A 57,234-nucleotide genomic window follows, 5' to 3' on the forward strand; every position below is an offset into this window, starting at 1 on the left:
TGGTTTTTGGCTTGAGATGCATAGCAGGTATTTCGATATTCTGAAACACATGAGGAGTGTTTATAAATAGGAAGAAATTTAGTATCTTTAATTGAGATGTTAATTGTCTTACTCGTTATCAGTGTCTTGTTGCTCTTGTTTGTGCCCAATTTAAGCAAGCAAAAAGAGGCCGTTTCCAATACAGGAAAAGCTGCTGTTGTCAAGGTAGTTGAGAGTCAGGCAGAACTCTATGAGCTGTCTAATGCTGAGGAAGCGACTCTTTCAAAGCTAGTGGCTGAAGGCAGTATCAGTCAGGACCAAGTCAAGGCCTATCAGGATTATTATGCCAAAAATACGGATAAGACCCCAAGTGTCGCGCCTTAGTTGGCGGTCTGTCAAAGGCTTCACTTTGCTAGAAGGCTTATTGGTCTTGACCTTGGTGACGGGCCTGCTGATCAGCCTTTCTGGCCAGGTCAAGCCCATCTTTTCCCAGGTCCGTCAGGAACTCTTTTTCCTGGAGTTTGAACACCTTTACAAGGAAAGCCAACGGCTCAGCCAAGCCAAGGGGCAAAAATTAAGTCTAACCATTGACCATGATACCATCAGCAATGGTGTACAGGAAGTTGGCCTGCCACCAGATCTTCAAGTGTCACCGCAGGTAATTGAATTTGATCGGGACGGGGGCAATCATTCCTTGAGCAAGGTGGTTTTTCAAGCTGATCAGAAGACGGTCAGCTATCAATTGTATTTAGGGAGTGGGAAATATAAAAAGACGAGAGATTAAGGCTTATATCCTCTTAGAATCGTTAATCACAACAGGTTTGCTGGTATTTTTGGTCAGCCTGGTTCTGGGAGGGATTTCAACTAGCCGAAGATATTATCAAGAAGCCCTTGAGCGGGAGGAAGTCCACCAACTGGCCAAAATGGCCCTACAGCTAGGGCAATCTCATCTGACAGGGAATGGTCAGGAAATTCAGGTATCTAAGACAGAAACAGGTTTACAGATTTATGCGAAAGGAGAAGAAATCCTTGCTATTTCTCAAAAATAAGTTGCCGGCTTTTACCCTCTTAGAGGCCCTGGTGGCCCTGCTGGTGATTGCCAGCAGCCTCCTAGTTGTTGAAGGATTGAGTAAAAACCTGGCCTACGATATTGGCTATCATAGTCGTGATACGAGAAAGGACTGGCTGGTATTTTCGGATCAGCTACAGCGAGAACTGGATCAGAGCCGCTTGGTCAAGGTGGAGAACAATCGTCTCTATGTCATGAAATTCGGCCAGGAGCTGGCTTTTGGACAATCAAAGAAAGACGACTTCAGAAAAACCAACTGGTCCCTGCAGGGCTATCAGCCTATGCTTCAGGGGTTGAAGGATTCTCAGATCAGTCAATCTGGGGAAATCATTGAACTCCGTGTCCAATTTGACAATGACCTGGAAAGGACTTTTATCTATGCTTTTGACCAAGAAAATTAGGGGAGGGGTCATGTTATATGCCCTGCTTCTGTTTTCCCTATTTGGACTCTTGCTTCAATTCTACCTGAATCGGCAATTAGCAATGGCTCAGACCAATCAAGCCAGTCAGCAGTCTTTAACAGCTTACGCGCTAGCCATTTGGACCAAGGATAAGGTAGAGGAAACCTTGGTCTCCAAAGAACCTGAGCCGAAAGAAAAGGATGCTGATGATAAGGGCCAAGCGCCTGTCAAGGAGGCTGATAAACAAGAAGAGGCAGAACAAATCGGGGCGCCTGAAGATGAGAATGGAGGCTCGCTGGAAGCAGAAGAGGAAGAAGCGAGGTCACAAGTAGCCAAAGAAGGACTGACGGTCGAGACAGCAGAGAAGGTTAAGCAAGGTAAGACACAAGGGGAAATGGCGTTTGACCAGGGAAGGACGATTTATCAGCTAGACAAGGAGAAATTAACCATAAACGTCCAGCTAATAACAGGGTCTGACTTTCAGTACACCTTTTTTATCAATAGCCAAACCAAGTGATTTTTGATATGATAGAAGCATGAATTTTGAAAAGATTGAAGAAGCTTACGAGCTTTTATTGGAAAATGTACAGGTTTTGCAAAACCAGCTGATGACCAACAGTTACGATGCCCTGATCGAGCAAAACATGGCCTATGCCAAAGAGATGCTGCTGGAGCAGGAGGCCCTTGATGCCAACAATAAGAAACTGCGCCAGCTGCAACTGACTCAGGAAGAGTGGCGTAGGGTCTATCAGTTTTTATTGATCAAGCTTAATCAGACAGAACCCCTTCAATATAATCACCAGTTCACGCCAGATAGTATCGGTTTCCTGTTGGTCTTTATCTTGGACTGTCTCTTTGAACAGGATCAGTTGGAGGTGATTGAGATTGGTTCTGGGACAGGAAATCTTGCCTATACCCTGATCAATCACAGTTCCAAGAGCTTGGATTATCTGGGGATTGAGTTGGATGACCTCTTGATCGATCTATCTGCTAGCATGGCAGAAGTTATGGGAGTGGACCTTAGCCTGGTTCAAGGAGACGCCATTCGGCCCCAGCTCTTAAAAACCTCGGATGTGATTGTATCAGATCTTCCAATCGGCTACTATCCAGATGATGTGATCGCCAGTCGTTTTAGCCTGGCTGCGCCAGAGGGGCATACCTATGCCCACCATTTGCTCATGGCCCAAGGGATCAAGTATCTCAAGGAAGACGGCTACGGCATCTTTTTGGCGCCCAATGCCCTCTTAACCAGCCTGCAGAGCCACCTATTTAAAGAATGGTTGGCGACAGAAGCCCAGCTCCTAGCAGTTATCAGTTTGCCAGAGGCCTTTTTCGGGAAGAAAGAACTAGCCAAATCCCTCTTTATCCTGCAAAAGCAGGCGGGTAAAGCGCCAGAGACCTTTGTCTACGCCCTGCAGAGTTTGCAGGATCGAACGCTCTTGCAGAATTTCCTGACAGCCTTTAAAAAATGGAGCAGAGAAGGTGCAAACTAGCTAATTTTTTGATATAATAGGTGCAAACGTTTTAAATGAAGAAGGGGACTAAATTTTATGTCAAAAACAATTGCAATCAATGCTGGTTCGTCAAGTCTAAAATGGCAACTTTACCAAATGCCTGAAGAAACAGTATTGGCCAAGGGGATTGTAGAACGGATCGGTCTTGACGATGCGATTTCCACTGTCAAATTCGATGGCCGTGCTGAATCTCAAACACTGCCAATTAAGGACCACACGGTTGCTGTAAAACTGCTTTTGGATGATTTGAAACGCTTTGAAATCATTACAGATTTTTCTGAGATTACAGGGGTAGGACACCGTGTTGTTGCAGGTGGTGAGGTTTTCAAGAACTCTGTCTTGATTGATGATGCTGTTTTGGCAAAAATCGAAGAACTGTCTAGTCTAGCGCCCCTTCATAACCCAGCCAACGCAGCGGGTATCCGTGCCTTTAAGGAAATCCTCCCTGATATTGTCAGCGTGGCTGTTTTTGACACTGCCTTCCATACGACTCTTCCAGAGGTTGCCTACCGCTACCCACTGGCAGACAGATATTACACAGACTATCAAGTGCGCAAGTACGGTGCTCATGGCACCAGCCACTACTATGTGTCTCAAGAAGCAGCCAGAATTTTAGGCAAGCCAATTGAGGAGCTGAAGTTGATCACAGCCCATATCGGAAACGGGGTTTCCCTCTCTGCCATTGCAGGTGGCAAATCTGTTGACACCTCGATGGGCTTCACACCATTGGCGGGACCTATGATGGGAACGCGTTCTGGGGACATTGACCCAGCCATTATTCCATACTTAGTAGAGCATGTGCCTGGTCTGGAGGATGCAGCGGCTGTTGTCAACGTCTTGAACAAGGAATCAGGTATCCTAGGGGTATCTGGCTTGACCAATGACATGCGTGACTTGGAAGCAGCGGTGGAAAAGGGCGATAAAACTGCTCAATTGGCCTTTGACATGTTTGCAGACCGCTTGAAGAAATATATCGGCCAATACTTTGCTGTCTTGAATGGTGCGGATGCCCTCATCTTCACAGCTGGTATCGGTGAGAACGATGTCTTGCTCCGTGAAAAAATTGTCAGCGAACTGAGCTGGTTTGGCATGGATATTGATCCAGCTAAGAATGTCTTTGGTAACAGCGGGATTATTTCCACAGAGGACGCTAAGGTTAAGGTTATCGTAGTGCCAACTGATGAAGAATTGGTCATCGCGCGTGATGTTGAAGCGCTCAAGGCTTAATGGGGCTTAATCAAAAGGAAAAGGGAACTCTAACCCTAAGGGAAGGGTTCTTTTTTCTAGTCTTTGTTAAGCTTACGAAGTTTTTAAGCACACCGTAGGCATAAAGAAAAAGCAGGCAACTTTTTCTAGCTGCATGGATTTATCTAGAAGTTTTCTTGAAAATATTTCGCTAATAGGTACTAGTTTGTTCATTGAACAGAAATTATGTGACAAATGTCATCTAAACATTCGCTACCTCTCTGAAAAAATTTCTGAATTCAGGTGTTTAGTCTGGTCTTTCAGGCGAAACTATTTTGATGATAATAGCTAAATTTAGGTTATTGTCCTCTTTTTGTAGAGGCAATAGTTTGAAAAAACTCACTGGCGTGACAGACCTCTACATATTTAGAAGGTCTTTCTTTTTGGTTTGAAATAGTGTATAATTTAACAACGATTTGTGAAATAGATAGTCAAGTGAGGGCGTTATGGAAAAGGTCAAAAAACAAGCCTATAATCTAGGGATGGCGATTGCCATGATTATCGGTGTGGTTATTGGTTCGGGGATTTACTTCAAGGCGGATGATATTCTGAAGTTCACGGGAGGCCATGTCGGTCTGGGAATCTTGGTTCTCGTCTTAGGTTCCTTGTCGGTGACATTTGGGAGTTTATCGCTGTCTGAATTGGCCCAGCGCAATAGTGGCAGTGGGGGCTTGTCCAGTTACTTTGAAGTCTATGTCAATCCTGGCCTAGCGGCGGCTCTTGGTTTTTTCACGGCCTATCTTTACTTTCCGACGGTCATAGCCATTGTGGCATGGGTGGCTGGGATTTATACCTGTTTATTTTTAGGGATCGATGCCTCCTTAGAAGAGCAAGTGCTTTTGGGAGCTCTTTATGTTACTTGCTTTGGGGCTTTGAATATCTACTCCAGATATTTAGGAGGCTATTTTCAGACCCTATCAACCATGATCAAGGTCATTCCCCTGCTTCTTATCGGTTTTTTAGGGCTCTTTAATCAGGCCCCTCTTCCAGCTCTTCCGGCCACGGTAATCCTAATTGAGCCACATCCTGTCGGTCTAGGCTGGATGGCAGGGCTTGTCCCTTTGGCCTTTGCCTTTGAAGGTTGGACGGCTGTCGCCAATATTGCCCCAGAAATAAAAAATCCTAAGAAAAATCTGGCACGCGCCTTTATCATCGGTCCTATGACTATCCTGGGCGTCTATCTTCTTTTTTTCTATGGGATGAATAAGATTTTAGGTCCAACTTTTATTATGTCTACTGGCGATGAGGCAATCACTTATGCAGGGAGTCAGCTCTTTGGAGCAGGGATTGGCAAGCTCCTGCTGTTTGTGGTCTTGCTGTCGGTCCTGGGTGTGGTCAACGGCCTGATTTTGGCAACCATGCGCTTGCCACAGGCTTTTGCTGAGAAAGGCTGGATAGAGTCGCCTGCCATGGCTAAGCTCAATCTCAAGTATCAGCTCTCTATTCCTGCTGCGCTGTCTGTCATCGGGGTAACCCTACTCTACCTTCTGATCCACTACCTGGTCCAGAAATGGAACCTACTACCAGGAAGTGACATCAGTGAAATCACTCTGGTTTTCAACAATGTCAGCCTGAACCTCCTTCATCTGGCGGTCCTAAAGCTCTATTTAAAAGGGATTACTACCAATAAACTGACAGGGTTAGTGGCGCCTGTGCTGGCTATGGTGGGCTCCATGATGATTTTGATCGGTAGCCTGACCCACCATTTAGTAAGAGTGGCAGCGTTCCAAATCTTTTGCCTGCTCTTTTGTAGCCTGGGCTACTGGCTTTACCGTAAATCCAACTTGAACTAAGACTCTTTGAACACCGAAGATATCCCTTGTCAACTTGCTTCGATGAACTCCAGTTCTATCATTAGCTTGGTTTTCTAGGTTAGATTGATTTTCTTTGAGCATGAAATAGAAAAACCACCTCTTCTGACAATGCTTGGAAGGGGTGGTTGCTCTTTGAGGTCATCAGTAGAGATGGTATAGGGGGATTGGGCAATGATGGCCTTAATAATGCAGGCTCCCTGCGACCCAGCCGGTACAAAGGGCGCTGGTGATGTTAAAGCCACCGGTATGGGCGTTGATATCCAAAACTTCACCTGCAAAGAAGAGGCCAGGAACTTTCTTGCTTTCAAGGGTTTTAGGATTGATTTCGCTGAGGTCGACACCTCCCTTGGTCACAAAGGATTTGGCTAGAGACATTTTGCCAGTGACAGCGATAGGCAGGGCCTTGAGGGAGGATAGCAGGGCCTCTTTTTGTTGATGGGTCAACTGCTTAGCCTTTTCCGGAAAATCCTGGCAATAAAACTCAGCCAAGCGTTCAGGAAGTAGCTGTTTGAGGCTATTTTTAAGCGATTTTTCCCTGTTTTTTTCGAGAAAATCTGCCAAGTCCTCCATTGATTGTTGAGGCAGGACATCAAGGAAGATGGTTTCGCCGCCAGAGACAAAGCTGGATATGCGCTGGGCAGCGGGACCTGATAGGCCAAAATGGGTAAAGAGCAGGTCGTGGGTGATGACGTGCTTGCCATAGCTCAAGGTCACATCGTCAAGGGAGATCCCCTGGAGCAATTTATGGGGGAAATCCGTCATCAAAGGGCTCTCAGCAGCCTCCATAGGGGTGACATTGAGCTTAAAATGGCGGGCTATATCATGGCCAAATCCTGTCGAACCAGTGGACGGGTAGGATTTTCCGCCTGTGGTCACGATGAGGCGGTGGCTCTGAAAGACTTCATCTTTGGACTTGATCAGGAAGAGGTCATCCGTCTTTTTGACAGAGACCACTTCTGTCTGGGTTCTGATGGTGACGCCGAGGGTGGACATCTCGTCGACCAGGCATTGGATAATGGTCTGGGACTTATTGGTAACAGGGAACATTCGGCCGTGGTCCTCTTCTTTCAGTTTGACCTGTCGATCCTCAAAGAAACGGATAATGTCTTGGTTATCAAATTGCGAAAAAACACTGTAGAGAAAGCGGCCGTTGCCAGGGATACCCGCCAGGATATCTTCCAGGCTTCCGCAGTTGGTCACATTGCAGCGACCGCCGCCTGTGCCGGCGAGCTTCTTCCCCAGTTTTCGGTTCTTGTCTAGGAGCAGGGTCTTTTGCCCAAAGGTGGCAGAGCTGATGGCTCCCATCATACCTGCAGGGCCACCGCCAATAATAATCGTATCGTAAATCATCATGATTTTATTCTAGCATAAAGCCTTGGAAAATTTGACAGAAAAGCTTTGGTATGATAAGATTTTAAGGGTATGGAGATTTCGGCAGATGGGAACCAATCGCCGAGCGCCACGAGTGAGAATGTGTAGAGAAATAGGGATAAAGATATGTCAGTAGAAAAAACGGTCAGTGAAATAGCTGATATCCTGGGGATCAGTCGCCAGGCCATCAACAATCGGGTCAAGTCTTTTCCAGAAGAATTTGTCGATAAAAACGACAAGGGAGTGACGGTGGTCAATCGTGCGGGCTTGATTGAATTAGAAAAAATCTACCAAAAAACGATTTTTGAAGATGAACCAATCAGCGAAGAAACCAAGCAGCGTGAGCTCATGGAGATTCTTGTTGATGAGAAGAATGCGGAGATTGTCCGTCTTTATGATCAGCTAAAGATCAAAGACGAGCAGATTGCAGCCAAGGACGAACAGATTCGGATCAAGGATATCCAGATTTCTGAGAAGGACAAGCAATTGGACCAGCAACAGCAGTTGACCTTGAAGGCTATGGCAGACAAGGAAACCTTGAAACTGGAGTTGGACCAGGCCAAGGCACAGGCTGAGGAAGTGCAGGTCAAAAAAGGCTTTTGGGCTAAGTTATTTGGAAAATAAGAGGATAGTTCGAGAGTTGGTGAAGCTTGTTTTGGGTTAACCAAGCCTGGGGCTTGTCAAATCCTATAAAGTGTGCTATACTGGTTTTATTAAAATGAGATAAAAGGAGGCGGAGAACAATCTTCGCCTTTCTTCTATGTTTGGTTGAGCGTGTGGGGAGACTTGCTTGCTCAATAGAAAACTCATCTTGAGGGAGTCAAGGTGTTAGGTTGTGGAAGGTTTTCCCAGCAGAGGCTTTTACTACTTGGGCTGGTTCCAGGTGCTTGGCTGGGCCTTTAGATGATAGCTTTAGTGGAAAAGGAGGATCGTATCATCGCACAAATAGATATTATTGAAGCAGTGGAAGCGGTAGTGGCACCAGCTATTCAGCCGCCTTATGAATTGGTGGACATCGAGTACACCAAGATGGGAGGAGACATGGTGCTCAGCATTTTGGTGGATCGGGAAGGGGGGATTTCCCTCAATGAAACAGCGGAAATCTCGGAGTTGATCAGTCCCTTGCTGGATACGATTCAGCCGGACCCTTTTCCAGCCCAGTATATGCTAGAGGTGACCAGCCCTGGTTTGGAGCGGCCCTTAAAAACAGCAGAAGCCCTTCAAGCAGCAGTCGGTAAGTATGTCAATATCAGCCTTTATAAGGCCATTGAAAAGGTCAAGGTGTTTGAAGGGGACTTGCTGGCCTTTGATGGGGAGACCTTGCGTTTGTCCTACAAGGACAAGACGCGCCAAAAAGAAGTCGACATTCCTTATGCTAGTGTGGCCAAGGCCCGTCTGGCTGTGACATTATAAGTAAAAGAAAGGAAGCTTTTGTAGCTTTACAAAAGAGTAAATCATGAGCAAAGAAATGCTAGAAGCCTTCCGTATTTTGGAAGAAGACAAAGGGATTAAAAAAGAAGACATCATCGATGCGGTTGTGGAATCGCTTCGCTCTGCTTACAAACGTCGCTATGGTCAGGCGGAATCAGTTGCCATTGAATTTGACGAGAAAAAAGGAGACTTTCATGTCTACACGGTTCGTGAGGTTGTGGATGAGGTCTTTGATAGCCGTCTCGAAATTTCTCTGAAAGATGCCTTGGCCATCAGTTCAGCCTATGAGCTTGGCGACAAGATCAAGTTTGAAGAATCGCCAGCAGAATTTGGCCGGGTGGCTGCCCAATCTGCCAAGCAGACCATCATGGAAAAGATGCGCAAGCAAACTCGTGCCATTACCTACAACACCTACAAAGAGCATGAAAATGAAATCATGTCAGGGACAGTGGAGCGGTTTGATAATAAGTTTATCTATGTTAACTTGGGAACGATTGAAGCGCAACTGTCTAGGCAGGACCAAATTCCTGGCGAAGTTTTCCAGTCGCATGACCGGATTGAAGTTTATGTCTACAAGGTGGAAGACAATGGCCGCGGGGTTAACGTTTTTGTAAGCCGCAGCCATCCTCAGATGATCAAACGCCTCATGGAGCAGGAAATTCCTGAAGTTTATGATGGCACAGTGGAAATCATGAGTGTTTCTCGTGAGGCAGGAGACCGTACTAAGGTTGCTGTTCGTAGCCACAACCCTAACGTGGATGCCATCGGGACGATCGTCGGCCGAGGTGGTGCCAACATCAAGAAGATCACCAGCAAATTCCATCCTGCCAAGTACGATGCCAAATTGGACCGCATGGTACCGACAGAGGAAAACATCGATGTCATCGAGTGGGTCGAAGACCCAGCCGAATTTATCTACAATGCCATTGCACCTGCTGAGGTGGATATGGTGCTCTTTGACCACGAAGACGCCAAACGGGCCACTGTTGTGGTGCCAGACAGCAAGTTGTCTCTGGCCATCGGGCGCCGTGGGCAAAACGTGCGCTTGGCAGCTCATTTGACCGGTTTCCGTATTGACATCAAGTCAGCCAGTGAGTACGAAGCCCAAGCAGATACTTATTTCCCAGAGGAGGCGGTAGCGCCTGCTGAGGAAATAGACGAAGTTGAAGCTTATGATGAGGCACAACTGGTGGATCTTGACGATGAGATGCTTGCTGCAGCCGCAGAATATGGTGTCACGACAGAGGACTAGGAGGTTAGCATGGCAAAAGCCCGCAAAATCCCATTGAGAAAATCCGTCGTTTCCAACGAAGTCATCGATAAAAGAGACTTGTTACGCATTGTTAGGAACAAGGACGGTGAAGTCTTTATCGATCCGACAGGCAAGGCCAATGGCCGTGGCGCCTATATCAAGTTGGACAATGAGGAAGCCATGTTGGCCAAGAAAAAGCAGGTCTTTAACAGAGCTTTTGGCCAAGAAGTTGACCAAGCCTTCTACGACGAATTGATCGCTTATGTTGACCATAAGGTGAAAAGAAGAGAGTTAGGCCTTGAATAATCAGCAAAAATGCTTAAATTTACTCGGCTTGGCCCAGCGCGCTGGAAAGGTCATTTCTGGTGAAGAGCTGGTAATCAAGAGTATTCAGACTGGTCAGGCACGCCTGGTTTTTCTGGCCAAGGATGCTGGCCCCAATTTGAGTAAAAAAATCAATGATAAAACAAGCTACTACCAAGTAGCCATCTCCACAGGGTTTTCAACCTTGGAAATGAGCACAGCCATCGGCAAGCCCCGCAAGGTCTTGGCGGTGACAGATGCTGGATTTGTAAAGAAGATGAGGTCTATGATGGAATAGAACAGGAGGACAAGGTATTGTCTAAGAAGAGATTAAATGAAATTGCCCGAGAACTAGGTGTGGCCAGTAAAGAGGTCGTTTCAAAAGCCCAGGAGCTTGGCTATGACGTCAAAAGTCATGCGTCAAGTGTGGAGCCAGAAGCCGCTGCAAGAATTGCAGCAGGTTTTACTGGAGTAAATCAAGAGACTAAAGCCCCAGCTAAGGCGGTAGCGGAAAAAAAACCGACTGCGCCAAAAGCAGAGCCAGTAGCAAAAGAGGCGGCACCAGCGCCGAAGCCTGTTGAGAAAGCGGCAGAGGCTAAGATTCCTCAGGAGCAGGCGCCTGCCAAGCAAGTACAAACGAGCACGCCAGAGCCTAAGCCAGCTCCAGCCGTGGCCCGTCCGCAAAGCCGTAATTTCAAGGCAGAGCGCGAAGCCAAGGCCAAGGCCCAAGCCCAAAACCGCCAAGGGCAACGGCCGGATAACCGCAACAGGGAGCAGGCAAAAGACCGCAATAATCAACAGCGTGACAACCGACGCTTTAACGACCGTCGCCAGGATAAGTTTTCTAATCAGGCTGGGTCAGGGCAAAACCGTCGCCAGGACCAAGGACGAGGACAGGCAGACCGCCGTCAAGATCGCCGTCCGACTCAGGTGACTCAGTCAGCACCGCGGATTGACTTCAAGGCGAGAGCAGCGGCCTTGAAGGCAGAGCAAAACGCAGCCTACGCGGCTAGCAGTGAAGAGCGTTTCAAGCAAGAACAAGCTGCGAAAGTGGCCCAACAACGTGCTCAGGCTGAAGCCCAAGAGCGGAAAAAAGCCCAATTGGAAGAAGCGGCAAGGGTTGAGCCAGTGGTAGAGGTGGCGTCAACACCAGCTCCAGCACCCGTCGTTGATAAGCCTGTTGACAACCGCCGCAAAAAGCAAGGTAAGACAGATAAGACACGGGACGATTATCGAGATAATGAAGACGGCCCACGCCATAAACAAACTAATAAGAATCGAAGCAATCAACAAGTGAGAAATCAAAGAACGTCCAACTGGAATAATACGAAGAAAAATAAAAAAGGTGGCAAGAATCAGGTTCAAAAACCTGTTACAGAACGCAAGTTCCACGAATTGCCGACCGAATTTGAATACACAGCTGGCATGACCGTGGCAGAAATTGCTAAACGGATCAAACGCGAGCCTGCTGAGATTGTCAAGAAACTCTTTATGATGGGAGTGATGGCAACACAGAACCAATCGCTTGATGGAGACACGATTGAACTCCTCATGGTAGATTACGGGATCGAAGCCAAGGAAAAAGTACAGGTCGATGAGGCAGATATCGAGCGCTTCTTTGTTGAAGACGGTTACCTCAATGAGGATGAATTGACCGAGCGTCCGCCGGTTGTGACCATCATGGGACACGTTGACCACGGGAAAACAACCCTCCTTGATACCCTGCGTAATTCACGGGTGGCGACAGGTGAGGCTGGGGGGATTACCCAGCATATTGGTGCCTACCAGATCGAAGAAAATGGCAAGAAAATTACCTTCCTCGATACGCCAGGTCACGCAGCCTTTACGTCTATGCGGGCGCGCGGTGCTTCTGTAACGGACATCACGATCTTGGTCGTTGCAGCAGATGACGGGGTAATGCCTCAGACTATCGAGGCCATCAACCATGCCAAGGCCGCTGATGTGCCGATTGTCGTAGCTATCAACAAGATCGATAAGCCAGGGGCTAACCCAGAACGTGTGATTGGAGAATTGGCAGAGCACAATGTCATCTCTACAGCTTGGGGTGGCGACTGCGAATTTGTAGAAATTTCAGCCAAGTTCAACCAGAATATCGATGAACTCTTGGAGACGGTTCTTCTTGTGGCAGAGTTGCAAGAGTTGAAGGCAGACCCGACAGTCCGTGCCATTGGTACTGTTATTGAGGCCCGTCTGGATAAAGGAAAAGGGGCGGTTGCGACCCTCTTGGTACAGCAAGGAACCCTCAATGTCCAAGACCCAATCGTTGTCGGCAATACCTTTGGACGGGTCCGTGCCATGACCAATGATCTCGGCCGTCGCGTCAAGGCGGCTGGTCCGTCAACGCCTGTATCGATCACTGGTTTGAACGAAGCGCCGATGGCAGGGGATCATTTCGCGGTTTATGCGGATGAAAAAGCTGCGCGTGCAGCAGGGGAAGAGCGTGCTAAGCGTGCTCTTCTCAAGCAGCGTCAAGCCAATAACCGTGTCAGCCTGGACAACCTCTTTGACACCCTTAAAGCTGGTGAAGTCAAGTCTGTCAATGTCATCATCAAGGCGGACGTGCAAGGTTCTGCAGAAGCCTTGGCTAGCTCTCTACAAAAGATTGACGTTGAAGGCGTGAAAGTGACCATCGTTCACTCAGCTGTCGGTGCCATCAACGAGTCCGATGTGACCCTGGCCCAAGCCTCAAATGCCTTTATCGTCGGCTTCAACGTTCGTCCGACGCCAATGGCGCGTCAGCAGGCAGAAGCAGACGAAGTGGATATCCGCCTCCACAGCATTATCTACAAGGTGATCGAAGAAGTGGAAGACGCTATGAAGGGCTTGCTTGATCCAGAATTCCAAGAAAAAGTGATCGGTGAAGCAGTTATCCGTGAGACCTTTACGGTTTCTAAAGTCGGCACCATCGGTGGTTTTATGGTCTTATCTGGTAAGGTGACCCGTGACTCTAAGGTCCGTGTTATCCGTGATGGCATTGTCATCCACGACGGCGCCCTAATCAGTCTCAAGCACTACAAGGATGATGTCAAGGAAGTGACCAATGGCCGTGAGGGTGGTCTCATGATTGAAAAATTCAATGACCTCAAGATGGACGATACCATCGAAGCTTATATTATGGAAGAGATTAAGCGCTGATCTGAAAAATTGAAACAATAAGAATGATGGGGAGTGGGACAGAAATCGGTCATTCGTCAGAATTCGATTTCTCCTCACCTCCTAATTTTTAGGGTTCGGACTAAAACGGTCTCTTCCCAGACTGTTTTGCTCCTACCTCCGCACAGCTGAGTAGGGCTGTACTGATGAAATCAGCGAATGAGAACCCACTCAACCACTGCGCCCTGCTCAACAAATCAAAGATAATTGAGAGGCAAGGAATTTTGTCCCACTCTCTTCATCTGGTAAGAAATTAGAAAATGAAAGGAAGAAAGCTATGGCAAATCATTTTCGTCAGGACCGTGTCGGCATGGAGCTCAAGCGAGAAGTCAACGACATCTTGCAAAAGAAGGTCCGTGATCCTCGTGTTCAAGGGGTAACCATTACTGATGTGCAGATGGTGGGCGATCTCTCATCTGCCAAGGTCTACTATACCATATTGAGCGATTTGGCTTCTGATAATCAAAAGGCTCAAGTTGGACTTGAAAAGGCTAAGGGGACCATCAAACGTGAACTGGGACAACGCTTGACCATGTATAAGATTCCAGATTTGGCCTTTGTCAAGGATGAGTCTATCGCCTATGGCAATAAAATCGATGAGATGCTGAGAAATCTCAACAAAGACTAAGAAAAAATTGCGCACCTTCCTAGTTTCTAGGAGGTGTGCTTTGTTTTTCTGGGGGGATTTACTAGTCTGAGCAAGTCGTGCTGCTCTTGGGACGATTGGGGAGCATGAGGACTTTTCACGTAAATCAGACGGTGACAGAGCCAGGCAACTAATCTTGATGCCTGCACAAGACTGATGCTCCTAGAGTTTGCTTTGAAACGAGTAGAAGAAAAGACTGATACGGGTTATACGGCCCTACTGTTAGAACTCCCTTTAAAATGGTATACTGGAAGTAATCACATAAAGGAGTTCGTCAAATGTCACAACAATCAATCAAATTAATAGCTATCGATATGGACGGGACGCTTTTGAACAGTCAGAAGGAACTGACTCAGGAGACGATTGAGGCTTTGCACCAAGCGGTCGCTAAAGGGGTCAAGGTCGTGCTTTGTACTGGTCGGCCTAAGCCTGGTGTGGTGTCTTATATCGATCAGTTGGGCCTTGGTGAGGATGATGAGTATGCGATCTTGGACAATGGCTGTACCGTTTACCAGACCAAGGATTGGTCCCTTTTGGCCCATCAGTCCCTGACGCCTACAGAGATGGCAGAGCTGGTGGCTGCTGCGGAAGGTTATCCTGAGATTTCAGTGACTTTTTTTGATGCGGACCACTATTTCATCATCGGTGAGGAGATTCCTGAGCTGGTGGCCTACGATGCTGGACTGGTCTTTACTAGTCCTGTGCCAGTGACCTTAGAGCAAGTTCAGTCCAGTTCTGTTCCGATTTTTCAGGGCATGTTCATGGGGGAAGCGCCAGCCTTGGATCGCTTTCAGGCGGAGCAGGGAGAGGCTCTCAGTCAGGCTTTTTCCACGGTGCGCAGCCAATCTTACATCTATGAAGCCCTCCCTCTGGGAACCACTAAGGCTAAGGGTTTGCTCAATCTGACCCAGCACTTGGGGATCGCTCCAGAGGAGGTCATGGCCATCGGAGATGCGGCCAATGACTTGGAGATGTTGGCCTTTGCAGGCTGGTCGGTCGCTATGGGCAATGCCAGCGATGAGGTCAAGGCGGTTGCTGATGCTATCACGAGCTCCAATGACGAGGCGGGCGTGGCCAGGGCGATTGAAAAATGGGTAATTAATATATGAATGTTCAGAAAATAAGAAAAAATTAAAAAAATGTGCGAAACCTTTTGACATCTTTGGCAAAATATTATAGAATGGTGGTGTCATGGTAAAATAATAAAGGAGATACTTATGGCAACAATTAAGTTAACCCCAGAAGAGCTACGCACTTCCGCAGTAAAATATACTAATGGCGCTGAGGATATCCGTACAGTTTTGAGCACTTTGACTTCTGAACAGGAAACCATCCGTTCTAATTGGGAAGGTTCAGCATTTGATAGTTTTGATAATCAGTTTACTGAGTTGTCACCAAAGATCACTGAGTTTGCTCAACTCTTGGACGATATCAATGCCCAATTGAATAAGGTTGCAGATATCATCGAACAAACTGACCAGGATATTGCTGCACAAATCGGAGGCTAATTTTCCGATGGAACAGGAAAGGCAAGGCCTTTCCTGTTTTCCGTTTTAAGAGGGACACAGGGACTAGGAGTAATAGATTAAGAAATGATGAAAACAAATGGAATCAAGTTGGCCAAGATAATCGCAGCTATTTGTCTCTTTACGGGCTTATTGCTGGCTTTGAATCGCCAGGTCAGCCAGAGCCAAAAAGACCATGCTATAGCGGTAAAGGAACAGGAGAGCCGTCTGAATGTTGCTATTGTGAATGAGGATCAAGGGGGAGAGTTTGAAGGGACAGTTTATCACCTGGCTAAAAATTACATCAAGCAATTAGAGAAGGACAACTCTCATCAGTGGACAGTGGTCTCACGAAGCTCCGCTGAGCGTGGCTTGGAACAAGGGACTTACCAACTCGCTATTTTTATTCCCAACCAGTTTACCAGTAAGTTATTGGATATCAATGCGGTTGCCCCTGAAAAGACAACGGTCACCTACAAGGTGAATTCAAGCGGAAATGCGACCGTTGAGCAGCTGGCCAAGCAAACGGGTCAGAAGGTTGTCACAGACCTCAACCAGCAGCTGGTCGATATGTTTATGGCCAGCATTTTGGGCAATCTTTATAAGGCCCAGCAGAATGTCCAGTCTGTGATTGATACCCAGAAGGTCAATATTGGCAGTTACCAGACATCCATTTATGATAATGCGCTAAACTTTAGGTCCAGTCTGCCCTCTTTGATGGAGACAGCCCAATCTAGCTGGATGTCTAATGACCAGCTGATTGCCAATTTGTCAACCTTGAATACTCTTTTTGACGAGATGCAGTCGGGCCAGAGCAATTATAGTGGGCAACTGGCGGATTTGATTGCCAAGCGCTCGAGCGGCCAGATTAGTCAGGCGGCCTTTATGGCAGAGCTTCTGGATATGAATAATCTGGTAACCGAAAATGGTGCACTCTACGAAACCATTAAAACCAATCAAGATAGTTTGCTGACGGATCTGACTGGGCCTGAAACTGGGGCCCTCAATACCAACACAGAGGCCAATGCGCAACTGACCCAGTTGCTGACCGATCTCCAGGCACAAAGGGAGGCCTTGGAAACAAAAGTCGCTGATATGAGGTCTGGCATTGCCACTGCTCTGGATGAATACTATGGCATTGAATCGGGTGTCTCAAGTCTCACCCTCCGTTTTTGGCCAAATACGATCCAACTGCCTTGAACCATTTTCAAGACAAACTCCAAGAAGTTGAACTGGCTTTAGAAGCCCTGGTGGCACAAAGACCGAGCGATGATATGGCTGATCTAGCCAACCTTCTCCAGCACAGTGGGGAGCAGCTGCCGAGCGGTTATGACCACGATAAGATTTTGAACCGATTCCAGCCGACCACGAAGGATGATGCCCTCTATCAGGCTCTTGAGCAAGCTCACCGTCAGTGGGATAGTTATCTCAAGGCAGTGTCAAAAGAGGTGAAAACCGGTAGGATCTGGATTGACAACCAAGAAGGAGCTTTTGATCAGGCCCAACTGTCTATCACCAGTGCGAGCTCTGCCATCAGCATTGATCCTACGAGTTTCCAGTCTTCCTTGGGGGATTTGGCTGACCAAGTGATTGAGCTGACCTTCAACTATCAGCTCAATACCCCTATCGGGTCGGGAGACCATCTCATCGATATCAGTCTGGTGGCTCCAGGCCTAGCTCCTAAAATCTCGACCCAAAAGACGCCAGTCTCTCAGACAGTACAGGTTGAAGTGCCAAAGGCAGACGGTTCCGGAACGGAGTTTAGGGATATCACCGTTGACGTCGACACAACAGAAACCACGCAAACAGGAGGTTCGCCAGCTTTTGCCGTTGATATCAGTATGCCAGCGGACCTGTCGAGCCTGGCCACGGAGGCTTATCATAAGCTCCTAGCAGACTACCAGGCGCTGGCTGGGAGGGTCGCTCAAATCTATGACACGCTCCATATCTTGAGCACGGCCTTGCCAGATCAGACCTTGACCCTATTATCGGATGCTTATCTGGATCTGCCAGTAGATGCCTATCTGACAGAAGTCGTCACAACCTTGCTTTCACCAACCATGGCAGAGCATCAGGCCAATCTGCAACAGTTGGATGATAGCATCTTGAAGCTCCAAACGTCGATGAACAGCCTGACTAGCCAAATCGAAAGTTTGAGCGGTAAGGCCAACGATTCTGTTGAAGCAATTACGACTTTGCTGAGTCATTACGAGACCCTCAACCAAAAAGTGGCTAGCCTTCAAACTGCTCAGGCGGATGAACAGGCCAGCCAAGAAGAGCTATCGACGGGCCTCCAGGCGCTCTTGCCTGAATTTGAAACCCTGTCAAACAGTACCATGAGCTTGACGACTAGCACCCAGCAAAATTTGACAGAGGCAGAAGCGATACGAAGCACTCTGACCGGCTTTGAGAGCAATATCTCCTCAGCAGAATCCAGCGCCACGGAGCTGTCCTCCCAGGCAGAAGCGCTCATGGTGGCCTTCAATGAAGAATTGACCAAGAACCAAGACTTTGTCGGAGCCTTTGTCAAGGTCTTGAATAATGCCTACAACGAAGGAGTGCCAAATGAAGTCCTGCTAGACTTCCTGTCCAACCCTGTCAAGGAAGAGGGACAGGCAACGCGAGTGACGACCAATGTCTACAAGCCTTTCACCTGGATCTTGCTGATAGAAGTCGTATCGCTCTTGATCGCCTATCTCTTTAGCAATAACCGCATCTTTCAGACAACCTTGGACAAGTTCTCCAAATCCAGCAATCCCCTCTTGCGGGCGGGATCAAAGACTGTGATTGTCCAAGAAATGCTGGCCTTATTACTGGGGATTTTTATCGGTCTGTCGTCCTTGAACCAGTTGGAAATCAACCCGATTTACAACGGGCTATGGGTCTTGACGGTCACTTTGATTATGCTCTTTCTCACCCAGTGGCAATATCTGCTCCTGTCCTATCTGAGGTCTAGTGGCATGGGGATTGCCTTGTTCGTGCTGGTGACTTATGTCTACTTGACCAGCGCCATCGGGACGACGGCGACCTTGACAGGTTTGCCAAAAGCCATGCGTCAGGTCAATATCCTAGCCTTCTTTGAAGGGATTTTGTCGGGCTTCTTTGTCGATCAGCCGATCTCTGGCTTAAGTCTGTTACTGATCATGCTCGGTGTGTTAGGAGGAATTGCCATTGGACTCTTTGTTAAACCAAAAAAAGCGGAATCAGCCACTTCTGATTTGCCAGCTTAAGCGTTTGTTTTGCTCTTTGATGGTGGCTATGCTAGCTGTGGTGTTTGCGCCAAGGGTCTGGGCTAGCGAGCCATCAGCCGGCTATGAAAATGACTTGGTGCTAAGGGCAGACCGTCTCGAGCAGGAGGACCAGAAAAATAAATCCCAGGCGAGCCGCTTGTCGGGCCTGTTTGACCCTGTCGAAGGTCAAAAGATTAAGAGCTACCAGGAGAAGGCTCTGGAGGAGCGTGACCACATGGTTGACCAGCTCTTTCAAGAAGAAGTGCCTGCTGTTGAGTCCCTAGACAAGGACGCCCTCTTTGCGGAGACAAGCAACAAGATTGTCTACCAGCAGGCAGGCCAGACCCAGGAGGAAGGGCGCTTTGCCCTGGTCTTTTATGGGATTTTGGCAACAGTGGTCCTAGGCAGTTTTATCTATATTTGTTATTTATTTTTGAAAGGATAAGCATGAGAGGCAGTCATATCAATGTGACCATTAGCAGTAAAGGTCTTGGCGATCGTAGCTATGATTTAAGGATACCGACAAGGATTGAGACCAAGCGGTTGATCATGGAGTTGGAGAAGATTTTTAAGCAGACCTTGTGTCACGAAAAATATCAGATCAAGGTTAAAAACAAGGGATTTATCCTGGATGAGGGTCACTATTTGTCGGAATTTCAGATCACAGATGGTGATGTATTAGAAGTAATGGAGAGTTAAGATGCCAGAAGAAGTGCTGAAGATTGAAGATCACGAATTGGTAAAGAAGCTGGACCAGGATCAGGTTGTGTTGGTTCAAAAGCGCTCAGACGTCCACTTGCAGGACCTGTCTCGCTTGTCGCTCTTGACGTTTGAACATCCGCTCTTGCTACCACAGGCTATCAGCTGGGACGAAGACAGCATCTCCTACCGCTTTGCCTTGCCAGAGACGACCAGGACCTGGGAGGGCCTTAGAGAGGCCCCAATCTCAGAACGTCTGAGGGTCCTGAGAAATGCCCTGGCCTTTGAACGGCTCCTGGACTTGGAGATGACCTTTTACCTCTCACCAGACAATATCCACATTGACCAAAATGGGCAGACCCGCTTGTACTATCGAGGCATCAAGCAGGCCCAACCTCCTTTTGACATGTCTGAGGCGATCTTTTTGCGCCAGATCAAGTGCTTGATCATCTCGCAGTTTTCTGACCATGCTTACAACACCCTCTACCAAGGAGGTTTGGAAGCTGTTCAGGAGACAGAGTTTACGACCAAGGTAAAGGAGGCGCCCGATTTGGCAGCCTTGTCCGACTTGTTGAGGTTGGAGCAAGCAGAAGCTGCTGCCAATGAGGCTGAGAAGTTTCAGACGGTGCCACGGACCCAGTTTCGGATCTTTAAGCAGCTGACGATTGCCTTGGGGATCTTGACGGTTCTCTTTGCCATTCCCTTGGCTTACTTTGGTCTTTTTCGGGTGCCTTTTCAGGACAAGCTCCTGGCGGCTGATACGGCCTTCTTGAAGGTGGACTATAGTGAGGTCATCCAGCTCCTGGACGATGTGGCGGTCAATCGTCTGCCAAAGACGCAGAAGTATGAACTGGCACACTCGTATGTTCAGCTCTTGGATTTGTCCTATGAAAGCAAGCAAAATATCCTCAACAATATCAGCCTGATTTCCAATGACACCTATCTGGATTATTGGATTTATGACGGGCGTGGGGAATTTGACCGGTCTCTAGACTTAGCCAAGCAATTGGAAGACTACCAGCTGATCATCTATGCCCTCGATCAGGCCATCACCCAGGTCCGCAATGACCAGACCTTAGACGGGGCGGCGCGTGAGGAGCGATTGACGGAGCTTGAGGCAGAGTTTAAGAAGTATTCGGACATGCGGACGGAGTTGCTGGGGCAAGCTTCAGAAGCGGAGACCAGCCAGTCTGAGGCCAAAGAGACTGAGGAGACGACCGAGGCTAGTGAGGCAGACAAGGAGTAGGGATGACAAAAGAACTGATTTTATACACAGCTGCTTATCGCTATGACTGGACCCTCCAACCGGGCCAGAGTCTTGAAATCGCTCAGGAAGGAACCGCTGACTTGGTTTTGCCAAGCTTGACGGCGGAGCGCCTGCGTCTGGAGCTAGGAGACAATGGTGTCTTGGTCGTTTCGGTCAATGGGAGCCCTTATGAGGCGCTGGAGGATGGCCGCTACACCTTGGCGGGTTTGCAGGCCTTTATCGGTCAGGACCTGCCACGTCAGGTCTATGCTAGCCTGCTCCATGACCAGATCAGTCTGGGATCAGGCCAGCACCACACAGTGGTATTAGACGGGCTCAGTGGGCAGGAAGAGGTGGTCTTGGTCAAGGCTAAGGGTCAGTGGTCCTTGGTTAGTGTGGGTCAGCCAGTCTATGTCAATAATTGTCGGGTCATTGCCTATCCTGTCCTTCTAGAGAAGGGAGATGAGGTCAGCTTTGATCGCGTGACGATCAAGCTCTTTGACCGGGAAGTCTGGGTCAAGGGGGTGGCGTCTCGGTCGGACCAGTTGGTAGCCAAGGATCTGTCTGACTATCGCTTTTACGAAGACTACCCCGACTACCATCGGTCTCCTCGGATCATCTACCGGGAGCCGGAGGACAAGGTGACCTTGCGGGGGCCTGTGGAGACGCCGAGAAAGCCGGCCAACCAGCTGGTCAAGGCGATCGTGCCTCCCTTGGTCATGGTGGCCATGACCATCACCCTGTCCTTCTTCCAGTCGCGGGGGATCTACATCTACATCATGGTGGTCAGCTCGCTGGTATCCATGATCTTCTCGGTGACGGGCTATTTCAAGAGCCAGAAGGAGTATCGGGAGAGCCTGGTTGAGCGTGAGGAACTCTTTCGGGACTATCTCTTTGACAAGGCCCAGGACCTCTACCAGCTTCAGGAGAAGCAGCGTCAGGGCCAGCTCTACCACTACCCGTCGGTCCAGGAGCTGGAGGCGATGGCTTCTAATTATCACCACCGGATCTATGAGAAGACGCCCCAGCAGTTTGACTTCCTGTCCTACCGTCTGGGTCTAGGCAAGCGCAAGGCCTCCTTTAGCCTGAGCTATGCGCCGCTGGACAAGGACAAGAAGCTGGATGACTTGGAGCGTGAGGGTTTGGCCCTTTATGATCAGTACAAGCGGACCCATGATTTGCCGATTGTGACGGACCTGGTTTCGGGGCCTGTAGGCTATATCGGCCCTCGCCCGGTGGTCTTGGAACAGCTCCAGCTCTTGGTCCATCAGCTGTCCTTTTTCCACTCCTACCATGACCTGCAGTTTATCACGCTGGTGCCTGAGGAGGAGAAGGACCTCTGGTCTTGGATGCGGTGGTTGCCGCATGCGACCCTGCAGGACATCAATGTCCGGGGCTTGGTCTATAATCAGCGTAGTCGGGACCAAGTGCTCAACTCCCTCTATCAAGTTTTAAAGGTCCGTAAGGCCCAGCTCAATGATCGCCAATCACGGTCGTCAACCCTGTTTACTCCCCATTTTGTTGTCCTGATTACGGACCAGTCCTTGGTTATGGACCATGTGATCATGGAGTTTTTCCAAGAGGATCCGACAGGGCTGGGATGCTCCGTCATCTTTGTCGAGGACACCCTGTCGAGCCTGTCTGAGAACATCCGGACCATCATTGACATCAAGGACCGCAATCAGGGAGTCCTGACCTTGGAGAAGGGGGAGTTGATCGATAAGGTCTTTGCCTTGGACCACTTTGGAGAGGGCTTTGACAAGGAGAGCCTGCCGAGGCTTTTAGCCCCGCTCAACCACCTGCAAAACCTGAAGAACGCCATCCCTGAGTCTGTCAACTTCCTCGAAATGTATGAGGTCGAGGAGGTTAAGGACCTGCGGATCATGGAGCGTTGGGGCCAACATGCGCCCCACAAGTCCCTGGCAGTGCCCCTTGGCCTTCGGGGCAAGGAGGACATCGTCCAGTTAGACCTGCATGAGAAGGCCCATGGGCCTCACGGTCTGGTGGCTGGGACAACCGGTTCTGGTAAGTCGGAAATTCTCCAGTCCTATATCTTGAGCCTGGCTATCAACTTCCACCCGCACGATGTGGCTTTCTTGCTCATCGACTACAAGGGCGGTGGGATGGCCAACCTCTTCAAGGACCTGCCCCACCTCCTTGGTTCCATCACCAACCTAGATGCGACCCAGTCCATGCGGGCCCTGATCTCGATCAATGCGGAGCTTAAAAGAAGGCAACGGCTTTTCTCTCAGTATGATGTCAATCACATCAACCAGTACCAGAAGAAGTACAAGAATGGCGAGGCCGCAGAACCCATGCCCCATCTCTTCCTAATCTCGGATGAGTTTGCGGAGCTCAAAACCAATGAGCCTGAGTTTATGAAGGAGCTGGTGTCAACGGCTCGTATCGGACGCTCCTTAGGGATCCACCTGATCCTAGCGACCCAGAAACCGACGGGGGTGGTGGATGACCAGATCTGGTCCAACTCCCGCTTCAAGCTGGCTCTCAAGATGGCGGACCGTCAGGACTCTCAGGAGATGCTTAAGACGCCAGACGCGGCAGACATCACCCAGGCAGGGAGAGCCTATCTCCAGGTCGGCAATAATGAGATTTATGAACTCTTCCAGTCGGCCTATTCAGGGGCAGACTACCAGCCGGACAAGGACAAGCTCCACATCGAGGACCACACCATCTACGCCATCAATGACAATGGCCAGTACCAGATCTTGACTGAGGACCTGTCAGGCCTAGAGGAGGCCGACAGCATCCAGCAGATCCCGAGTGAGCTGGCCGTCATCGTGGATGAGATCAAGGCCATTACCGAGGCTCATGGCATCGCGCCCCTCCCCCGGCCGTGGCTGCCGCCATTAAAGGAGCGGGTGTATTTGGAGGAGTTGGGAATGGTAAAAAATGACTTAGAAACTTCTAGTCAAGAAATGGAAGCAACACTTGGTTTGGTTGATCTTCCAAGTCGCCAAACTCAAGAGACTATTACCCATAATTTTACTAAAGATGGTCATCTTGCTCTCTTTTCACAACCTGCTATGGGGAAATCCACATTCATCCAAACGATTGTGATGGATCTAGTAAGGAAGTATACCCCAGAACACGTCCAATTTTATCTGTTTGACTTTGCGACAAATGGTCTCTTGGCATTACGGGACTTGCCACATGTAGCTGATTATTTCTTATTGGAAGATGATGAGAAACTCACTAAGTTTATTCTACGAATTAAAAAGGAAATAGAGCACCGTAAGAAAGTCTTCAGTCGAAATGGTGTAGCTAGTTTAGAAATGTATCACCAAGTTAGTGATCTTAAGTTAGCACATTTGATGATTATGATTGACGGTTATGATGGTGTGAAGGAAGCGACGATGCATGAGGATCTGGAGCAGGTATTCCAAACGATTGCTCGTGAAGGAGAAAGTTTAGGTATTTCTATAGTAGTGACCGCGAGTCGGACTAGTGCATTGAAGGCCGCTCTGTATACTAACATCAAGCGACGAATGGCCTTTAAGATGACAGAAATAGCTGAGCCTAGCTTGATTGTTGGTAGAAGTCGTCATCATTTGGAGGATATCCCAGGACGAGGTTTAACTGTATACAAAGGTTCTCCAGAAATTTTTCAAGTTGCTCTTCCTGTGAGGGGAGAGACGGGTTATGATATAACAGCGTGTCTAAAAGATGAAGTAGCTAAAATTAATTTGAATTGGGAGGGACCTAAACCTTTACCAATTCCGATTGTACCTGAGCAACTTAGCTTTGAAGAATTTGAGGCTAAAGCTTCGGTTCAAAGAGCTTTGTCTATGAAGCGTCTCCCGTTAGGTTTAGATTTTCTAGATGTTGAAAGTGTATCGCTTCCTTTGAAGGATTTTAGGCATTTACTTTATACATCTGATAACGAAAAACATCATAAGGTTCTAAGTCACCATATGATACGAACGGTTCTTCAATTAGAACAAGATTATCGTATCATGCTTATTGATCCTGATGGAGTTTTTGAGGCCTATCAGCAGGCTGTCTTTACTTATATCAGTCAGCCTAAAACGCTTGAGACAATTACTCACCAGCTCATTCAATTATTGGATGCCCGAAAAGATGGAAAAGAAACTATTATCCCATTTATGATTGTAATACCAGATTTGGAACAATTTGAACGTAGTAGTGATGTGACTGGGGAGCAACTAGTACGACTATATCGTGAAGGTTGGCAGTTTGGTTTGAACTTTGTAGTTGGTGGAATACATGGCTATTTAAATAATAATTTATCTAGTAGTTTAGCAAAACAGTTGCGCAATCAGAATCAATATTACCTTATCGGGTTACGTATGACTGATCAGGGCTTAGTTGAAAAGAGTTACAATTCTAAGGAACCCTATTTACAACAAGATGAGGCATATCTATATCAGCGTAGTGGCAGCATAAAACTAAAGGTTAGCCGTCACAGATTACAGGAAGAGGAGGAATAAACAGATGACCATTCAAAGTATTGGTTCGATAGCCCGTTTAAACGCAAATGCCATTCAGAACGGAGCCAACAGTATCACAGCGATATCGGAAGCAACGAAAGATACATCAACAACTTTAGCCGGAAATAGTAGCGCCCATAGTGCAATCGTAAAAGAGTTTAGTTATGGAGGGCAGATAGCGACTAAGTTAGGTGAGTTTATCCAGCTTGTCCATAGTACCGCTTCTGAGTTTGAAGTTATGGACCAGGGATTGAGTCATCAGATTTCTAGTGGTCATCAAACTTCTCCAGGTGCTACTCCTGGCTATCAATCGGGGCTATTCCATGAAGGAGGCACCTACTAATGACTCATGCACGAACACGTGAGGACAACCTTAGGGAAGAACAAGAGTTGACAACATCTCTAGACGAGGTAGAACGTCAGCGAAAACGTCTTCAAGTTTTTGAGAATGAGGTATTGGCCTTTCGAAGTGGTAGTCTTTATCATCTGAATCAGATTGCAGATTATTCTTTATCGCAATCAGATCAGCTTCTTTTAGAAGATATCATAGCAGACACACAGAGTTTAAGTCAGCGATTGCAAGTAAAGATTGATAATCGTCTGGAGGTTTTACGAAAGAAAGCCTATCACCTTGAAGAACAAATTGACGGTCTTCGTCAGGAGCGTTTAGTGATGTCTCAAGTAGAAACAGAAACAAAAGTAGAACGAAAGGAGAACAAGCATGGTTAAGAGAATGTTTGTCATTCCTACTGTAAAGTTCATCTGAGCATTTGATTCCCCAAACCATATCTGTATTGGAAATATTGCCCTTAACAGCGCACCGAGCGCTATTGCAATTCCTAAACCTATACCTTTACTATCTCTTTTTTGAACAATCGATTCGTAATCAGCCTCTGAAACGATATACTCCTTCAGCGACTGATCAACCTTATAAATATTGCGATAAAAATTAGACGAGAAGCCAAAATTTCTCTGCACTAAATATTCTTCATCTTCATCAGTTAAAATGAGATACCAGCCTCGTACTGGTGTTTTACGATTAAAAGATAGATTGAATACTTGACCTACAATGGTTTCTTTATGTTTCATAATATTTCCTCAGTCTTCTAATCAAAAGGATTTGCGAAGTCCCACACATTGGAAATCATTTCTGTTGCATTATTCCAAGTATCAACAACTGCCCTTCCAACGTTATCTTCAAATTCTTTCAGCTCAGGCCATTGTTCTCTCGCCCAATCGTTAATCATTGATACTCCTACACCGAGAACAATAGTCGCGCCTATACCCAGGGTTACTGGTGCAGAAATAAGACCGACAGCAGTTAGACCAACTGAAGAAAGATATACTCCTCCAGAAACAACAGCAGTCGTTACACCTACCGTCAATTCTTTACCCCAAGCTTCCTCTGCAGTATCTCCTGATAACATATTGATACCAACACCGATAAGAGTTCCAGTTGAAAACGAGATGCCTTTACCAAGTGCCTTTGAACCAGACACAATCATAGTTTCAGCAGTTTCTGTTACTGCTCGGGTAGCACCAGGTGTTTTACCAAGAATTACTCCTGCAGTTAATTCTATAGAATACCTGTTTGTATAAATTTCCTCAGAGACAGCCTTTCCAAGCTCTCTTCCCATTCCTTCAATACTATCTTCTAAAAAATTACCCAACATTTCATTTCCAGTAGTTGTAATGATTGTGAAATTTTTTTCAATATCACCTTTGTTCAAATAGTTTTGAACTGCTAACTCTAATTCAACCGGATGAGAACTATTAGGATGGATCTTCCCATAAGCAATAATATAAACAATATCTTCTGTAACCAACTCTTGATTGTTTTGAGCTTTGGCCAACACCAACTGATAGTTCTGCTCAATATTATATACTTTTATAGCCTCTTCAACCTTCTTCTCAAGCTCCACCCCCGGATACAATTCCTGGTATCGCTGAATGGCTTCAATGTCCTCCTCGGTCAACGCCTCGCCTCGGCTGACCTTGTCCACGATCGCTTGATAGCTCTGTGTTATCCCTTCACTGCGAACCTGCCACTGACTTCCAATCGTCTTAGCCCAGCCCATATTGCTGGGTAAGCTAAAACTCCCACTGAAACCTGAGAAACTACCGGTTACTACCGCCAAGCCATCGTTAACAGCTCCCTCTAGAGCGGATATACTATTGAAAAGACTAGGTGAATACCCATCAAATGCTAATAATTTGTCCAGCTTCTCCTGCAGTTTGTTACGAGCTTGTACTTGACGATGATAGAGTTTCTGAAGATAGATAAGATCTGAATCCTCCATTGAGTCTTTGCTCAACTCCGATCTTATCAAACTTTGTGTCTGGGCTATGGAGGCATCGTAGGACTGGATTTGGGCTTCTAAAACCTCCGAATCTAAATCCTCGCTAGAAACACGACTGCGGTATTCCTCTGGCAAGCCCTTCGTTGCTCGACTAATCTCTTCAGACAAGAGAATACCACCTTGAAGCAGAGGCACTAATACCGAACCCGCAAATTGCTTGGCAGAGTCATAAGCTTTCCCCTTAAGATTGCCTTCCCCACTAAATGCCGCTAAAGCTGTCAAACTGGTATGATAGGCTGACACGCGACTAGAGGAAATGTCGGACATACTTGATCCTTGACTATCCGAGGCACCCTGAACCATTTTCATGATTATCGTAGTATTACTATCATTAATATTAGTAGCATTATATAGAAAACAGTCAATGAAGAGGATGAATTTTGGTTTGACATATATCGGGAAAGTAAAATCAAAGACTGCAATTAGAACTTTGCCCAACGGGAGGGAATTTTGGTAGTATGATGATTTTAGCTTATTTATTAGTTATTCTGTTTACGATTATCCCTTTTTTGGTCTTAAGTTATGTTGTGTCTTTTAGGCTTTTTATAATTGCCCCCATTTTATGGTTTAATTTTATCTTTTTCAGAGGTATTTTTAAAAAACCAGATCAGCAATCTATAGAGTTTGAAATCATTAAGGAGGAAGAATAATATGAAATTACTACCTTTAGGAAGCGTAGTTTATCTCAAGGAAGGAAGAATTCCATTAATGCTTGTCATGCGTCGTCCTGTAGTCAATCTATTGAATGGTACTTACTATTTTGACTATGCAGCGGTTGATCAAATTATAGGCTTGGAACCAGATAGAGCAGTATATTTTAACCATGAAGATATTAGTGAGATTGTTTTTGAAGGATATATTAGTGACAAAGAAAATCGTATTCAAGAAGCTATGCAGGAATGGATTATTAGCCATCCAGAGATCAAAAAAGGAAAGATTAGTCAAGAAAAAGTTTAGCAACTGTTAATCTTTCTAAGGAGGAAATGGAAGGTCTGGAGAAGACTGCTCCTGTTGCAATGAAAACGATTGATGCATTAGGTAAATTTGGTGCTATTGGAGCGGCACTATCAAAAAGTAAAGCTTACAGAGAATTTTTCAAGAAAGAGAATCCAAAATTAAATATCCTCGTCTTAGTGTTGAGGACATTGACTAAAGACTTAGTCATGTAAAAAAATTCTCTCGGAAAATCCAGATTTTGGGATCCCAGGTAGCATGAATTTTAACTATATGAATAGTACCATTGATACAGGAGAAAGCACCTACGCTGTATTCTTAGTTTCAAATAGAACAGAAGAAACATTAAATGATTCTTTTGAGTTTACAGTTAACTGGGACTATGATGGTAAAACAATTTATGAGAATGCACCTGTACTTTATAACCCAGAGGAATCAGGTGTTCTGACGCCAGATTCTGCTTCAATTATCTTTTTAGTGTTACCTGAAGATAAAGTAGAACTTGTCAATTCTATGATAGATAATAGCAAAATGAATCTTTCTGTTTCAAATTTTACTTATTTGGAGTAAGTCAATGGAAAAATTATTGATAGTTTATTGTGTATTAACAGCCTATAGCCTTATTAGTTTATTTACTTTCTTGTTTTTTTGGAGAAGGGAAGTAAAAATTCGAGATAAAAGTACTGAAAAAGTAAAAGGAACTGTTATTGGTTATTACATTTCAACTCGATTAAAGACACCAATTGTTGAGTACTTTGTAAACAATCGTAGATTTAAGCAGAGACTTCGCTATTATCCAATGGGAAAAAATATGGGAGAAGAGATTTTTAATCCCGAAACGGTGGAAGAGCACAAACAAAAAATTCTTGAACCAAGGTATGTGTACTATATAAATCCCGTCCCCTATCCGTTTAAGACTTTCTTTCCAATTGGTTCTGAAATGATGGTATATTACAATCCAAAGAATCCTAGATTGAGTTATGTTGAAAGATATGCAGGTTTGATAAATTACCATAGGAATGCACTGTTAGTAGTATTTATTCAATTAGTATCCTTAAAAGCTTGTCACTAACCCTTAGTTAATTAATTGTTTCAACAGTAGATGCGATGGACCGCTACTTGAATTCTATTGCTTCGGCTTTTCGTCAAACAGATGCGAAAATTGCGTCAGATATTGAGGGAGGACTTCAAACCTATCATACGAGCGATAAGGCTCTCCAAGCCAATCGAAAACAAGGTGACTTGGTGGAATAACAAAATTCCTATTATTCACAGTTACCATAATTTGAAACGGCTCTGCCGTTTCTTTTCATATCTCAAAATGTCTGAATGTTCAGAGCAGACAGAGCATTTCATGGTATAATAGGAACTATTACAGTCCCTTGGTAATAAGCTCTCTGCTTTGCAATTTTTCAAAAAACTTCACTGAAGACCCGACTTCGCTTGGGTGTTCAGTGCTCTTTGTGGAGGATACGCTGTCGAGCCTGTCTGAGAACATCCGGACCATCATTGACATCAAGGACCGCAATCAGGGAGTCCTGACCTTGGAGAAGGGGGAGTTGGTCGATAAGGTCTTTGTGCTCAATTTTAAAAAGAAATAGCAGAACTATTAGACAGATGCTGTAATTTCTGCTATACTCTTTATAGAGAGAAGGCGATGTCTTATTCAATACCTAGCGAGTTCGGGAAGGTGAAAGCCGAGCGATTGAAGGCAGCGATTGGCACTCTCTGACCATATTGATAAGACCAATCAAGTGATAAATTAGGGTGGAACCGCGTCTTGCACGCCCCTATGCGTTAAGCTAGGAGTGTGTGGGATGGGGTTCTTTGCTTTAGAAAGGAGAGCGATGGATTATCTCTATCTTGTTGATAGCCAGGAACAGTTGGCGGCTTATCAAGCCTTTGTGGCTAAGTACGATAAGACCATAGTCGATTACATTCAGTTTCTATCTGAGACCTATGCGGTTAGGGATCTGCCACAAGCAGTTCTTTGGGCGACTGCTCATGCGGCTAGCCATATTATCAGAGAGTGCCCTATCCCAGCCTATACCAATGCTGTTCGTCTCGTACTGACCCCAGACCGGCAGGTTTGGCGGGATTTATATCTGAAACAGTTAGACTGCTATGAGCCGTCGGAACTTCTCGACCACTTACGTCAGCACTATGAGCAAGTGTCAGATAACCATGTGCTACAGGTTTTGGGACATGAATTTGCCCATTGGTCAGACCGTTTTGCAGAAGATAAGGACTTTTATCGCTACATCTGGTTTGAAGAGGGCGTGGTCGAGTATATCAGTCGCCGCTATTTTCTCACACCAGAAGAATTTGCAGCTGAGAAATGGGCAAATCAGCAGTTAGTCAACCTCTTTGAGCAACATTATGGTTGGCACTCGCTGAATGACTTTGGTCAGGCAACTTATGAAGGGGATTACGCGAGCATTTTTTATGAGTATTGGCGCAGTTTTCTTCTGGTTGACCAGCTGATTGACCAGTTAGGGTCTGTTGAGGTCATTTTTGCCTATTGCCATGAGTGGTTGGAGACTGAGCCTGTTCAGACCTTTTTGGATTGGTTGATAAAAAAGGGTGTTTTGCCACAAGAGCCTTAACGGTTGACTGTCTAAGGCGGAAGAACATTGAGTAAAAAACTAATATTTTACAGAGGAAAGTAGGCTTTCTTCTTTTGGTTGTCTACCCTCTGTACTAGCTGTCGTCCCAAACTAATATTGCTTTAGGACTGACAGTATCGCAACAATGAGAATAACAGCATAAGGAGTAACTATGTCAAACAAACTCACTTTCCAGGAGATCATCCTGACCTTACAACAATTTTGGAATGAGCAGGGGTGTATGCTCATGCAGGCCTACGATACGGAAAAAGGGGCGGGGACCATGTCACCGTACACCTTCTTGCGTGCCATCGGCCCTGAGCCGTGGAATGCAGCTTATGTAGAGCCGTCTCGCCGTCCAGCGGATGGTCGCTATGGGGAAAACCCCAACCGTCTTTACCAGCACCACCAGTTTCAGGTGGTCATGAAACCATCGCCGAGCAATATCCAAGAGCTTTATTTGCAATCCTTGGAAAAATTGGGGATCAATCCTTTGGAGCATGACATTCGCTTTGTGGAGGACAACTGGGAAAATCCCTCAACAGGTTCTGCGGGTCTGGGCTGGGAAGTCTGGCTTGATGGCATGGAAATCACTCAATTCACCTACTTCCAGCAGGTGGGGGGGCTTGAGACAGGTCCTGTCACTGCTGAAGTCACTTACGGCTTGGAGCGCTTGGCGTCCTATATCCAAGAAGTCGAGTCGGTCTATGACATCGAGTGGGCACGTGGGGTCAAGTACGGTGAAATCTTCACCCAGCCAGAGTATGAGCATTCCAAATACAGTTTTGAAGTCAGTGACCAAGACCTGTTGCTCAGCAATTTTGACAAATTTGAAGCCGAAGCGAAACGCTGCCTAGATGAGCACCTGGTGCACCCGGCCTTTGACTATGTACTCAAGTGCTCGCATACCTTCAACCTTTTGGACGCGCGTGGGGCAGTATCGGTGACGGAGCGGGCAGGTTACATCGCTCGTATCCGAAACTTGGCGCGTGTGGTCGCCAAAACCTTTGTCGCAGAACGCAAACGCTTGGGCTATCCGCTTTTAGATGAGGCAACTCGTGCCAAACTCTTGGCGGACGAGGAATAGAGCGAGCGATAGCGAGCATCTTGGAATAGATTCGCCGTGGTGAAAGGACAGAGAGTGGGACAGAAATCGGTGATTCGTCAGAATTCGATTTCGTCGTCCCACCTCCGCACAGTTGAGTAGGGCTGTAAAAGCTTGGAATCAGCGTATTAGAGCCCACTCAACCACTGCGTCTTGCTTATTTAATGATAATAAAGTGGAGAGACCGAGACTTTGTACCACTCTCTGTCCGAGGGGATTTTGGAGACCTTAGGCTCCAAAATTAGCCACGAAACCAAAGGTTTACTGGCGTCCCCCACCACTTAAGAATCTATCAAAAAAGACATTTCAAAAAGAATTTTTGAGGTAAAACATGACAAAAACTGTATTGATTGAACTAGGCTTGGAGGAAATCCCTGCCTACATCGTAACGCCTGCTATGAATCAGCTACGTGATAAGGTGGCTCATTTCTTGACGGAGAACCGGTTGGCTTTTGAGACCATTGAATCCTTTTCAACGCCTCGTCGCTTGGCGGTTCGGATCCGTGGCTTGGCAGACCAGCAGACGGATTTGACCGAGGATTTCAAGGGTCCTGCTAAGAAAATCGCTTTGGACGCTGATGGCAACTTTACCAAGGCTGCTGAAGGCTTTGTCCGCGGTAAGGGCTTGACCACAGCTGACATTCGCTTTGAAGAGATGAAGGGCGAAGAGTATGTCTACGTGACTAAAAATGAAGCGGGTCAGCCTGCGGAAACCGTTTTGGTAGGCATTCCAGAAGTGCTCAAATCCCTGACCTTCCCAGTCAGCATGGCCTGGGGCTCAAACACCTTCAAGTACATCCGCCCTGTCCACACCTTGACGGTCTTGGTCGATGATGTGGCCTTGGACATGGATTTTCTTGACATCCCATCTGGTCGTATCAGTCGTGGACACCGCTTTTTGGGGAAAGAAACCGAGATTGCGACTGCTGACAGCTACGAAGCTGACCTGAGGGAGCAGTTTGTCATCGCAGACCCAGCAGAACGTCAAAGCATGATTGTCAGTCAAATCAGAGCCATCGAGGCAGCACAAGGGGTGGTTGTGGATATTGATGAGGAGCTCTTGAGCGAGGTCCTCAACCTAGTCGAGTACCCAACTGCCTTTATGGGCAGCTTTGACGCCAAGTATCTGGAGGTGCCAGAAGAAGTTTTGGTGACCTCCATGAAGAACCACCAGCGCTACTTTGTCGTGCGGGATAAGAGCGGCAAGCTCCTGCCGAATTTCATCTCTGTCCGCAACGGCAACGACCAGCACCTCGAAAATGTCATCAAGGGCAACGAAAAAGTCCTCGTGGCACGATTGGAAGACGGTGAATTTTTCTGGAAAGAGGACCAGAAATTAGCGATTGCGGACTTGGTGGCGAAGCTCACTAACGTCACCTTCCATGAAAAAATCGGTAGTCTTTCCGAGCACATGGCACGGACTAAGACCATTGCGCATTATTTGGCGGCAATGGCAGAGCTGTCTGACGAAGAGCGGGCAGACCTTGACCGTGCTGCCAGCATCTACAAGTTCGACCTCTTGACCGGCATGGTTGGTGAATTTGACGAGCTCCAAGGGATCATGGGGGAGAAATATGCTCTCTTGGCTGGAGAGACCGCTGGTGTGGCAGCAGCTATCCGTGAGCATTACCTGCCAAATTCTGCCGAAGGGGAGCTTCCTGAGACAAAAGTCGGTGCGGTCTTGGCACTTTCTGACAAGCTGGATACGCTCCTGTCCTTCTTCTCAGTGGGCTTGATTCCGTCTGGGTCAAACGACCCCTATGCCCTGCGTCGGGCAACCGCTGGTATCGTGCGGATTTTGGACAAGTTTGGCTGGACTGTTCCTTTGGACAAGTTGGTGGCAGAGCTGTATGCCCTCAATTTTGATAGCCTGACCTATGCCAACCAAGTGGATGTCATGAGCTTTATCGCTGCCCGTATCGAGAAGATGATGGACAGCAGCATTCCTAAGGATATTCGTGAAGCCGTTCTCTCTAACTCAACCTTTGTGGTCAAGGATCTTCTGGCTGCCAGCTCGGCTATTTTCCAAGCCGCTAAGACGGACGGCTACAAATCAGCTGTGGAAAGCTTGGCTCGGGTCTTTAACTTGGCGGAGAAAGCAGAAGCAGGTGTCAGCCTGTCAGCCGATCTCTTTGAAAACGAGGCGGAAAAAGCCTTGGCAGCGGCTGTCGAGGACTTGAGTTTGAGTGAGGACATGGCTGCGAACCTAGCCAAGCTCTTTGCCCTTAGCCCAGTTATTGACGCTTTCTTTGACAATACTATGGTTATGGCGGACGACATGGCGGTTCGCAACAATCGCTTGGCCCTACTCAAGACCTTGGCAGAGAAGGCAGGTCAAGTGGCGGTATTTAACAAGCTCAATACCAAGTAAGAATATAACGTATGATTGAGATTTTTTGCACTGACCTCACCATCACAGCGTTTCTGCTGTTTTAGGCTTTCTTTGTCTTGATTCTTGTCATTGTCGCAGCAGATGGACAGGCAGAGAATGAGCAGAAATACAAGGTCAGCCGCTTTAATCAGAAGAAGTAAGAGAACGTTAGAAAGGATTAGAACACGAGCTACAGACGGTGGTAAAATGATTGTTGAGAAAATTAGCCCTCAACGTTCCCTGGCCCCATTGATGTTAGGGCTCAGGCTAAAACAGTCTCCCAGATTGTTTTATTCCCTTTGTCTGTGACGCTCTTTGTATCATGATATGGAACAAGCAAAAATTGACCGAATCAATGAATTGGCTCGAAAGAAAAAAGCTGAAGGCTTGACGGAAAGCGAGTTGTCTGAGCAGGCAGCCCTGCGTGAGGAGTATATCGAAGGCTACCGACGCAGCGTGCGTGCTCATGTGGAGGGGATTAAGATTGTCGATGAAGCTGGCAATGATGTGACCCCAGAAAAACTTCGTCAAGTGCAGCGCGAGAAGGGCTTGCATGGCAGAAGTCTTGACGATCCAAATTCATAAGAGCTGACTGTTTATTTAAAAACAATACCAAAACAAAAGAGGCCCCTTGCGTTTCAATTCAAGGGGCCTTTAGCATTGACTAACAAATTAGTTTTGCTCACTTTTACTAGAAGATTGGGAGGTTGTTGGCTCAGTCTGATTGTCATCATCGCTCGTCTCTGAACTTGAAGAAGATTCAGTTGATTCCTCACTAGTGTATTCTTGAGTGGTTGTAGTATAGTTATGGGTAACTCTAGCGCCGTCTTTATAAACATGATTTCCTGAACGATAGAGACCATCAGGCATGGTCCAATCGGTTAAGCCACTACCCGTAGTTTCATAAAGGTAGAGCATCATGTTGCGGTAAACATCTGTAGCGACGTAAAGCCCCGAATCTAAAATCGGCGTCATACGGTTCTTGTAGCCTGTCCATACGGCCATAGCATACTGATTGGTAAATCCGACATAGTTTTCATCAGGTGTCACAATGCTAGAACTATAGATTGGATAGTTCTGAGCAAGTTCTTGGATTTCATCCTCTGTATAGTTAGATGTTCCTGTCTTACCAGCTTGGTAAAGTCCTCTGATAGTTGCATTGCTACCCGCACCGTAGTTTAAGACAGTCTTCATCATATCGATCATCATGTAAGCTGTAGTTTCTTTCATGGCTCGGGTCCCTTCGGGCTCGAAGACAATTTCAGAATCATCGCTGAAGACAATCTTGTTGACGTACTGAGGTTTGTAGTAAGTTCCACCATTGGCGATGGCCGCGTAGGCAGCAGCCATTTTTTCAGAGCTGGCCCCGTATTCTGGACTGGAAACATTGGTAGCAGATGAGATGGCGTTGGAATAAAACATCTCTGGGTAATTGATGCCTAGGCCGCTTAGGAATTCTTTGGCTTGGCTAAGCCCGACAGCATCGAGAGATTTGACAGCTGGCACATTTCGAGAATACATAATCGCAGCCTGCATGGTAATGTAGCCAAAGTAGCTTCTATCCCAGTTGTTAACAGGGGTTGTCGTCCCTGGGAAGTAGTAAGGACTGTCATTGATGACATCTGAAGTGGCATCATAAACACCGTACTCAATTGCTGGAGCGTAATCGGTGATGGGTTTCATGGTTGAACCCCAGTCACGATTGGTTTCAACGGCTTGGTTGGTCCCCAATGAAGTGGCTTCAGTTTGATGGCGGAAGCCAAGCTGAGCGATGACCTTACCGTTTGTGACGTCAACAACAGTCGATGCAACCTGCAGGTCATTGTCCGGATAGTTGACATAAGTATCTGAATGGTAGATTTCCCAAAGGTGTTTTTGGGCTTCTGTATCAACGTTAGTGTAGACTTTTAAGCCAGCGTCCATCAGATTATAGTCGGTTTTTTCTTTGACTTCTTCGATGACTTCCTTAATATAGTTGTCCATATATTGAGGATAGCTTGCAGTTGTCACCAATGGTTTCAGGCCGTCTTCAACAGGAGTTGCAATAGCAGTGTCGTAGGTAGCCTGATCAATATAGTCGTGCTTTAACATCTGACTGAGGACCAAGTCACGGCGGTATTTGGCTGCCTCAGGAGCTGCGTAAGGATCGTACTGGTTAGGAGCTTGTGGCATACCAGCTAGAAGTGCTAATTGCGGAATGCTAAGCTCATTTAAATTTTTGCCATAGTAAGCGTTAGCAGCTGTCTGCATACCATAATTACCGTTGGCCATGTAAACCTTGTTAACATAGTAGGTCAAGATTTCTTCTTTGGTATTTCGACGCTCCAACTGCAGAGCCAGCCAGGCTTCTTGGGCCTTACGTTTAATGGTTTGATCTGCTTTGGTGGTGGAAAAATAGGTGAGTTTGATGAACTGTTGCGTTAAGGTTGACCCCCCATGCCTGCTGGATGATGTCAGGTTATTCCAGACGGCACCTAGGATGCGGATAACATCAACTCCTCGGTGATTGTAGAAGCGATGATCTTCGATGGCTACAATGGCATTGGCTAAATCAACAGGGATATCGCCTGTTTCCACATTTGTTCTTTTTTCTGAGCCTAGATCAGCAATCAGATTATTGTTAGCGTCATAAATAAGACTTGAAGAAGTAGCGGTCAGAGATTCCTCTGTCAGCTTCGGCGCAGAGCTGACATAAAATATAAAGAGGAGTAGACCTAGTAAAAAGCCGAGAACGAATAAGCCAATCAAGCCGTTGAGAGCAAAAAGGAGTGCCTTCTTTAGCGGGTTATTCGTATTGGCTAATTGTCCCATGCGTCGCTGAAGACGCGTAAAATAGATAGTCGGTTTTTTCATGGTTTTAATCACCACCTAGTAGATTTTTTTCAACAACGGAGAGATAGTCGATAGCCGGGAGACCTTTTGCTTCAATCTGAAAGCCGTTCTCCCGAATGTAGGCTAAGGGCATGGACTTTCCTCCTTGATCGATTCGATAAAAGTCAATCAGAGGCCTGGCAGGTAACAAATAAGTTTCTTTGAGGCTGGAAAAATGTAACAAGACGAAGCATATCCCTGACTGGTTGAGCACTTGTTCCATGTGTTCGATCTGATGCTGGTGGAAATTTTTTAAGGGCATGGAACGTGTTTGCCTGGTTTCCTTGGCCTCAAAGTCGATGTAATGTCCTTTGAACACACCAGAATAATCGGTAGTTGATGCCTGTCTGAAATAGGCTTCAACGATTTTAGCCCGACTCCGTCTGGGATAGTCAACCTTGACAATCTGGACTGGCGTCGGTTTCTTATGGATAACAGCTCGCTGTCTCGAAAGGTAGTAACTATTGCTCTCGTTAATCAAAGTTTCAAAGTTCATCCCTCGATTAGCAAAGTTAACTTGTTCCTTTGATTGAGTTGCTGGTATGTTATTCCTAGGCCGGACAGTATGCGGATAGTTGACCATAATTCTCCTTCCTGATAAAATAACATCATCCTATTATAACACAAATTATAACATAAACTTGCTTAAAAAGGTTAAAAAGGGGCTGAGAGGATGAGATTACTAGTGACAGGCTACCAGAATATGGATCTGGGAGTTTTCAACGATAAGGATCCTAGACTTAAAGTCATCCGAAAAGCTATTGAAAAAGATCTACGGAGATTTCTAGAAAACGGGCTAGAATGGTTGATTTTTACAGGACAATTAGGCTTTGAATACTGGGTTATGGAAGCTGCCCTCCGTCTCAAATCGGATTACAATCTACAATTGGCCTGCATTTTTCCCTTTGAGACCCACGGGCAAAACTGGAATGAGCAAAATCAGGAAAAATTAGCACAGTTTAAGCAACTGGACTTTGTCAAAGTTGCTTTTCAACGGTATGAAAATCCAGGGCAATTCCGGGACTATCACCAATTTTTGATGGATCATACGGATGGGGCCTATGTCTTTTATGACAATGAGCATGAAACCAAGCTTAAGTACCTATTTGAAAAACTACAAAATCAAGAGAATTATGACTTAAATCTGGTCACTTTTGAATACCTCAATGAAGTAGCAGAAAACTTTTCGGATTTTGATAGATAATGCTTGCTTTTATAGGTTGAAATCAGCTATAATAGAAAGTAGCAGTAACAAATGGAGAGAGACATGGCAGGCATTAAGTATACAACCAAGGATATTTTTGAACAAGAGTTTAAGATAACGATGAGAGGCTACAGCAAGGAAGAGGTTGACGAGTTTCTTGACGATATCATGAAGGACTACGACACCTATGAAGCTAAGATTAAGGAGCTGAAGGCTGAGATTTCAAGACTCAAGGCTGAGCCAAAGAATGAGTCAGTGTCGGCTGTTTCGACCCCTATTGCTGAGCGTCCAGAGTTTGCGCGTGCAACCACCGCTACAAACTTTGACATTTTGAAGCGGATCAACCGCCTCGAAAAAGAAGTCTTTGGCAAGCAAATCATGGAAGAGTAAGATTTTGGATAGATGTGCAATTTTTGGATAATCGCACGAGGCGAGTGACTTCGTGAGGAAAGTCCATGCTAGCACTGGCTGTGATGCCAGTAGTGTTTGTGCTAGACGAAGACATAAGTCTAGGCACGTACAAAGTGCGTGACGGCAGTCGAAAGGGCTAAGTCGTAAGATAGGTCTGATTAGGCTTGAAAGTGCCACAGTGACGGAGTTTTTGCGGAAACGCAAAAAGTGGAACGCGGTAAACCCCTCAAGCTAGCAACCCAAACTTTGGTAGGGGCATGGGATGGCCAGAATCCGAATGGACTATCCTGACTGCATTAGCAGTAGACAGATGATTATACAGAGAAGCAAGAACCTAGTTGCTTCTTGGACAAAACATGGCTTATAGAAGATTGCATATAGGTCGAGGCTGGGGCGCTTGCCTCAACCTCGTTTTTTAATGAAAAAAGATGAAGACAGGAGGATGACTGGATGAAAAAAAGTTTTCGATTGATAGCTACATCAGGGGCTGGCCTAGAAGCTATAGTTGGGAAAGAATTGCGCCAGCTGGGCTATGATGTCCAGGTTGAAAACGGCAAGGTCCGTTTTGAAGGGAATGTTTCTGCTATCGTTGAAACCAACCTATGGTTGCGTTCGGCGGATCGGATCAAAATTATCGTAGGAGAATTCCCTGCAAGGACCTTTGAAGAGCTCTTTCAAGGCGTTTTCAATCTGGATTGGGAAAACTATCTGCCTCTGGGCGCGAAATTCCCTATATCAAAGGCCAAATGTGTCAAATCCAAACTCCATAACGAGCCTTCTGTCCAGGCGATTTCCAAAAAGGCTGTCGTTAAGAAATTGCAAAAGCATTACCATCGTCCAGAGGGGGTGCCCTTGCAGGAAGTGGGGGCAGAGTTTAAGATTGAGGTTTCTCTCTTAAAAGATCAGGCGACAGTAATGATTGATACGACAGGCGAGAGCCTTTTTAAGCGAGGCTACCGTGTGGAGAAGGGTGGCGCGCCTATCAAGGAAAATATGGCGGCCGCTATCTTGCAGTTGACCAACTGGTATCCTGACAAGCCCTTGGTTGATCCGACCTGTGGGTCAGGAACGTTTTGCATTGAGGCCGCTATGCTGGCCCGTCAAATGGCTCCAGGTTTGAACCGCAGCTTCGCTTTCGAGGCCTGGGCATGGGTGGATAAGGCTTTAGTAAGTCAAGCGAGAGCAGAAGCAAGAGCACAAATCAAGTCGGACTTGGTACTGGATATTTGGGGCTATGATATTGACGGTCGTATGATCGAAATCGCCAGGAAAAACGCCCAGGCAGCAGGTCTGGATGGTGTTGTTCAATTCAAACAGATGCGGCTGCAGGACTTCAAAACCGACAAGATTAACGGGGTGATTGTTTCCAATCCTCCTTATGGGGAGCGATTGCTTGATGACAAGGGAGTCGATATTTTGTATAATGAGATGGGACAAACCTTTGCTCCCTTAAAGACCTGGTCTAAGTTTATCCTAACTAGCGACGAGACTTTTGAGCAAAAGTACCAGCAAATCGCTGATAAGAAGCGAAAATTATACAATGGAACCTTGAAAGTTGATCTCTACCAGTTTTTTGGCCAGCGGATCAAGCGTAACCATAATGACGAATAGGAGTAAGAGCGATGTCAGACACTAAAGAACAAAACCCACTTGAACCTGAAGAACGCGTCCTAGACCTAGAACAGGCCAAGGAGATGACCGTTGAAGAAGCGGCAAAGACGCAAGAAGAAATTCAAGCAGGAATCACAGAGACGGATGGCCTTTTAGACCGCTATATCAAACAGCACCGAGATCAGATTGAAGAAGGTAAATTTGAGACCAAACAGTTGCGAAAGGCAGAAATGGCTGCTTTGGCTGTCGCTGCAGAGAAAAGAGCAGCTGATGCAGCGCGTTTAGCTGAACAACAGGCAGCGCAAGAAGTGGCCAGTGAAGCAGCCTTTCATGACTATGATGTCGAGGACGATCAGGCCGAATTCGAAGAGGAAAAAGCTGAAAAGCGCAAAAAAGTCATCGGCCTTGGACTAGCGGCTTTAGCCCTCCTTGGGATTGCAGGAACGGCTTATACACAAAGAGAGGCACTTGGAGGTTTGTTTGGAGGAAGTGCTCCATCAACATCAACGTCAACAACAGCCTCATCAACTCAGACAAGCACTTCTTCCTCTGAAAATCCTGGACTCAAGGCTTTTGAAGACCTCTATGCCAGCTTTTTCACGGATGAGAAACAAACCGCTCTGAAAAATGACAGTTTTGGACAATTGCAGAGCTTGGAGACGGCCTTATCCATCCTAGAAGGAACAGATGACTACGATGCAGCTAAGGCTAAGGTCGACAAGTTAAAGGCAGCGATAGCAGCAACCGAAGCGATCAATACACAGTTTGACAAACCCGTTTTGGTCAACGGTGAGATTGACACAACAGCCACTGCTAAGACAGAAGCAGACTTTAGTGCAGCCTCTACAGGCATTTCCAGCGTCGACGCTGCCTTAACAGCGGCAGCTAATTTCGGGCGCTCCCAACAGCAGGCTGGGACAGCCCAGGCGAGCCCTGCGCCATCTGACGCAGGTACAGCCTCTGCTCCAGTAGCTGAAGTTGTGGCACAGCCAGCCCCAGTTCCGTCCCCAGGTACTGCGACAACAGCTAGTTTAAACAATGGTGTCGTCCTTGATTACAATAAGCGCATCGTTTATGGCAGTGATCAGGTCAATCTTCAGCGTCACCTGAGCCGTGTGCCTTATAATGATGACGTGATTGCCGATGCTGCCAATGAAGCCTGGATTTTTACTCCTAATGTTTTGGAAAATATCATTGCGACCTCTAACCAGCGGGGTTACTTTGCAGGCAATGACTTTATCTTAGAAAAGGTCAATATCATCAATGGCCGAGGCTATTACAATATGTTTAGGACAGATGGGACCTATCTCTTCTCGATTAACGCTAAGACAGGTTACTTTGTCGGAAATGGTGCCGGTTATGCGGATGCCTTGGACTTTTAGGAAATATCCTAATAGACCAAGTAAGTTTCAGTAGCCAACTTGATTTAAAAGCGTTTGAAAACCTTGGCTAACGAAGAGTTATAAAGGGACTTCGTTCTGAATGTACAGGGCGAAGTCTTTTTAGCTATGCTTATTGCCCTCTTGCTTCTTAGCCTTGTACTAGTCATCGTAGTCGTAAACATGATGATTATTCTGGAAGAAGGCCAAGGCTCTTATCCAGCGTTGGACGCTTTTTTCTCCATAGCAACTTGGTCATAAAAAATGGCCTATCTGATTTTAAGAAGAGATGGCTTTTTAACTATAAATCCGCTTCTATAGATGCCACTGTAAGAACTGACGGGCTTTTCTCCTTGCCTTGATCAACTGAATTCTAGGAGAAGTCCGCCTTAGTCAAAACCTATCGACTGTATAGGTTTTATATAATGGCATCTGGGGCGGACTTATGATAAGATAGGACTATCATTTTTGATAAGGAGACATTACATGACATTGAAAAAGATTCTGGGAGTAACCAGTTTGACTCTTGCGGCTTCTCTCTTGGTGGCGTGCGGTTCTAATTCTTCTAAGGATGCTTCTAGCGATTCTAGCGCTTCAAACGAGGCTAAGACGGAAAAGACAAAGGTTTACTTGGCAACCAATGCTTCTCCAAAACCGTTCAATTACGAGGACGAAAATGGCGAGTTGACGGGTTATGAGTTTGAAGTAGTGAAAGCTGTCTTTGAAGGTTTGGACCAGTACGAATTGGAATACGAAGTCACAGAGTGGTCTTCCATCTTTGCCGGCCTTGATTCAGATCGCTACCAATTGGCCATCAACAACATTTCTTACACAGATGAGCGTGCAGAAAAGTACCTTTACTCTGTCCCAACTGCTAGCAATCCGCTGTCTATGATTGTACCTAAGAACAGTGACATCTCTGGCTTAGATGACATTGCTGGTAAGTCAACAGAAGTTGTTCAAGGAACGACGACGGCTACTCAGTTGGAAAAATATAACGAAGAAAACCCTGATAATCCAACAGTCATTAACTACACTAAAGATTCTATCCAAGCGATCTTGAACCGCTTGAACGATGAACAGCATGATTACAAGTTGTTTGAAGGGATTGTTGCTCAGACTATCGCTGACGATCAAGGCTTGGACAACCTCAAAGTTATTGACATTCCAGCGGATAAGCGCCCATTAATCTATATCATCTTTGCAGCTGGTCAAGAAGATCTTCGTGAGGCTGTTAATGCTCGCTTGAAGGAATTGGAAGCAGATGGTACCTTGGCTAAGTTGTCAGAGAAATTCTTGGGCGGCAACTTCGTACCAGCAGCAGACGAATTGGTAGCCCCTAACTAATTAGGGTATAGCTGAAACCTATAACTAATACTACGTAAAAAGTATTTGTCAAGTTCTAAGAAATATGGCAAACTAATAACGTAGTATTTTTCGTTTCAACACCAAAGAAAAAAGATTATAAGGAGATTTAAAAATGAAATTATCTAAAGTATTGAACTTAGCTGGATTGGCTCTAGCTTCTACACTTGTTTTGGCGGCTTGTGCACCAGCTTCTGACCCTAAGAGCACCAGTTCAGATGATGACGCTGCTAAGCTTGTCAAGGTTGGTGTGATGACCATGACCGAATCTGACGAAGCGCGCTGGGAAGCGATTGAAGAGCAGGTTGAGGCTAATGGTGTCGATATTGATATCGAGTTTACGCAGTTTACAGATTACTCTCAGCCTAACCAAGGCGTTGCAGATGGTGAATTAGACATCAATGCCTTCCAACACCACAGCTTCCTCAACAACTGGAATGCTGAAAACAAGGCTGACCTGGTAGCGATTTTGGATACCTACTTGAGCCCGATTCGTCTTTATTCAGGAACCAAGGACGGCAAGAACAAGTACACTTCTGTAGATCAAATTCCTGAAAACGGAACGATTGCTATTCCAAACGATCCGACCAATGGTAGCCGTGCCCTCTATGTTCTCCAATCAGCTGGCTTGATTGAATTGGGTGTTTCTGGTGATACCTTTGCGACTGTAGCCGATATCAAGTCTAATCCTAAGAACTTGAAGATTTCTGAGTTGGATGCTAGTCAAACACCGTCATCTCTTCCAGATGTAGACGCTGCTATCGTCAACAACTCTTACGCTGTGCCAGCCAACTTGGATTATAAGAACCCGCTCTTTGTTGAGAAAAAAGATGAAAACTCAGCTCAGTGGATCAATATTATCGCAGCGCCTAAGAACTGGAAAGAAAAGGCTAACGCCGATGCTGTTCAAGCCATCTTGGATGCTTACCACACAGATGCTGTTAAAAAAGCAATTGAAGAAACATCAGACGGTTTGGACTTACCAGTTTGGTAAGACACAAAAACATGGAAAAGGGGTCGGGCTGCGTGTCTGGCTCTTTTTCATCAGTTTAGGTTAGGTAAAAACCAGTTATTAACTGAGTAGCAACTTGTTAAGGAAGTTATTGGACTCTAGTGAAAATCGAACTGTAGTTAGTTGAAGGAGCACATTTCAGCTCTTACAAAGAAATCGGCAGTCAGTCATTGCTCACAGTTGGTAAACCTAAGGATCTGTGAAAGAATCGGTAAGTATTCCAGGGAGGAAAGATCATGTCACGAGAAGAAGCATTGTTAGAACGTTTTAAGGCAGATGCTATCAGCCAAAGGTATTTTGAAGTCTTGGGAGAGTTGATTGCCAAGAAGTCTATTTTTGCGCAGAAGATTGGACTGAGTGAGGTGGCCCATTATCTGAAGGAGGTGTTTGAGGCAGCTGGTGCGGATGTTGTCTTGGATGAGAGTTATGCAGTTCCCTTTGTTTTGGCACGGTTTGCTTCTAGTAGGCCAAACGCCAAGACCATTATTTTTTACAACCACTACGACACGGTGCCTGCTGATGATGACCAGCCCTGGACCAGTGATCCTTTTACCTTGGCGGTTAGAGATGGCTTTGCCTACGGACGTGGCGTGGATGACGACAAGGGCCATATTACGGCTCGGCTTTCTGCAGTGGTCCGTTATTTGGACCAACATGGGGATTTGCCGGTCAATATCATCTTCATCATGGAAGGGGCTGAGGAGTCTGCTTCCGTTGATCTGGACAAGTACTTGGCCAAGTATCGGGAAATATTAGCTGGTGCAGACCTTTTGGTCTGGGAGCAGGGTATCCGAAATGACCAAGGGCAGTTAGAATTTTCAGGGGGCAACAAGGGTATTGTCACCTTCAATCTATCTGTAGATTCTGCAGCGGTGGATATTCATTCTTCCTTTGGTGGTGTCATTGAATCGGCGAGCTGGTACCTGGTGCAGGCCTTGACCAGTTTGAGGAGTCCTTGGGGGGAAATCTTGGTAGATGGCCTGGCGGATTCAGCTCTTGAGCCGACTGAGCGTGAACTGGCCTTGGTAGAAACCTATGCCCAACGCAGCCCAGAAGGGGTGACCGCGGTCTATGGCCTGACTTTGCCACTGTTGAAGGCTGACCGCAGGGCTTTCTTGAAGCAACTCTTCTTTGAGCCTTCGATCAATATCCAGGGCTTGGAAACGGGCTATCAGGGACAAGGGGTTAAGACTATCCTGCCGTCCAAGGCCTCTGCTAAGATGGAGGTTCGTCTAGTACCGGGATTGACACCAGACGGTGTTTTAGATACAATTAAACAGCACTTGTCTCGCAGTGGGTTTCATCAAGTAGTGGTGGAGAAGACCCTAGGAGAGATGAGTTATCGCAGTGATATGTCTGCGCCAGCCATTCAGCAACTGATAGATGTTGCTAGGGCTTATGAACCTGATGGGGTAGCTGTTTTGCCGACCTCTCCAGGAACTGGCCCGATGCACACCGTTTTTGAAGCTTTAGGGGTTCCGATTGCTGGATTTGGGTTGGGACATGAAAAAAGCAGAGACCACGGAGGCGATGAAAATATTCGCTTATCGGATTACTATAGCCACATTGAATTGATAGAAAGAGTGATTGCAAGTTATGAGTAAGCTAATGATAGCCTTAGACAAAATTGATGTGACCTTTCAGCAGAAGAAACGCCAGATTGAAGCGGTCAAGGACGTGACTATCCATATTGACCAAGGTGATATCTATGGGATTGTCGGCTATTCAGGTGCGGGAAAGTCGACCTTAGTAAGGGTCATCAATCTCTTGCAGGTACCATCTGCAGGTAAGATTACCGTAGACGGGGATGTCTTATACGATCAAAAAGAAGTTTTAAAACCGGCAGAGCTTCGTGCCAAACGCCGGGAAATCGGGATGATTTTCCAGCATTTTAACCTCATGGCCCAGTCAACCGCTGCTGAAAATGTCGCTTTTGCCCTCAAGCATTCTGGCTTGAGCAAGGAAGAAAAGGCGGCTAAGGTAGCTCGGTTGCTGGACTTGGTGGGGCTCTCTGATCGTGCGGACAATTATCCGGCTCAATTATCTGGTGGGCAAAAACAGCGGGTGGCGATTGCTAGGGCTTTAGCCAACGATCCTAAGATCTTGATTTCGGATGAGTCAACTTCTGCCCTTGACCCTAAAACAACCAAGCAAATCTTAGCCCTTTTAAAAGAGCTTAATGAGAAATTGGGACTTACCATCGTTTTGATTACCCATGAGATGCAGATTGTCAAAGATATTGCCAATCGCGTAGCAGTTATGCAAAATGGCCGCCTGATTGAAGAGGGGTCTGTCTTGGATATCTTTTCAAATCCCAAGGAACCTCTGACCCAAGATTTCATCAAGACGGCTACAGGAATCGATGAAGCTTTAGCCAAGATTGAGCGGCAGGATGTCGTTCAAAACCTTCCTCAGGGAAGCCAACTGGTCTTGCTCAAGTATGCTGGGGCGACAACGGATGAGCCTATTTTGAATGAGATCCATGAGCGCTTCAATGTGAAGGCCAATATTTTGTTTGCTACTATTGAAATGTTGGCAGATACCCCTGTAGGAGAGATGATTGTGATCTTATCAGGGACAGACGAGAGTGTCTACCAAGCGACTCAAGCGCTTAAGCTTGCCAGTGTAGGCGTAACAATTTTAAAGGAGGGACTTAGCTGATGATGGCCTGGTTACAAGAAAATATGCCCAATGTGATTAAGATGGGCTGGGATGGTCAAGCGGGCTGGGGGACTGCCATTTATGCTACGCTTTATATGACCGTGATTTCCTTTATCATTGGAGGAATCATGGGGCTCTTGGGAGGCCTCTTCCTAGTATTGACAGGGCCAAGAGGGGTTATTTCTAATAAGTGGGTTTTCCAGGTTTTGGACAAGGTGGTCTCAGTCTTTCGTGCCATTCCATTTATCATTTTGCTAGCCTTGATTTCGCCTGTGACACGGGCGATCGTTGGAACCCGTTTGGGGGCGACGGCAGCGATTGTGCCTTTGTCCTTAGCGGTCTTTCCATTCTTTGCCCGTCAGGTCCAGGTCGTCTTGGCGGAACTGGATGGTGGTGTCATTGAAGCTGCGCAAGCCAGCGGTGCCAACCTTTGGGATATTATTTTAGTTTATTTGAGGGAAGGCTTGCCTGACTTGATTCGGGTGTCAACGGTGACCTTGATTTCCCTAGTTGGTGAGACAGCCATGGCTGGAGCTATTGGAGCAGGAGGTCTAGGGACGGTAGCAGTGGCTTACGGTTTTAACCTCAGCCGGGAGGATGTGACTTTAGTAGCGACCATCTTGATTTTACTCCTCATCTTCACCATTCAATTTATCGGGGACTTCCTGACTCGTAAGATCAGCCATCGCTAGTAGCATCGTATCATAGGAGATGAAGTATAAAAAGACTTGAAATCACTGAGGCTTAACAGTGACTTCAAGTCTTTTGCATTTTGACAGGGAGTTCTTGCATTGCAAGGAAATCAATTCTGCCCATCGATCTAGTTTCTACTGAGCGGATGTCTTTTCTGTTAAACCAGGTAAATTGACCTTGTAGCGGATGACCAGAAGACGGATGATGAGGCAGATAACAAAGAGTGTCAGATAAACAGGGATGGCAGGGAGCTTTGCATTGACCACAAGGAGGTGGTAACTAAGGCCTGCTCCAAAAGCCAAGACGGCATAGACATCTGCCTTTAAAACGACTGGGACTTCATTGACCAGAAGGTCTCGGATAATCCCTCCCCCAACACCGGTCAGGGTGGCAAGAATGCCAGAAGCCATGGGATTAAGACCGATTTCGACACCCTTGGTCGCCCCGATAAGGGCAAAGATAACGAGACCAATCGCATCAAAAGCCAGGTTAGTCAAGGTTAAAAGTGAATGGAGGCGAATGCTCCGAGGTTTCTCTGCCATGTCCCGAATCACAAAGACATACATCAAGAGAGAAACGATGATGGACAGGTAAATCGGAGTCGGGTCCAGGAGAGCAGCAGGAATTTCTGAGAGCATCATATCGCGAATCATCCCACCGCCACAGGCCGTGATAATGGCCAAAAGGGTGAAGCCGAAGATGTCCAGATGGTACTTGAAGCCCTTGGCAGTACCAGACACCGCAAAGGCAATGGTGCCCAAATAGTTGCAGAGCATCAGAAAGAAATCAAACGTCATTGATCACACCTCAGTTGTAGGAAAGTTGGCTATTCTTCATCAGTTAATAGTCTCCTTAAATTATAACAGAAAATTAAGAAAGCACTAGCCGAAAAACACATGAAAACTTTGTGAAAATAAATTGTAAAAATCAGAAGTAGGTGAAAAAAATCACATCAAAAACATCTTAAGAGCACATAAAAGAGCAGGATCGCCAAGTTTGTAGAAAATGGTTCAATTACTTGAACTTTGTGAAGAAAAACAATAGAATAGAAAGGTATAAGAAATATCCTTGGAGGAAAAAATGACAACTATTTCTAAAGAAAAACACTTAGACATGTTTCTCAAAATGCAACGTATCCGCGATGTTGACTTGACGCTCAACAAATTGGTACGTCGTAACTTTGTACAAGGGATGACTCACTTCTCAGTTGGTGAAGAAGCTGCAGCCGTTGGTGCTATGGCGGAATTGACTTACGATGATATCATCTTCTCAACTCACCGTGGTCACGGTCACTGTATCGCTAAGGATATGGACCTTAATAAGATGATGGCTGAGTTGGCTGGTAAGGCGACTGGGGTTTCTAAAGGTCGTGGTGGCTCAATGCACTTGGCAGACATCGAAAAAGGAAACTATGGTACCAATGGTATTGTTGGTGGTGGCTTTGCTCTTGCGACAGGTGCTGCTCTTACTCAGCAATATACTGGGACAAAAAATGTTGTTATTGCTTTCTCGGGTGACGGTGCGACTAACGAAGGCTCCTTCCACGAGTCTGTTAACATGGCAGCGACTTGGAAATTGCCAGTTATCTTCTTTATTACGAACAACCGCTACGGTATCTCTATGGATATTTCTAAAGCGACTAACACACCGTACCTTTACACGCGTGCAGAAGCTTATGGTATTCCAGGTCACTACGTAGAAGATGGGAACGATGTCCTTGCGGTTTATGAAAAAATGAAGGAAATCGTTGAGTACGTTCGTGCTGGAAACGGTCCTGCCATCATCGAAGTGCAATCTTACCGTTGGTTTGGCCACTCAACTGCGGATGCGGGTGTTTACCGTACCAAGGAAGAAGTTGATGAGTGGAAATTGAAAGATCCGATCAAGAAATACCGCGAGTACTTGACCAGCAATAAGATCGCAACTGATGAAGAATTGGATGCAATTGTCGCTCAAGTGAAAAAAGAAGTTGAAGATGCTGTTGAATTTGCTCAAAGCAGTCCAGATCCAGACTTGTCTGTCGCTTTTGAAGACGTTTGGGTATAAGCAAAAACAAGGCGACTAGTAGTAACTTGTGGTTGCTTGGTTATTGAGCGCCTACGGGCAAATAAAAACATTAAAAATCTTTGAGGAGACTAAAAACAAATGACTGAAACAAAAGTAATGGCCTTGCGTGAAGCGATTAACTTGGCCATGTCAGAAGAAATGCGTAAAGACGATAAAATCTTCTTGATGGGTGAAGACGTTGGGATCTACGGTGGTGACTTTGGTACCTCTGTTGGCATGTTGGCTGAATTCGGTGAGAAGCGTGTCAAAGATACACCTATTTCAGAAGCTGCTATTGCGGGTGCTGCTGTCGGTGCAGCGATCACAGGCCTTCGTCCGATTGTTGACTTGACCTTCATGGACTTTATCACGATTGCCATGGATGCGATCGTTAACAACGGTGCCAAGAACAACTACATGTTTGGTGGCGGTATCAAGACTCCTGTTACCTTCCGTGTGGCTTCTGGTTCTGGTATCGGTTCTGCTGCCCAGCACTCACAAGCCTTGGAAGCATGGTTGACTCATATTCCAGGGATTAAGGTTGTTTCTCCGGGTAACGCTAACGAAGCAAAAGGCTTACTTAAGTCTTCTATTTTGGATGATAACATCGTGCTCTTCATTGAACCAAAAGCGCAATACGGTAAAAAAGAAGAAGTTACCCTGGATCCAGACTTCTACATTCCACTTGGGAAGGGTGACATCAAGCGTGAGGGGACTGATGTCACAATTGTATCTTACGGTCGTATGCTTGAGCGTGCGCTCCAAGCGGCAGATGAGTTGGCAGAAGAAGGAATCAGTGTAGAAGTGGTTGACCCACGTACCTTGATTCCACTTGATAAAGATCTGATTATCAACTCTGTTAAGAAGACTGGTCGTTTGGTCTTGGTGAACGATGCTTACAAAACAGGTGGTTTCATCGGTGAAATCGCTGCAATGGTTTCAGAAAGCGAAGCCTTTGATTACTTGGATGCACCGATTGTGCGTGTGGCTAGCGAAGACGTGCCTGTACCGTACGCAGCTATTCTTGAAAATGCAATCTTGCCAAACGTTGAAAAAATTAAGGCGGCCGTTAAAAAGACGGTTAATAAAGGTTAAGCAAATGAAAGCTATTACTGGTCCGTGCTTGCATGACCAGTATGGTTTTGTTTGATGGAAAAGTTTTGCAAAAAACAAGACTAGGAAAGGAAAACTCATGGCTATTGAAATTATTATGCCAAAACTCGGTGTGGACATGCAGGAAGGTGAAATCATCGAGTGGAAAAAGCAAGAAGGCGATATGGTCAATGAAGGCGATATCCTTCTTGAAATCATGTCTGACAAGACCAATATGGAACTTGAGGCAGAAGACTCAGGGATCCTGATTAAGATTGTGCGTGGGGATGGCGAGACAGTTCCTGTAACGGAAGTTATCGGCTATCTGGGAGCAGAAGGCGAGACCGTTGAAACAGTTAACCAAGTGGTTGCAGCTCCGTCACCATCCATCAGCGATGCGCCTGTAACAGCAACTGAGGAATCTGAAGCACCAGCTGTTGCAGCTCCTGCACCAGCGGCTGTGAAACGCCCTGCTGGTGAAAAAGTTCGCGCGACACCTGCTGCTCGTAAATTAGCACGTGATTTGGGTATCGACCTTGACCTCGTTCCTGGTACAGGAGCAAATGGTCGGGTCCACAAAGATGACGTTGAAAACTTCAAGGGTGCTGCACCTAAGGCAACACCGCTTGCAGCTAAGATTGCAGCAGATAAGGGTGTTGATTTGGCGACGATTACAGGAACAGGCCCAAGCGGTAAAATTACTAAAGAAGATGTCTTGGCAGCAGTAGCGCCAGCTCCTGCGAAAGCAGCAGAAACATCAGCGCCTGCTAAGGAAGAAAAACCAGCCAAGGAATTGCCAGAAGGCGTTGAAGTCATCAAGATGTCTGCGATGCGTAAGGCGATTTCAAAAGGTATGGTTAACTCTTACCTGACAGCACCAACCTTTACGCTTAACTACGACATCGATATGAGCAACCTCATGGCGCTTCGTAAGCAAGTCCTTGAGCCAATCATGAACAAGACAGGTCTCAAAGTGACCTTTACCGACTTGATTGGTCTGGCGGTCGTGCGTACCCTCATGAAACCAGAACACGAGTACCTCAATGCCTCTCTCATCAACAATGCTGAAGAGATTGAACTCCACCGCTTCGTCAACCTCGGTATCGCTGTTGGTCTGGACGCTGGTCTAGTCGTACCAGTGGTTCACGGTGCAGACAAGATGAGCCTGTCTGACTTTGTGGTAGCGTCTAAGGATGTCATCAAGAAAGCCCAATCTGGCAAGCTCAAGTCTAACGAAATGTCAGGCTCAACCTTCTCCATCACCAACTTGGGGATGTTTGGAACGAAATCCTTCAACCCAATCATCAACCAGCCAAACTCAGCGATTCTGGGTGTGGCAGCAACAGTACAAACCCCAGTTGTCGTGGATGGTGAAGTGAAAATCCGCCCAATCATGGGACTGTGCTTGACCATCGACCACCGTATCGTAGATGGTATGAACGGTGCCAAGTTCATGGTGGACCTCAAGCACTTGCTTGAGAACCCATTGGAGTTGTTGATTTAAATCAATAGTTTCTGAATAAATGCTATAAACTCAAGGAAGGCGTTAAGATGGATAAGATACCGATTCATATCGCGCTCTGTTTGGATGAAAAACTAGTTGAATATGTAGGGACGCTGATTTACTCTATTAGCAAACACCATACTTCACATATCCTGTTAGTGCATATTGTGCATCAAGGGTTAGAAGAAGAAAATCTTATCTATCTTGCACACCTAGAAAAACTTTTTCCTAATGTTTCCGTAAGGCTCTACCAACTTTCCGATGAATTATTCAGTGAGATAATAGTTGAAAATTATTTTTTACCTAAAGCATCTTACTTGCGATTGCTTTTACCAGAAGTGTTGCTGGATGTTGAGAAAGTACTTTATTTGGACATAGATACCTTAATTTGTGGGGATTTATTACCACTTTATGAGGCCGATTTGAGAGGTTCTTGCATAGGTGCTGTGCCTCAGGTGGCAAAAGTGACAAGTGTCAATCCTTATCCAGAATCAATCGGTTTGTCATCAGATCGCTATTTCAATTCTGGAGTGCTTTTGCTGGAACTGGCTGTCATGCGTGAAAGAAGGCTTGTCGATAAAATGCTAGTAACACTTATCGATAAGGGGTCTAACTTGTCGTTTGGAGATCAAGACATCTTGAATATTGTTTTGCAAGATGAGGTTTGCTTATTCTCTACACAGTATAACTATACCTACTTTTGCATGAGAGATGAAGAGGATGGGGATAACATTTTAGATGCTGTCATCTTGCACTACAATACCTTTGCTAAGCCTTGGCACTATCTCGTAACCTTGAGTGATAGGATTCTACGATATCATTATATTTACAAGCATTATCAAACAGAATTTCAGAATCTTTTATTGAAAAATCGTCCTGAAATGAGTTGATCATAAGAATAGTATTAAATCATAATAAAAGGAGAAAATCATGGCAGTAGAAGTCATTATGCCAAAACTCGGTGTTGACATGCAAGAAGGTGAAATCATCGAGTGGAAAAAACAAGTCGGTGATGTGGTGAATGAAGGAGATATCCTACTTGAAATCATGTCTGACAAGACCAATATGGAATTGGAAGCAGAAGATTCAGGTGTTCTCTTGAAAATCGTTCGTGGCAATGGTGAAGTGGTGCCTGTTACAGAAGTTATTGCCTATATCGGCGCTGAAGGTGAAGTGGTCGAAGAAGCATCCGCTCCAGCCGCAGCTGACGTAGCTAAGGCAGAAGCAGATCTCAAGGCAGCAGGTCTGGAAGTACCAGCGGCTCCTGCTCAAGCAGCACAAGCACCAAAAGCAGAATTGGCAGCTGACGAGTATGACATCATCGTAGTTGGTGGTGGTCCTGCTGGTTACTATGCGGCTATCCGTGGTGCCCAACTCGGTGGCAAAATCGCCATCGTTGAGAAATCTGAGTTCGGTGGTACCTGCTTGAACGTGGGCTGTATCCCAACCAAGACTTACCTTAAGAACGCTGAAATCCTCGACGGATTGAAAATCGCAGCTGGTCGTGGGATCAACTTGGCCTCAACCAATTACACCATTGACATGGATAAAACCGTTGACTTCAAGAACAGCGTTGTTAAAACCCTCACTGGTGGTGTTCAAGGTCTCTTGAAAGCCAACAAGGTCACCATCTTCAATGGTCTTGGTCAAGTGAACCCTGATAAGACCGTAACCATCGGTTCAGAAACCATCAAAGGTCGCTCTATCATCTTAGCGACAGGTTCAAAAGTGTCTCGCATCAACATCCCAGGTATCGACTCTAAGCTTGTCTTGACTTCTGATGACATCCTTGACCTGCGTGAAATGCCAAAATCACTCGCTGTAATGGGCGGTGGCGTTGTCGGTGTTGAGCTTGGTCTGGTATGGGCATCTTACGGTGTCGAAGTGACCGTTATCGAGATGGCTGACCGTATCATTCCAGGTATGGACCGTGAAATCTCTCTTGAGCTTCAAAAAGTCCTTTCTAAGAAAGGCATGAAGTTCTTGACATCTGTCGGTGTCTCTGAAATTGTTGAAGCCAACAACCAGTTGACCATCAAACTCAACAATGGTGAAGAAGTCGTCGCTGAAAAAGCCCTTCTCTCTATCGGACGTGTGCCACAGATGGCTGGACTTGAAAACCTCAACCTTGAAATGGACCGCGGTCGTATCAAGGTCAATGCCTACCAAGAAACCTCTATCCCAGGTATCTACGCTCCTGGTGATGTCAACGGTACCAAGATGTTGGCTCACGCGGCTTACCGCATGGGTGAAGTGGCTGCTGAAAACGCTATGCAAGGCAACCACCACAAAGCAAAACTGGACTTCACACCAGCAGCTGTTTACACACACCCAGAAATCGCCATGGTTGGTTTGACCGAAGAGCAAGCCATCGAGAAATATGGCAAAGACAACATCCTCATCGGTCGCAACAGCTTTACTGGTAACGGTCGTGCCATCGCCTCTAGCGAAGCTCACGGCTTTGTTAAGGTTATTGCAGAGAAGAAATACCATGAAATCCTTGGTGTTCATATCATCGGTCCAATCGCTGCGGACATGATCAACGAAGCTGCGACCATCATGGAAGCTGAATTGACAGTGGATGATGTTGCTGCATCCATCCATGGACATCCAACCTTCTCTGAAGTCATGTACGAAGCCTTCCTTGATGTGCTTGGTGTAGCCATCCACAACCCACCAAAACGCAAGTAAGCTTAAACGATAAAATCATCTAGACCTAGGTCTGGGTGATTTTTGACTTATAGATAACAATCTACCAGTCAACACTAGATTTTAAGGAAAAACTGTGCTAAGCTTATCTTGGAAGAGGGGAAGGAGAGTCAGATGGCTTGTATATTTTGTGCATTAGATGAAGAAGCGAAGGTGATCCAGTCCAAACACTTCTTTGCCGTCTGGGATATTGATCCCATTCAGCAGGGGCATCTCTTGGTTATCGCGAAGGAGCACCGGATGGCTTTGGCTGAATTATCGGTAGAAGAAGGAATGGATCTGTTGGCCTTTCAGAAGGAACTTATTGGCCAGTTTGAGTTAGAAAAGGGCGTACTTGGAGTGACCTTGGCCACTAATAATGGGGCGTTGATGGATAGTGGTACGCATTTTCATAGTCACTTGATTCCAAGATATGATCACGATGGTTTTTGGGAGCAGCTTCAGCTGGAGGCAGTTGCTTTTGACAAGGCAGGATTTGTAAAGCGTTTAAAACAGTCTTCTGAAGCCCAAAAATGAGGCTAATTTTTCCATAATAGCCAGAGATTTGGTATAATGAACATAGCGCTTTCAGCGAATTAAATTTTTAGGAGCCCACCATGAAATACATTGTTAATAACTCTAATGACCCAGCCTATAACATTGCCTTGGAATCCTATGCCTTCCGCGAGCTGGTCAATGAAGATGAGATTTTTATCCTGTGGATCAATGAGCCAGCCATCATTATTGGTAAACACCAAAATGCCATTTCTGAGATCAATAAAGAATACACCGACAAGCATGGCATCCATGTAGTGCGTCGTCTGTCAGGTGGTGGGGCGGTTTACCATGACCTCAACAACCTCAACTACACCATCATTTCAAATAAAGCAGACGAGGGAGCTTTTGACTTCAAAACCTTCTCCAAGCCTGTGATTGACACGCTGGCCAATCTCGGTGTGGAAGCTAATTTCACAGGGCGAAACGACATCGAAATTGATGGCAAAAAAATCTGCGGAAACGCTCAAGCCTACTACAAAGGTCGCATGATGCACCACGGTTGTCTGCTCTTTGATGTGGACATGACCGTCCTTGGCGATGCGCTCAAGGTATCGAAGGATAAAATCGAGTCAAAAGGGGTCAAGTCTGTCCGGGCTCGTGTGACCAACATCAACAATGAATTGCCAGAAAAGATTACGGTACAAGAGTTCAGCGATGCCATTCTCGCTCAAATGAAAAAAGAATACCCTGAAATGACTGAGTATGTCTTAAACGAAGATGAATTGGCCCGCATCCAAGAAATCCGTGACACCAAATTTGGGACTTGGGAATGGAACTTTGGAGAGACACCGGAGTACACTATTGAGCGTAATGTCCGTTATGATGCAGGGAAAATCACGACCTTTGCCAAGGTTGAAAAATCCATCATTGAGTCCATTAAGATTTATGGGGACTTCTTTGGGATCGGGGATGTAGCAGATGTGGAGCAACTTCTTATCGGAACGCGATATGAGTATACGGATGTTTTAGCGAAGTTGCAAACGATTGATACGAGCCATTACTTCTCACGCATGACGACTGAAGAAGTGGCGAAGGCGATTGTGGCTTAACGTGAAACGCAAAAGAATAGCTTGCCGCTAATTGGTTTTTGCCAGTAGCGGTTTTTGAATTGTTGCAAAAAGGATTTGTTGAAAAACGTCTTTTAGGACAGTTCCTGACGAAAATCTGTTCTATAGATTACAGTGATATCCGAAAAGTGCAAAAGAGATTGCCTCAAAGGAATCGCCAGAGCCCTGGCTCAAAAATGGGAGAGCCAGAGCACGGTTTTAACATACACCGTTGTTTTCTTTCTGTCGCTTTGATGCAGGACAATCAGAGTTTTAGGCCCCAGAGGCTTGACTTCGAAAGACAACTGTAGAGGCTAGTTGTCTCCTACTTTTCTTAAAGCATGAAGGA

General features: G+C 46.2%; 58 protein-coding genes and 1 other RNA gene. 53 read left to right on the forward strand and 6 right to left on the reverse strand.

The window, feature by feature from the left end; all coding sequences use genetic code 11:
• The first annotated feature begins 96 nt into the window (after positions 1-96).
• The 8 genes from comGC (at position 97) to ABID29_RS04930 (ending at position 6,001) form a co-directional block, all read left to right on the forward strand.
• Positions 97-363, forward strand: a complete 267-nt coding sequence (gene comGC / locus ABID29_RS04895; protein ID WP_354364814.1) for a competence type IV pilus major pilin ComGC — start codon at positions 97-99, stop codon at positions 361-363.
• On the forward strand, positions 350-763 hold the full coding sequence (gene comGD, locus ABID29_RS04900; RefSeq protein WP_354364815.1) for a competence type IV pilus minor pilin ComGD: 414 nt from the start codon (positions 350-352) through the stop codon (positions 761-763). Before comGC ends, comGD begins: the two co-directional genes overlap by 14 nt.
• Entirely contained in the window at positions 735-1,028 is a 294-nt protein-coding gene (comGE, locus tag ABID29_RS04905; RefSeq protein ID WP_354364817.1) for a competence type IV pilus minor pilin ComGE, read from the forward strand. Before comGD ends, comGE begins: the two co-directional genes overlap by 29 nt.
• Positions 988-1,449, forward strand: a complete 462-nt coding sequence (gene comGF / locus ABID29_RS04910) for a competence type IV pilus minor pilin ComGF (RefSeq protein ID WP_354364819.1) — start codon at positions 988-990, stop codon at positions 1,447-1,449. The genes comGE and comGF overlap by 41 nt, the downstream gene beginning before the upstream one ends.
• A 10-nt stretch (positions 1,450-1,459) precedes the next feature.
• Positions 1,460-1,966 carry a competence type IV pilus minor pilin ComGG gene (gene comGG, locus ABID29_RS04915; protein ID WP_354364821.1) on the forward strand — a complete coding sequence of 169 codons (507 nt, stop codon included), beginning with the start codon at positions 1,460-1,462 and terminating at the stop codon, positions 1,964-1,966.
• A gap of 19 nt (positions 1,967-1,985) precedes the next feature.
• A complete protein-coding gene (locus tag ABID29_RS04920; protein ID WP_354364823.1) occupies positions 1,986-2,942 on the forward strand; it encodes a class I SAM-dependent methyltransferase in 957 nt (318 codons plus the stop codon).
• Between the two features lie 57 nt (positions 2,943-2,999).
• Positions 3,000-4,190, forward strand: coding sequence for an acetate kinase (locus ABID29_RS04925; protein ID WP_354364825.1), 1,191 nt, complete (start codon positions 3,000-3,002; stop codon positions 4,188-4,190).
• A 464-nt stretch (positions 4,191-4,654) separates the two neighbouring features.
• Positions 4,655-6,001, forward strand: a complete 1,347-nt coding sequence (locus tag ABID29_RS04930) for an APC family permease (RefSeq protein ID WP_354364826.1) — start codon at positions 4,655-4,657, stop codon at positions 5,999-6,001.
• 201 nt (positions 6,002-6,202) lie between these two features.
• Here the strand turns inward: ABID29_RS04930 and ABID29_RS04935 are convergent, their stop codons facing one another.
• Positions 6,203-7,375 carry a BaiN/RdsA family NAD(P)/FAD-dependent oxidoreductase gene (locus tag ABID29_RS04935; protein WP_354364827.1) on the reverse strand — a complete coding sequence of 391 codons (1,173 nt, stop codon included), beginning with the start codon at positions 7,373-7,375 and terminating at the stop codon, positions 6,203-6,205.
• A gap of 144 nt (positions 7,376-7,519) precedes the next feature.
• Between ABID29_RS04935 and ABID29_RS04940 the strand changes: the two genes are divergently transcribed.
• From ABID29_RS04940 to ABID29_RS05020, 17 genes are all read left to right on the forward strand, one after another.
• Positions 7,520-8,017, forward strand: a complete 498-nt coding sequence (locus ABID29_RS04940) for a DUF536 domain-containing protein (RefSeq protein ID WP_354364828.1) — start codon at positions 7,520-7,522, stop codon at positions 8,015-8,017.
• A gap of 279 nt (positions 8,018-8,296) precedes the next feature.
• Complete coding sequence (gene rimP / locus ABID29_RS04945; RefSeq protein WP_354364829.1) at positions 8,297-8,806, forward strand: ribosome maturation factor RimP; 510 nt, start codon at positions 8,297-8,299, stop codon at positions 8,804-8,806.
• Positions 8,807-8,849: 43 nt separating this feature from the next.
• Positions 8,850-10,076 carry a transcription termination factor NusA gene (gene nusA / locus ABID29_RS04950; RefSeq protein ID WP_354364830.1) on the forward strand — a complete coding sequence of 409 codons (1,227 nt, stop codon included), beginning with the start codon at positions 8,850-8,852 and terminating at the stop codon, positions 10,074-10,076.
• 9 nt (positions 10,077-10,085) lie between these two features.
• On the forward strand, positions 10,086-10,382 hold the full coding sequence (gene rnpM / locus ABID29_RS04955; protein ID WP_354364831.1) for an RNase P modulator RnpM: 297 nt from the start codon (positions 10,086-10,088) through the stop codon (positions 10,380-10,382).
• Positions 10,375-10,677 carry a YlxQ-related RNA-binding protein gene (locus ABID29_RS04960; RefSeq protein ID WP_354364832.1) on the forward strand — a complete coding sequence of 101 codons (303 nt, stop codon included), beginning with the start codon at positions 10,375-10,377 and terminating at the stop codon, positions 10,675-10,677. The genes rnpM and ABID29_RS04960 overlap by 8 nt, the downstream gene beginning before the upstream one ends.
• A 17-nt stretch (positions 10,678-10,694) precedes the next feature.
• Entirely contained in the window at positions 10,695-13,535 is a 2,841-nt protein-coding gene (gene infB, locus ABID29_RS04965) for a translation initiation factor IF-2 (protein ID WP_354364833.1), read from the forward strand.
• A 295-nt stretch (positions 13,536-13,830) separates the two neighbouring features.
• The gene (rbfA, locus tag ABID29_RS04970; RefSeq protein WP_354364834.1) at positions 13,831-14,181 is read left to right on the forward strand and encodes a 30S ribosome-binding factor RbfA; all 351 of its coding nucleotides are present in this window, start codon (positions 13,831-13,833) and stop codon (positions 14,179-14,181) included.
• Between the two features lie 296 nt (positions 14,182-14,477).
• On the forward strand, positions 14,478-15,308 hold the full coding sequence (locus ABID29_RS04975) for a Cof-type HAD-IIB family hydrolase (protein WP_354364836.1): 831 nt from the start codon (positions 14,478-14,480) through the stop codon (positions 15,306-15,308).
• A gap of 108 nt (positions 15,309-15,416) precedes the next feature.
• Complete coding sequence (locus ABID29_RS04980) at positions 15,417-15,707, forward strand: WXG100 family type VII secretion target (protein WP_354364837.1); 291 nt, start codon at positions 15,417-15,419, stop codon at positions 15,705-15,707.
• 84 nt (positions 15,708-15,791) lie between these two features.
• Positions 15,792-16,904, forward strand: a complete 1,113-nt coding sequence (gene esaA / locus ABID29_RS04985; protein ID WP_354364839.1) for a type VII secretion protein EsaA — start codon at positions 15,792-15,794, stop codon at positions 16,902-16,904.
• A complete protein-coding gene (locus ABID29_RS04990; protein ID WP_354364841.1) occupies positions 16,901-18,934 on the forward strand; it encodes a hypothetical protein in 2,034 nt (677 codons plus the stop codon). The genes esaA and ABID29_RS04990 overlap by 4 nt, the downstream gene beginning before the upstream one ends.
• A gap of 28 nt (positions 18,935-18,962) precedes the next feature.
• The gene (locus ABID29_RS04995) at positions 18,963-19,379 is read left to right on the forward strand and encodes a hypothetical protein (protein ID WP_354364843.1); all 417 of its coding nucleotides are present in this window, start codon (positions 18,963-18,965) and stop codon (positions 19,377-19,379) included.
• 2 nt (positions 19,380-19,381) lie between these two features.
• Positions 19,382-19,633, forward strand: coding sequence for an EsaB/YukD family protein (locus ABID29_RS05000; RefSeq protein ID WP_354364844.1), 252 nt, complete (start codon positions 19,382-19,384; stop codon positions 19,631-19,633).
• Between the two features lies 1 nt (position 19,634).
• Positions 19,635-20,879 (forward strand): type VII secretion protein EssB, encoded by a 1,245-nt coding sequence (gene essB / locus ABID29_RS05005; RefSeq protein WP_354364845.1) that lies wholly within the window; start codon positions 19,635-19,637, stop codon positions 20,877-20,879.
• 2 nt (positions 20,880-20,881) lie between these two features.
• On the forward strand, positions 20,882-25,348 hold the full coding sequence (gene essC / locus ABID29_RS05010; protein WP_354364846.1) for a type VII secretion protein EssC: 4,467 nt from the start codon (positions 20,882-20,884) through the stop codon (positions 25,346-25,348).
• Positions 25,349-25,352: 4 nt separating this feature from the next.
• Positions 25,353-25,691 carry a TIGR04197 family type VII secretion effector gene (locus ABID29_RS05015; protein ID WP_354364847.1) on the forward strand — a complete coding sequence of 113 codons (339 nt, stop codon included), beginning with the start codon at positions 25,353-25,355 and terminating at the stop codon, positions 25,689-25,691.
• The gene (locus ABID29_RS05020) at positions 25,691-26,077 is read left to right on the forward strand and encodes a hypothetical protein (protein WP_354364848.1); all 387 of its coding nucleotides are present in this window, start codon (positions 25,691-25,693) and stop codon (positions 26,075-26,077) included. Before ABID29_RS05015 ends, ABID29_RS05020 begins: the two co-directional genes overlap by 1 nt.
• Here the strand turns inward: ABID29_RS05020 and ABID29_RS05025 are convergent.
• A complete protein-coding gene (locus ABID29_RS05025) occupies positions 26,015-26,437 on the reverse strand; it encodes a hypothetical protein (RefSeq protein ID WP_354364850.1) in 423 nt (140 codons plus the stop codon). The genes ABID29_RS05020 and ABID29_RS05025 overlap by 63 nt on opposite strands.
• Before the next feature lie 17 nt (positions 26,438-26,454).
• Positions 26,455-27,975 carry a T7SS effector LXG polymorphic toxin gene (locus tag ABID29_RS05030; protein WP_354364852.1) on the reverse strand — a complete coding sequence of 507 codons (1,521 nt, stop codon included), beginning with the start codon at positions 27,973-27,975 and terminating at the stop codon, positions 26,455-26,457.
• Positions 27,976-28,166: 191 nt separating this feature from the next.
• Here ABID29_RS05030 and ABID29_RS05035 point away from each other — a divergent pair, with 191 nt between their 5' ends.
• From ABID29_RS05035 to ABID29_RS05085, 11 genes are all read left to right on the forward strand, one after another.
• Positions 28,167-28,358, forward strand: coding sequence for a hypothetical protein (locus tag ABID29_RS05035; protein ID WP_354364853.1), 192 nt, complete (start codon positions 28,167-28,169; stop codon positions 28,356-28,358).
• Between the two features lies 1 nt (position 28,359).
• Positions 28,360-28,665: a DUF4176 domain-containing protein gene (locus ABID29_RS05040; protein WP_354364854.1), complete on the forward strand. Its 306-nt coding sequence runs from the start codon at positions 28,360-28,362 to the stop codon at positions 28,663-28,665.
• Positions 28,666-28,691: 26 nt separating this feature from the next.
• Entirely contained in the window at positions 28,692-28,877 is a 186-nt protein-coding gene (locus ABID29_RS05045; protein ID WP_354364856.1) for a hypothetical protein, read from the forward strand.
• Positions 28,878-28,920: 43 nt separating this feature from the next.
• A complete protein-coding gene (locus tag ABID29_RS05050) occupies positions 28,921-29,232 on the forward strand; it encodes a hypothetical protein (protein ID WP_354364857.1) in 312 nt (103 codons plus the stop codon).
• Between the two features lie 4 nt (positions 29,233-29,236).
• The gene (locus ABID29_RS05055) at positions 29,237-29,734 is read left to right on the forward strand and encodes a hypothetical protein (protein ID WP_354364858.1); all 498 of its coding nucleotides are present in this window, start codon (positions 29,237-29,239) and stop codon (positions 29,732-29,734) included.
• Positions 29,735-29,769: 35 nt separating this feature from the next.
• Positions 29,770-29,916, forward strand: coding sequence for a hypothetical protein (locus ABID29_RS05060; protein ID WP_354364859.1), 147 nt, complete (start codon positions 29,770-29,772; stop codon positions 29,914-29,916).
• Positions 29,917-30,116: 200 nt separating this feature from the next.
• Entirely contained in the window at positions 30,117-30,263 is a 147-nt protein-coding gene (locus tag ABID29_RS05065; protein WP_354364860.1) for a hypothetical protein, read from the forward strand.
• A gap of 246 nt (positions 30,264-30,509) precedes the next feature.
• Positions 30,510-31,268, forward strand: a complete 759-nt coding sequence (locus ABID29_RS05070) for an elongation factor Tu (protein WP_354364862.1) — start codon at positions 30,510-30,512, stop codon at positions 31,266-31,268.
• Positions 31,269-31,440: 172 nt separating this feature from the next.
• Positions 31,441-32,355, forward strand: a complete 915-nt coding sequence (glyQ, locus tag ABID29_RS05075; protein WP_354364864.1) for a glycine--tRNA ligase subunit alpha — start codon at positions 31,441-31,443, stop codon at positions 32,353-32,355.
• 349 nt (positions 32,356-32,704) lie between these two features.
• Positions 32,705-34,744 (forward strand): glycine--tRNA ligase subunit beta, encoded by a 2,040-nt coding sequence (gene glyS / locus ABID29_RS05080; protein WP_354364865.1) that lies wholly within the window; start codon positions 32,705-32,707, stop codon positions 34,742-34,744.
• 327 nt (positions 34,745-35,071) lie between these two features.
• Positions 35,072-35,329, forward strand: a complete 258-nt coding sequence (locus ABID29_RS05085; RefSeq protein ID WP_354364867.1) for a DUF896 family protein — start codon at positions 35,072-35,074, stop codon at positions 35,327-35,329.
• 87 nt (positions 35,330-35,416) lie between these two features.
• Here ABID29_RS05085 and pbp1a read toward each other — a convergent pair whose 3' ends face one another.
• Positions 35,417-37,555: a penicillin-binding protein PBP1A gene (gene pbp1a / locus ABID29_RS05090; RefSeq protein ID WP_354364933.1), complete on the reverse strand. Its 2,139-nt coding sequence runs from the start codon at positions 37,553-37,555 to the stop codon at positions 35,417-35,419.
• A 46-nt stretch (positions 37,556-37,601) separates the two neighbouring features.
• The gene (gene recU, locus ABID29_RS05095) at positions 37,602-38,198 is read right to left on the reverse strand and encodes a Holliday junction resolvase RecU (RefSeq protein WP_354364868.1); all 597 of its coding nucleotides are present in this window, start codon (positions 38,196-38,198) and stop codon (positions 37,602-37,604) included.
• 90 nt (positions 38,199-38,288) lie between these two features.
• On the opposite strand from recU, the gene ABID29_RS05100 reads away from it, so the two are divergent.
• The 10 genes from ABID29_RS05100 (at position 38,289) to ABID29_RS05145 (ending at position 47,950) form a co-directional block, all read left to right on the forward strand.
• A complete protein-coding gene (locus tag ABID29_RS05100) occupies positions 38,289-38,819 on the forward strand; it encodes an SLOG family protein (RefSeq protein ID WP_354364870.1) in 531 nt (176 codons plus the stop codon).
• 63 nt (positions 38,820-38,882) lie between these two features.
• A complete protein-coding gene (gene gpsB / locus ABID29_RS05105) occupies positions 38,883-39,209 on the forward strand; it encodes a cell division regulator GpsB (protein WP_354364872.1) in 327 nt (108 codons plus the stop codon).
• Positions 39,210-39,228: 19 nt separating this feature from the next.
• An RNA gene (gene rnpB / locus ABID29_RS05110) (RNase P RNA component class B) lies at positions 39,229-39,599 on the forward strand.
• 81 nt (positions 39,600-39,680) lie between these two features.
• Positions 39,681-40,841 (forward strand): THUMP domain-containing class I SAM-dependent RNA methyltransferase, encoded by a 1,161-nt coding sequence (locus tag ABID29_RS05115; RefSeq protein ID WP_354364874.1) that lies wholly within the window; start codon positions 39,681-39,683, stop codon positions 40,839-40,841.
• A gap of 11 nt (positions 40,842-40,852) precedes the next feature.
• Positions 40,853-42,223: a cell division site-positioning protein MapZ family protein gene (locus ABID29_RS05120; protein ID WP_354364876.1), complete on the forward strand. Its 1,371-nt coding sequence runs from the start codon at positions 40,853-40,855 to the stop codon at positions 42,221-42,223.
• 489 nt (positions 42,224-42,712) lie between these two features.
• A complete protein-coding gene (locus ABID29_RS05125; RefSeq protein ID WP_354364934.1) occupies positions 42,713-43,567 on the forward strand; it encodes an amino acid ABC transporter substrate-binding protein in 855 nt (284 codons plus the stop codon).
• Positions 43,568-43,700: 133 nt separating this feature from the next.
• Complete coding sequence (locus ABID29_RS05130) at positions 43,701-44,579, forward strand: MetQ/NlpA family ABC transporter substrate-binding protein (protein WP_354364878.1); 879 nt, start codon at positions 43,701-43,703, stop codon at positions 44,577-44,579.
• A gap of 254 nt (positions 44,580-44,833) precedes the next feature.
• Positions 44,834-46,201 carry a M20/M25/M40 family metallo-hydrolase gene (locus tag ABID29_RS05135; RefSeq protein WP_354364879.1) on the forward strand — a complete coding sequence of 456 codons (1,368 nt, stop codon included), beginning with the start codon at positions 44,834-44,836 and terminating at the stop codon, positions 46,199-46,201.
• Complete coding sequence (locus ABID29_RS05140) at positions 46,194-47,258, forward strand: methionine ABC transporter ATP-binding protein (protein WP_354364881.1); 1,065 nt, start codon at positions 46,194-46,196, stop codon at positions 47,256-47,258. Before ABID29_RS05135 ends, ABID29_RS05140 begins: the two co-directional genes overlap by 8 nt.
• A complete protein-coding gene (locus tag ABID29_RS05145; RefSeq protein WP_354364883.1) occupies positions 47,258-47,950 on the forward strand; it encodes a methionine ABC transporter permease in 693 nt (230 codons plus the stop codon). The genes ABID29_RS05140 and ABID29_RS05145 overlap by 1 nt, the downstream gene beginning before the upstream one ends.
• Positions 47,951-48,085: 135 nt before the next feature.
• Here the strand turns inward: ABID29_RS05145 and ABID29_RS05150 are convergent, their stop codons facing one another.
• A complete protein-coding gene (locus tag ABID29_RS05150; RefSeq protein ID WP_354364885.1) occupies positions 48,086-48,748 on the reverse strand; it encodes a trimeric intracellular cation channel family protein in 663 nt (220 codons plus the stop codon).
• Positions 48,749-49,031: 283 nt separating this feature from the next.
• On the opposite strand from ABID29_RS05150, the gene ABID29_RS05155 reads away from it, so the two are divergent.
• The 7 genes from ABID29_RS05155 to ABID29_RS05185 all read left to right on the forward strand — a co-directional run bounded on the left by ABID29_RS05155 (position 49,032) and on the right by ABID29_RS05185 (position 56,888).
• The gene (locus ABID29_RS05155; RefSeq protein WP_354364887.1) at positions 49,032-49,997 is read left to right on the forward strand and encodes a thiamine pyrophosphate-dependent dehydrogenase E1 component subunit alpha; all 966 of its coding nucleotides are present in this window, start codon (positions 49,032-49,034) and stop codon (positions 49,995-49,997) included.
• 99 nt (positions 49,998-50,096) lie between these two features.
• On the forward strand, positions 50,097-51,092 hold the full coding sequence (locus ABID29_RS05160) for an alpha-ketoacid dehydrogenase subunit beta (protein WP_354364889.1): 996 nt from the start codon (positions 50,097-50,099) through the stop codon (positions 51,090-51,092).
• 97 nt (positions 51,093-51,189) lie between these two features.
• On the forward strand, positions 51,190-52,593 hold the full coding sequence (locus tag ABID29_RS05165) for a dihydrolipoamide acetyltransferase (protein WP_354364891.1): 1,404 nt from the start codon (positions 51,190-51,192) through the stop codon (positions 52,591-52,593).
• A gap of 47 nt (positions 52,594-52,640) precedes the next feature.
• Positions 52,641-53,483 carry a glycosyltransferase family 8 protein gene (locus ABID29_RS05170; protein ID WP_354364892.1) on the forward strand — a complete coding sequence of 281 codons (843 nt, stop codon included), beginning with the start codon at positions 52,641-52,643 and terminating at the stop codon, positions 53,481-53,483.
• 40 nt (positions 53,484-53,523) lie between these two features.
• On the forward strand, positions 53,524-55,284 hold the full coding sequence (gene lpdA, locus ABID29_RS05175) for a dihydrolipoyl dehydrogenase (protein WP_354364893.1): 1,761 nt from the start codon (positions 53,524-53,526) through the stop codon (positions 55,282-55,284).
• A gap of 132 nt (positions 55,285-55,416) precedes the next feature.
• Positions 55,417-55,818, forward strand: a complete 402-nt coding sequence (locus tag ABID29_RS05180) for an HIT family protein (RefSeq protein ID WP_168548571.1) — start codon at positions 55,417-55,419, stop codon at positions 55,816-55,818.
• Between the two features lie 80 nt (positions 55,819-55,898).
• On the forward strand, positions 55,899-56,888 hold the full coding sequence (locus ABID29_RS05185; RefSeq protein WP_168548570.1) for a lipoate--protein ligase: 990 nt from the start codon (positions 55,899-55,901) through the stop codon (positions 56,886-56,888).
• Positions 56,889-57,234: the final 346 nt, after the last annotated feature.

The organism is Streptococcus rupicaprae (genome assembly GCF_040545225.1).
GTDB lineage: Bacteria > Bacillota > Bacilli > Lactobacillales > Streptococcaceae > Streptococcus > Streptococcus rupicaprae.

Bases quoted from the DNA above. Each gene is read 5' to 3' on its own strand.
- rimP (WP_354364829.1), top strand. From the start codon at position 8,297: ATGATAGCTTTAGTGGAAAAGGAGGATCGTATCATCGCACAAATAGAT.
- ABID29_RS04980 (WP_354364837.1), top strand. From the start codon at position 15,417: ATGGCAACAATTAAGTTAACCCCAGAAGAGCTACGCACTTCCGCAGTA.
- recU (WP_354364868.1), bottom strand. From the start codon at position 38,198: ATGGTCAACTATCCGCATACTGTCCGGCCTAGGAATAACATACCAGCA.
- ABID29_RS05150 (WP_354364885.1), bottom strand. From the start codon at position 48,748: ATGACGTTTGATTTCTTTCTGATGCTCTGCAACTATTTGGGCACCATT.
- glyS (WP_354364865.1), top strand. From the start codon at position 32,705: ATGACAAAAACTGTATTGATTGAACTAGGCTTGGAGGAAATCCCTGCC.
- comGG (WP_354364821.1), top strand. From the start codon at position 1,460: ATGTTATATGCCCTGCTTCTGTTTTCCCTATTTGGACTCTTGCTTCAA.
- gpsB (WP_354364872.1), top strand. From the start codon at position 38,883: ATGGCAGGCATTAAGTATACAACCAAGGATATTTTTGAACAAGAGTTT.
- ABID29_RS05050 (WP_354364857.1), top strand. From the start codon at position 28,921: ATGAATTTTAACTATATGAATAGTACCATTGATACAGGAGAAAGCACC.
- ABID29_RS05130 (WP_354364878.1), top strand. From the start codon at position 43,701: ATGAAATTATCTAAAGTATTGAACTTAGCTGGATTGGCTCTAGCTTCT.
- ABID29_RS05180 (WP_168548571.1), top strand. From the start codon at position 55,417: ATGGCTTGTATATTTTGTGCATTAGATGAAGAAGCGAAGGTGATCCAG.
- ABID29_RS05165 (WP_354364891.1), top strand. From the start codon at position 51,190: ATGGCTATTGAAATTATTATGCCAAAACTCGGTGTGGACATGCAGGAA.
- ABID29_RS05070 (WP_354364862.1), top strand. From the start codon at position 30,510: ATGGATTATCTCTATCTTGTTGATAGCCAGGAACAGTTGGCGGCTTAT.
- comGF (WP_354364819.1), top strand. From the start codon at position 988: ATGCGAAAGGAGAAGAAATCCTTGCTATTTCTCAAAAATAAGTTGCCG.
- ABID29_RS05085 (WP_354364867.1), top strand. From the start codon at position 35,072: ATGGAACAAGCAAAAATTGACCGAATCAATGAATTGGCTCGAAAGAAA.
- glyQ (WP_354364864.1), top strand. From the start codon at position 31,441: ATGTCAAACAAACTCACTTTCCAGGAGATCATCCTGACCTTACAACAA.
- ABID29_RS05145 (WP_354364883.1), top strand. From the start codon at position 47,258: ATGATGGCCTGGTTACAAGAAAATATGCCCAATGTGATTAAGATGGGC.
- ABID29_RS05120 (WP_354364876.1), top strand. From the start codon at position 40,853: ATGTCAGACACTAAAGAACAAAACCCACTTGAACCTGAAGAACGCGTC.
- lpdA (WP_354364893.1), top strand. From the start codon at position 53,524: ATGGCAGTAGAAGTCATTATGCCAAAACTCGGTGTTGACATGCAAGAA.
- ABID29_RS05140 (WP_354364881.1), top strand. From the start codon at position 46,194: ATGAGTAAGCTAATGATAGCCTTAGACAAAATTGATGTGACCTTTCAG.
- ABID29_RS05000 (WP_354364844.1), top strand. From the start codon at position 19,382: ATGAGAGGCAGTCATATCAATGTGACCATTAGCAGTAAAGGTCTTGGC.
- ABID29_RS04995 (WP_354364843.1), top strand. From the start codon at position 18,963: ATGCTAGCTGTGGTGTTTGCGCCAAGGGTCTGGGCTAGCGAGCCATCA.
- ABID29_RS04940 (WP_354364828.1), top strand. From the start codon at position 7,520: ATGTCAGTAGAAAAAACGGTCAGTGAAATAGCTGATATCCTGGGGATC.
- ABID29_RS05060 (WP_354364859.1), top strand. From the start codon at position 29,770: ATGGACCGCTACTTGAATTCTATTGCTTCGGCTTTTCGTCAAACAGAT.
- ABID29_RS05040 (WP_354364854.1), top strand. From the start codon at position 28,360: ATGAAATTACTACCTTTAGGAAGCGTAGTTTATCTCAAGGAAGGAAGA.
- ABID29_RS05025 (WP_354364850.1), bottom strand. From the start codon at position 26,437: ATGAAACATAAAGAAACCATTGTAGGTCAAGTATTCAATCTATCTTTT.
- ABID29_RS05015 (WP_354364847.1), top strand. From the start codon at position 25,353: ATGACCATTCAAAGTATTGGTTCGATAGCCCGTTTAAACGCAAATGCC.
- pbp1a (WP_354364933.1), bottom strand. From the start codon at position 37,555: ATGGGACAATTAGCCAATACGAATAACCCGCTAAAGAAGGCACTCCTT.
- ABID29_RS04925 (WP_354364825.1), top strand. From the start codon at position 3,000: ATGTCAAAAACAATTGCAATCAATGCTGGTTCGTCAAGTCTAAAATGG.
- ABID29_RS05135 (WP_354364879.1), top strand. From the start codon at position 44,834: ATGTCACGAGAAGAAGCATTGTTAGAACGTTTTAAGGCAGATGCTATC.
- ABID29_RS04920 (WP_354364823.1), top strand. From the start codon at position 1,986: ATGAATTTTGAAAAGATTGAAGAAGCTTACGAGCTTTTATTGGAAAAT.
- ABID29_RS05155 (WP_354364887.1), top strand. From the start codon at position 49,032: ATGACAACTATTTCTAAAGAAAAACACTTAGACATGTTTCTCAAAATG.
- esaA (WP_354364839.1), top strand. From the start codon at position 15,792: ATGATGAAAACAAATGGAATCAAGTTGGCCAAGATAATCGCAGCTATT.
- rnpM (WP_354364831.1), top strand. From the start codon at position 10,086: ATGGCAAAAGCCCGCAAAATCCCATTGAGAAAATCCGTCGTTTCCAAC.
- essC (WP_354364846.1), top strand. From the start codon at position 20,882: ATGACAAAAGAACTGATTTTATACACAGCTGCTTATCGCTATGACTGG.
- ABID29_RS05055 (WP_354364858.1), top strand. From the start codon at position 29,237: ATGGAAAAATTATTGATAGTTTATTGTGTATTAACAGCCTATAGCCTT.
- ABID29_RS05160 (WP_354364889.1), top strand. From the start codon at position 50,097: ATGACTGAAACAAAAGTAATGGCCTTGCGTGAAGCGATTAACTTGGCC.
- ABID29_RS04930 (WP_354364826.1), top strand. From the start codon at position 4,655: ATGGAAAAGGTCAAAAAACAAGCCTATAATCTAGGGATGGCGATTGCC.
- ABID29_RS05045 (WP_354364856.1), top strand. From the start codon at position 28,692: ATGGAAGGTCTGGAGAAGACTGCTCCTGTTGCAATGAAAACGATTGAT.
- ABID29_RS04975 (WP_354364836.1), top strand. From the start codon at position 14,478: ATGTCACAACAATCAATCAAATTAATAGCTATCGATATGGACGGGACG.
- ABID29_RS05185 (WP_168548570.1), top strand. From the start codon at position 55,899: ATGAAATACATTGTTAATAACTCTAATGACCCAGCCTATAACATTGCC.
- ABID29_RS05115 (WP_354364874.1), top strand. From the start codon at position 39,681: ATGAAAAAAAGTTTTCGATTGATAGCTACATCAGGGGCTGGCCTAGAA.
- rbfA (WP_354364834.1), top strand. From the start codon at position 13,831: ATGGCAAATCATTTTCGTCAGGACCGTGTCGGCATGGAGCTCAAGCGA.
- ABID29_RS05170 (WP_354364892.1), top strand. From the start codon at position 52,641: ATGGATAAGATACCGATTCATATCGCGCTCTGTTTGGATGAAAAACTA.
- comGC (WP_354364814.1), top strand. From the start codon at position 97: ATGTTAATTGTCTTACTCGTTATCAGTGTCTTGTTGCTCTTGTTTGTG.
- ABID29_RS05030 (WP_354364852.1), bottom strand. From the start codon at position 27,975: ATGTCCGACATTTCCTCTAGTCGCGTGTCAGCCTATCATACCAGTTTG.
- essB (WP_354364845.1), top strand. From the start codon at position 19,635: ATGCCAGAAGAAGTGCTGAAGATTGAAGATCACGAATTGGTAAAGAAG.
- nusA (WP_354364830.1), top strand. From the start codon at position 8,850: ATGAGCAAAGAAATGCTAGAAGCCTTCCGTATTTTGGAAGAAGACAAA.
- ABID29_RS05100 (WP_354364870.1), top strand. From the start codon at position 38,289: ATGAGATTACTAGTGACAGGCTACCAGAATATGGATCTGGGAGTTTTC.
- ABID29_RS05035 (WP_354364853.1), top strand. From the start codon at position 28,167: ATGATGATTTTAGCTTATTTATTAGTTATTCTGTTTACGATTATCCCT.
- ABID29_RS04935 (WP_354364827.1), bottom strand. From the start codon at position 7,375: ATGATGATTTACGATACGATTATTATTGGCGGTGGCCCTGCAGGTATG.
- ABID29_RS05020 (WP_354364848.1), top strand. From the start codon at position 25,691: ATGACTCATGCACGAACACGTGAGGACAACCTTAGGGAAGAACAAGAG.